At 59.9% G+C, this 57,671-nt stretch carries 47 protein-coding genes and 1 tRNA gene (1 of these 48 running past the window's edge); 24 read left to right on the top strand and 24 right to left on the bottom strand.

The window, feature by feature from the left end:
• Together E5J99_RS07875 and E5J99_RS07880 are read right to left on the bottom strand one after the other, a co-directional pair.
• A protein-coding gene (locus E5J99_RS07875) for an alpha/beta hydrolase family protein (protein WP_135497171.1) crosses the window boundary here: on the bottom strand, nt 1–478 show its beginning. Its footprint begins 923 nt before the window's first position; 478 of the gene's 1,401 nt are visible here — the first part of the coding sequence; its start codon is at nt 476–478; the stop codon falls past the left edge of the window.
• A gap of 231 nt (nt 479–709) precedes the next feature.
• A complete protein-coding gene (locus E5J99_RS07880; protein ID WP_135497172.1) occupies nt 710–3,499 on the bottom strand; it encodes a TonB-dependent receptor in 2,790 nt (929 codons plus the stop codon).
• A gap of 620 nt (nt 3,500–4,119) precedes the next feature.
• Here E5J99_RS07880 and E5J99_RS07885 point away from each other — a divergent pair.
• Nucleotides 4,120–4,563, top strand: a complete 444-nt coding sequence (locus E5J99_RS07885) for a CHRD domain-containing protein (protein ID WP_135497173.1) — start codon at nt 4,120–4,122, stop codon at nt 4,561–4,563.
• A 100-nt stretch (nt 4,564–4,663) separates the two neighbouring features.
• Here E5J99_RS07885 and E5J99_RS07890 read toward each other — a convergent pair whose 3' ends face one another.
• Both E5J99_RS07890 and E5J99_RS07895 read right to left on the bottom strand, forming a co-directional pair.
• The gene (locus E5J99_RS07890) at nt 4,664–5,284 is read right to left on the bottom strand and encodes an OmpA family protein (protein WP_135497174.1); all 621 of its coding nucleotides are present in this window, start codon (nt 5,282–5,284) and stop codon (nt 4,664–4,666) included.
• A gap of 91 nt (nt 5,285–5,375) precedes the next feature.
• Nucleotides 5,376–7,871 carry a bifunctional UDP-N-acetylmuramoyl-tripeptide:D-alanyl-D-alanine ligase/alanine racemase gene (locus E5J99_RS07895; RefSeq protein ID WP_135497175.1) on the bottom strand — a complete coding sequence of 832 codons (2,496 nt, stop codon included), beginning with the start codon at nt 7,869–7,871 and terminating at the stop codon, nt 5,376–5,378.
• 132 nt (nt 7,872–8,003) lie between these two features.
• Here E5J99_RS07895 and E5J99_RS07900 point away from each other — a divergent pair, with 132 nt between their 5' ends.
• The 4 genes from E5J99_RS07900 (at nt 8,004) to E5J99_RS07915 (ending at nt 13,603) form a co-directional block, all read left to right on the top strand.
• Nucleotides 8,004–8,915, top strand: coding sequence for an EamA family transporter (locus E5J99_RS07900; RefSeq protein WP_167852039.1), 912 nt, complete (start codon nt 8,004–8,006; stop codon nt 8,913–8,915).
• A gap of 176 nt (nt 8,916–9,091) precedes the next feature.
• On the top strand, nt 9,092–11,653 hold the full coding sequence (locus E5J99_RS07905) for a YfhO family protein (protein WP_135497177.1): 2,562 nt from the start codon (nt 9,092–9,094) through the stop codon (nt 11,651–11,653).
• 331 nt (nt 11,654–11,984) lie between these two features.
• Complete coding sequence (locus tag E5J99_RS07910) at nt 11,985–12,905, top strand: 1-aminocyclopropane-1-carboxylate deaminase/D-cysteine desulfhydrase (protein ID WP_135497178.1); 921 nt, start codon at nt 11,985–11,987, stop codon at nt 12,903–12,905.
• 68 nt (nt 12,906–12,973) lie between these two features.
• Nucleotides 12,974–13,603, top strand: coding sequence for a DUF4230 domain-containing protein (locus tag E5J99_RS07915; RefSeq protein ID WP_135497179.1), 630 nt, complete (start codon nt 12,974–12,976; stop codon nt 13,601–13,603).
• Here the strand turns inward: E5J99_RS07915 and E5J99_RS07920 are convergent.
• The gene (locus E5J99_RS07920; RefSeq protein ID WP_135497180.1) at nt 13,600–14,097 is read right to left on the bottom strand and encodes a regulatory protein RecX; all 498 of its coding nucleotides are present in this window, start codon (nt 14,095–14,097) and stop codon (nt 13,600–13,602) included. The two genes, E5J99_RS07915 and E5J99_RS07920, sit on opposite strands and share 4 nt — an antisense overlap.
• Nucleotides 14,098–14,307: 210 nt before the next feature.
• Between E5J99_RS07920 and E5J99_RS07925 the strand changes: the two genes are divergently transcribed.
• Both E5J99_RS07925 and E5J99_RS07930 read left to right on the top strand, forming a co-directional pair.
• On the top strand, nt 14,308–15,189 hold the full coding sequence (locus E5J99_RS07925; protein ID WP_245318801.1) for a DMT family transporter: 882 nt from the start codon (nt 14,308–14,310) through the stop codon (nt 15,187–15,189).
• Nucleotides 15,190–15,495: 306 nt separating this feature from the next.
• Nucleotides 15,496–18,081, top strand: a complete 2,586-nt coding sequence (locus E5J99_RS07930; RefSeq protein ID WP_167852040.1) for a DUF5686 and carboxypeptidase regulatory-like domain-containing protein — start codon at nt 15,496–15,498, stop codon at nt 18,079–18,081.
• Between the two features lie 148 nt (nt 18,082–18,229).
• On the opposite strand, the gene E5J99_RS07935 is transcribed toward E5J99_RS07930, so the two are convergent.
• The gene (locus tag E5J99_RS07935; RefSeq protein ID WP_135497182.1) at nt 18,230–18,517 is read right to left on the bottom strand and encodes a DUF4834 family protein; all 288 of its coding nucleotides are present in this window, start codon (nt 18,515–18,517) and stop codon (nt 18,230–18,232) included.
• A complete protein-coding gene (locus E5J99_RS07940) occupies nt 18,517–19,287 on the bottom strand; it encodes an FkbM family methyltransferase (RefSeq protein ID WP_135497183.1) in 771 nt (256 codons plus the stop codon). The genes E5J99_RS07935 and E5J99_RS07940 overlap by 1 nt, the downstream gene beginning before the upstream one ends.
• 512 nt (nt 19,288–19,799) lie before the next feature.
• Between E5J99_RS07940 and E5J99_RS07945 the strand changes: the two genes are divergently transcribed.
• Nucleotides 19,800–19,872, top strand: a tRNA-Thr gene (locus E5J99_RS07945).
• Nucleotides 19,873–20,072: 200 nt separating this feature from the next.
• Here E5J99_RS07945 and E5J99_RS07950 read toward each other — a convergent pair.
• From E5J99_RS07950 to E5J99_RS07960, 3 genes are all read right to left on the bottom strand, one after another.
• Nucleotides 20,073–20,594, bottom strand: coding sequence for a GAF domain-containing protein (locus tag E5J99_RS07950; RefSeq protein ID WP_135497184.1), 522 nt, complete (start codon nt 20,592–20,594; stop codon nt 20,073–20,075).
• Nucleotides 20,595–20,769: 175 nt separating this feature from the next.
• Entirely contained in the window at nt 20,770–23,010 is a 2,241-nt protein-coding gene (locus tag E5J99_RS07955) for an ATP-binding protein (RefSeq protein ID WP_135497185.1), read from the bottom strand.
• A 631-nt stretch (nt 23,011–23,641) separates the two neighbouring features.
• Entirely contained in the window at nt 23,642–24,397 is a 756-nt protein-coding gene (locus tag E5J99_RS07960; RefSeq protein WP_135497186.1) for a hypothetical protein, read from the bottom strand.
• A gap of 193 nt (nt 24,398–24,590) precedes the next feature.
• Between E5J99_RS07960 and E5J99_RS07965 the strand changes: the two genes are divergently transcribed.
• Both E5J99_RS07965 and E5J99_RS07970 read left to right on the top strand, forming a co-directional pair.
• A complete protein-coding gene (locus tag E5J99_RS07965; RefSeq protein ID WP_167852041.1) occupies nt 24,591–25,385 on the top strand; it encodes an SDR family NAD(P)-dependent oxidoreductase in 795 nt (264 codons plus the stop codon).
• A gap of 99 nt (nt 25,386–25,484) precedes the next feature.
• Nucleotides 25,485–26,219: an SDR family NAD(P)-dependent oxidoreductase gene (locus E5J99_RS07970; protein ID WP_135497188.1), complete on the top strand. Its 735-nt coding sequence runs from the start codon at nt 25,485–25,487 to the stop codon at nt 26,217–26,219.
• 18 nt (nt 26,220–26,237) lie between these two features.
• Here the strand turns inward: E5J99_RS07970 and E5J99_RS07975 are convergent, their stop codons facing one another.
• Complete coding sequence (locus E5J99_RS07975; protein ID WP_135497189.1) at nt 26,238–26,597, bottom strand: hypothetical protein; 360 nt, start codon at nt 26,595–26,597, stop codon at nt 26,238–26,240.
• Between the two features lie 315 nt (nt 26,598–26,912).
• On the opposite strand from E5J99_RS07975, the gene E5J99_RS07980 reads away from it, so the two are divergent.
• Nucleotides 26,913–27,512 (top strand): C40 family peptidase, encoded by a 600-nt coding sequence (locus E5J99_RS07980; RefSeq protein ID WP_135497190.1) that lies wholly within the window; start codon nt 26,913–26,915, stop codon nt 27,510–27,512.
• 183 nt (nt 27,513–27,695) lie between these two features.
• Nucleotides 27,696–28,511: a YkvA family protein gene (locus tag E5J99_RS22225; protein WP_135497191.1), complete on the top strand. Its 816-nt coding sequence runs from the start codon at nt 27,696–27,698 to the stop codon at nt 28,509–28,511.
• Between the two features lie 72 nt (nt 28,512–28,583).
• Here E5J99_RS22225 and E5J99_RS07990 read toward each other — a convergent pair whose 3' ends face one another.
• From E5J99_RS07990 to E5J99_RS08010, 5 genes are all read right to left on the bottom strand, one after another.
• Nucleotides 28,584–28,856, bottom strand: a complete 273-nt coding sequence (locus E5J99_RS07990) for an acyl carrier protein (RefSeq protein WP_135497192.1) — start codon at nt 28,854–28,856, stop codon at nt 28,584–28,586.
• Between the two features lie 47 nt (nt 28,857–28,903).
• Nucleotides 28,904–32,341, bottom strand: a complete 3,438-nt coding sequence (locus E5J99_RS07995) for an efflux RND transporter permease subunit (RefSeq protein ID WP_135497193.1) — start codon at nt 32,339–32,341, stop codon at nt 28,904–28,906.
• A 70-nt stretch (nt 32,342–32,411) separates the two neighbouring features.
• Nucleotides 32,412–33,533: an efflux RND transporter periplasmic adaptor subunit gene (locus tag E5J99_RS08000; protein ID WP_135497194.1), complete on the bottom strand. Its 1,122-nt coding sequence runs from the start codon at nt 33,531–33,533 to the stop codon at nt 32,412–32,414.
• An 88-nt stretch (nt 33,534–33,621) separates the two neighbouring features.
• Entirely contained in the window at nt 33,622–35,256 is a 1,635-nt protein-coding gene (locus tag E5J99_RS08005) for a TolC family protein (RefSeq protein WP_135497195.1), read from the bottom strand.
• Nucleotides 35,257–35,279: 23 nt separating this feature from the next.
• Nucleotides 35,280–35,897 (bottom strand): TetR/AcrR family transcriptional regulator, encoded by a 618-nt coding sequence (locus tag E5J99_RS08010; RefSeq protein WP_135497196.1) that lies wholly within the window; start codon nt 35,895–35,897, stop codon nt 35,280–35,282.
• 289 nt (nt 35,898–36,186) lie between these two features.
• Here E5J99_RS08010 and ispF point away from each other — a divergent pair, with 289 nt between their 5' ends.
• The 7 genes from ispF to E5J99_RS08045 all read left to right on the top strand — a co-directional run bounded on the left by ispF (nt 36,187) and on the right by E5J99_RS08045 (nt 42,743).
• Complete coding sequence (gene ispF / locus E5J99_RS08015) at nt 36,187–36,669, top strand: 2-C-methyl-D-erythritol 2,4-cyclodiphosphate synthase (RefSeq protein ID WP_135497197.1); 483 nt, start codon at nt 36,187–36,189, stop codon at nt 36,667–36,669.
• 116 nt (nt 36,670–36,785) lie between these two features.
• Nucleotides 36,786–38,480, top strand: a complete 1,695-nt coding sequence (locus E5J99_RS08020) for a M28 family peptidase (protein ID WP_135497198.1) — start codon at nt 36,786–36,788, stop codon at nt 38,478–38,480.
• Between the two features lie 108 nt (nt 38,481–38,588).
• Nucleotides 38,589–39,965, top strand: a complete 1,377-nt coding sequence (locus E5J99_RS08025) for a LutB/LldF family L-lactate oxidation iron-sulfur protein (protein WP_135497199.1) — start codon at nt 38,589–38,591, stop codon at nt 39,963–39,965.
• Nucleotides 39,966–40,053: 88 nt separating this feature from the next.
• Nucleotides 40,054–40,260: a helix-turn-helix domain-containing protein gene (locus E5J99_RS22230; RefSeq protein ID WP_210114414.1), complete on the top strand. Its 207-nt coding sequence runs from the start codon at nt 40,054–40,056 to the stop codon at nt 40,258–40,260.
• The gene (locus tag E5J99_RS08035) at nt 40,257–40,583 is read left to right on the top strand and encodes a HipA N-terminal domain-containing protein (protein ID WP_135497200.1); all 327 of its coding nucleotides are present in this window, start codon (nt 40,257–40,259) and stop codon (nt 40,581–40,583) included. Before E5J99_RS22230 ends, E5J99_RS08035 begins: the two co-directional genes overlap by 4 nt.
• Entirely contained in the window at nt 40,583–41,626 is a 1,044-nt protein-coding gene (locus E5J99_RS08040) for a HipA domain-containing protein (RefSeq protein ID WP_135497201.1), read from the top strand. The genes E5J99_RS08035 and E5J99_RS08040 overlap by 1 nt, the downstream gene beginning before the upstream one ends.
• A gap of 64 nt (nt 41,627–41,690) precedes the next feature.
• Nucleotides 41,691–42,743 carry a hypothetical protein gene (locus E5J99_RS08045; RefSeq protein ID WP_135497202.1) on the top strand — a complete coding sequence of 351 codons (1,053 nt, stop codon included), beginning with the start codon at nt 41,691–41,693 and terminating at the stop codon, nt 42,741–42,743.
• A 64-nt stretch (nt 42,744–42,807) separates the two neighbouring features.
• Here E5J99_RS08045 and E5J99_RS08050 read toward each other — a convergent pair whose 3' ends face one another.
• From E5J99_RS08050 to msrB, 4 genes are all read right to left on the bottom strand, one after another.
• Nucleotides 42,808–43,533 (bottom strand): GAF domain-containing protein, encoded by a 726-nt coding sequence (locus E5J99_RS08050; protein ID WP_135497203.1) that lies wholly within the window; start codon nt 43,531–43,533, stop codon nt 42,808–42,810.
• A gap of 93 nt (nt 43,534–43,626) precedes the next feature.
• Nucleotides 43,627–44,526: an L-serine ammonia-lyase, iron-sulfur-dependent, subunit alpha gene (gene sdaAA / locus E5J99_RS08055; RefSeq protein WP_135497204.1), complete on the bottom strand. Its 900-nt coding sequence runs from the start codon at nt 44,524–44,526 to the stop codon at nt 43,627–43,629.
• 290 nt (nt 44,527–44,816) lie between these two features.
• Nucleotides 44,817–46,079, bottom strand: coding sequence for a T9SS type A sorting domain-containing protein (locus E5J99_RS08060; RefSeq protein ID WP_135497205.1), 1,263 nt, complete (start codon nt 46,077–46,079; stop codon nt 44,817–44,819).
• 188 nt (nt 46,080–46,267) lie between these two features.
• Nucleotides 46,268–46,732: a peptide-methionine (R)-S-oxide reductase MsrB gene (msrB, locus tag E5J99_RS08065; protein ID WP_135497206.1), complete on the bottom strand. Its 465-nt coding sequence runs from the start codon at nt 46,730–46,732 to the stop codon at nt 46,268–46,270.
• A gap of 555 nt (nt 46,733–47,287) precedes the next feature.
• Here msrB and E5J99_RS08070 point away from each other — a divergent pair.
• Entirely contained in the window at nt 47,288–48,802 is a 1,515-nt protein-coding gene (locus E5J99_RS08070; protein WP_135497207.1) for an NAD(P)H-hydrate dehydratase, read from the top strand.
• A 382-nt stretch (nt 48,803–49,184) separates the two neighbouring features.
• On the opposite strand, the gene E5J99_RS08075 is transcribed toward E5J99_RS08070, so the two are convergent.
• The 4 genes from E5J99_RS08075 to pafA all read right to left on the bottom strand — a co-directional run bounded on the left by E5J99_RS08075 (nt 49,185) and on the right by pafA (nt 53,886).
• Complete coding sequence (locus E5J99_RS08075; protein WP_135497208.1) at nt 49,185–50,078, bottom strand: UbiA prenyltransferase family protein; 894 nt, start codon at nt 50,076–50,078, stop codon at nt 49,185–49,187.
• A gap of 67 nt (nt 50,079–50,145) precedes the next feature.
• Entirely contained in the window at nt 50,146–50,829 is a 684-nt protein-coding gene (locus tag E5J99_RS08080) for a DUF6766 family protein (protein ID WP_245318803.1), read from the bottom strand.
• 417 nt (nt 50,830–51,246) lie between these two features.
• The gene (locus tag E5J99_RS08085) at nt 51,247–51,819 is read right to left on the bottom strand and encodes an inorganic diphosphatase (RefSeq protein ID WP_135497209.1); all 573 of its coding nucleotides are present in this window, start codon (nt 51,817–51,819) and stop codon (nt 51,247–51,249) included.
• A 351-nt stretch (nt 51,820–52,170) separates the two neighbouring features.
• A complete protein-coding gene (pafA, locus tag E5J99_RS08090; RefSeq protein ID WP_135497210.1) occupies nt 52,171–53,886 on the bottom strand; it encodes an alkaline phosphatase PafA in 1,716 nt (571 codons plus the stop codon).
• 243 nt (nt 53,887–54,129) lie between these two features.
• On the opposite strand from pafA, the gene E5J99_RS08095 reads away from it, so the two are divergent.
• From E5J99_RS08095 to E5J99_RS08115, 4 genes are all read left to right on the top strand, one after another.
• Nucleotides 54,130–54,858, top strand: coding sequence for an HAD family hydrolase (locus E5J99_RS08095; protein ID WP_135497211.1), 729 nt, complete (start codon nt 54,130–54,132; stop codon nt 54,856–54,858).
• Nucleotides 54,859–55,255: 397 nt separating this feature from the next.
• Nucleotides 55,256–55,798, top strand: a complete 543-nt coding sequence (locus E5J99_RS08100) for a GNAT family N-acetyltransferase (RefSeq protein WP_135497212.1) — start codon at nt 55,256–55,258, stop codon at nt 55,796–55,798.
• Nucleotides 55,799–56,139: 341 nt separating this feature from the next.
• Nucleotides 56,140–56,772 (top strand): hypothetical protein, encoded by a 633-nt coding sequence (locus tag E5J99_RS22025; protein WP_167852042.1) that lies wholly within the window; start codon nt 56,140–56,142, stop codon nt 56,770–56,772.
• A gap of 438 nt (nt 56,773–57,210) precedes the next feature.
• Complete coding sequence (locus tag E5J99_RS08115; RefSeq protein ID WP_135497215.1) at nt 57,211–57,636, top strand: hypothetical protein; 426 nt, start codon at nt 57,211–57,213, stop codon at nt 57,634–57,636.
• The last annotated feature ends 35 nt before the right edge of the window (nt 57,637–57,671 follow it).

Raw genomic sequence — 57,671 nt, forward strand, 5'->3', positions numbered from 1 at the left:
CCGCCAGCCGTATGTTCGCCTGCTGATTGGAGAAAGCCACTTCCGCGACCCGGTAGGGCGGTGGAAACTTGAAGTTTTTGGCCAGCGCGGCCGGCGGCGGTATTAGCGTCAGCTCCAGCGGGGCCTTGTAGCCGGGCTGTTGCCAAGTGCCTTGCAGCAGCTTGCCAGTGGCATCGAGCAGCCCCACGAAACGGCTATCGGCGGCGGCGGCATACAGCACCACGGTATCCCCCGTGGTTTCTACCGTCATGGGCATGCGGTTGACCTTCTGCAACGGTACGTCGAGCACGGCAAACCGCTTACCAGTGGCCAGTTCCGTAACGCTGATAACGATTTCCAGGCTGCCGCCCGGCATTTGCAGTGGGCCTTTCCATTGGCCGGCTACGCCAGAAGCAGGACTAGTTTGCCCCTGACCAGCCAGTGGAAACAGCAGCAGCGCTATCCACCAGCCGCACAAGCAGCGGTTCAAAAATTTCATACAATGCGTAAACAAGGGTGTGTAGGGAAAGAGAGTAGAGTCGGCCTGTAGCAGGAGCTACACCAGAACATGTTACTCATGTCAAGGCACTAGCCGCGACTGTACAGGGCATAGCTGCGGGCGAAAATAGTGATATTATATACAGGAAATACAATAGGCCATCATACTATCGGCGCTCTTCGCCGACATACGGGAGAAGAGCGCCGATAGGCTATTGCATACCAGGGAAACCTACAGGCCCAGTGTATAAACGGCTTTCAGGTAAACAAAAGCCCCATTGAAGCCCATTTGCACCGGGTTGTAGGGAAAAATATCCCGGCCCTCGGGCAAGTTGGATGGCTTGCCGAAACGCTCCTGGTAGTAGGCATTGAACTGCGCTTCGGTAGCAAATCCGCCGGGCGGCCGACCGTTGCGGGCAGCTTCTGCAGTGGTGTTCGGAAACACGTTGAACAGATTGTTCACGCCCGCCGTCAGCCCCAATGACTTGAGCGGCTTATACCCAACTATCAAGTCGGTGACGGTGCGGGGAGCGAAGCTCAGGAAGTAGCTGCCGAAGTCGTTGGTCGCATCCGTGTTGGTATCGAAATACTCCACTCGCCCGAAATAGGTGTTGCGGACCAGCACGTTGAACTTGCCCAGCTCGTAGCCGAGATTCAGCAGCACTTTGCTCGCGGGGCTACCCGTTTCGATGAGCGACAGTTGCCGGGGGTCGATGTAGTTGGTGTTGGCGTCGTCGTCGTTTTGCAACGACTGGAAGTTGGCGGGCACATTCAGGCCCTGAATGGAAGTGCGGTTGAAGTTGGCAGCCGCAGTTACCGTGAAGGAGCCCCGACCCAGCTCGTGCTGGTAGTTGGCCACCAGGTCGAGGCCGGTGGTGCGGGTATCGACGGCGTTGGTGAAGAACTGCGCCCGGTCGGTGCTGTAGCGAAACAGGGCCGCGTCGAGGTTGGCGCTGATGCCCGTGCCGAACAAGCCCGACAGAATAATCCGGTCCTTGATATCGATACGGTAGACATCAGCGGTAAAGGAAAGGTTGGGGAGCGGGGTAACGACCAGGCCGGCACTGTAGCTAAGCGACTTTTCGGGGCCCAGGGCCGGAATGCCCGCGGCCCGCGTTACCTCGTCCTGGTTATTAAAAATACCCGAATAGCGCACTCCCGTGGCCGACGATTCCAGGGAAAGCTGCCGGTACAAGACCTGCTGCAGCGAGGGAGCCCGGAAACCGGTGTTGAAAGCGCCGCGCACGGCAACGGGCTTGATAACCTGGTAACGGGAGGTGACTTTATAAATAAAGGCCGAGCCAAAGTCGCTGTAGTTTTCGAAGCGCAGGGCCGTAGTCACCGACCATTTCTTGGTGATATCGGCTTCCACATCGACGAAACCGCCGACGTTGCTGCGGGCCCCGACTACGTCCGATTCGGGCGCGAAACCCAGGAAGCCCTGGGAGCCCGGCCCCGAGTTGGCCTTGCCATCATCGTAGCGCCCCCAGGAGCGTTGCTCGCCTTCCACAATCTGGTAGTTGTCGTTGCGGTACTCGGCCCCGAAAGCGACGTTGGTGCCGGCCAGAAAAGTCGGGAACAACCGGCTGACGGTGGCGTTGGTCACGTTCTGGGTGAACTGGAAGCCACCGGCTTCAAACTCGGTAGGCGAATTGGCCCCCAGCGAAGCATTCAAGGTGTTGCTCACGTTGTAGCGCATCTGGTTGTAGCCCAGCACGTGGCTCACGTCCAGGCTCCAGGGGCCCAGGCTCACGACCGCGCCTACCGCGCCGGAGGCATCATGGCTGCGGGTGTTGATGAGTGGCTGGTAGCCCAGCGGGAAGATGGACTCAATGATATTATCGGCCTGCGTGACGGGCAGCACCCACGGAGCCGCCGCGTTGCCGCGCCGGTAGTTGTAGCCCCCGAAGGCATACAGCTTCACTTTGTCGGTAGCCGCCAGGCTGGCGTTGAAAATACCCCGGTAGTTATCGATGCGGGCGTCGCCGTTGCGCTGCGCAAAGTCCTGATACGTTTTACCGTTGGCGGCCAGGGCGGCGTTTTCCGTGGCGCGGTCAGAGGAGAATACGGGCCGCGAGAACAAGTCGCGGGAGTAGTCACGGGTGGTAGAGCCCCGATGATCAGCATCCAGCGTCAGGTTCAGAAAACCTTTAGGGCCCAGCTTGAAGCCCTTGTTGACGCTGGCCAGCGTAGTGAGGCCGTCGCCTTGGGTGGTCACGCCGGAGCCGACGAGCACGTTGCCGCCTTTGTTGTCCGACTTCAGGCTGATATTCATCACGCCCGCAATGGCGTCGGAGCCGTACTGGGCCGCCGCCCCGTCGCGCAGGATTTCAATCCTGTCGACGGAGTTGCTGGCTATGGTGTTCAAATCGGTACCCACGTTGCCCACGCCCCGGTTGCCGACCAGGTTGATAAGCGCCGTGGTGTGGCGCCGCTTGCCGTTCACGAGCACCAGCATCTGGTCGGTGCCCAGGCCCCGTAGCGAGGCCGGATCTACGTGGTCGGAGCCGCCGGCAGACGTCTGCCGGGTGGAGTTGAAGGACGGCACGACGTAGTTCAGGATCTGCGTCATGTCGGTTTGGGGAGCCGTGACGGACAATGCGCGCATGTCGATGACGTCGACTGGTACCGCCGATTCGAGTACGGTACGGTCGGAGCGGCGCGTACCAACGGCCACCAGCTCGGGGTTCAGAGTGAAGTTGAACAGCGCCTGCTTGTCGGCGACCAGAAACACGTTGTTCACGAGCAGCGTGCGGTAGCCAGCCTGCACCACTTGCAGCGTGTAAGGGCCACCTACCAGCAAATCAGTAATTGTGAAGCTCCCGACGCCGTCACTTGTGATGGAGCGGCGGATGCCGGTGGGCAGGTGAATAGCCGCGACCGTGGCTCCTGCCAGCGCTTCATTTTTATCGGAGCTCACCGCCCCTGTAATACCGGCCGTGGTGGCCTGGGCCTGCGCGCCTTGCGCACACAGGAAATACAGGCTGAAGAATATCAGCCCAAAACGCGTAAAAAGTTGCACAGGTATGTAATTGAGTTCGTAGATCTGGGTCTCTTAATAAGTCTACCACCTAAAAAGTTTTTCTATTTTTTAATTTATGAGAATAATATAATTAGATACAGATGCCTAAAAACACTTGCTTGCAATCAATGACTCTCGACTTTACCTACGCCAAGAGCTATCCTATAGCGGTTTCGTGAACGGTGGAACCCGGCTGATGTAGAGACGCGTATTCGCGTCTCATCGTTCGTGCCGCCTGCCCGGTTTCGTTCAACGACGAGACGCGAATACGCGTCTCTACATCGGGTGTCTACGGTTTGCGAAACCGCTATAACAGCCATTTAAGTCACTTTTAAGCTCCACATTAAAAAGAATATGAGTCTCTTCTGTATTTACTCCTTTAAAATTAAATATCGTTTTCTGCATCAATCTAAAGTACAGCAATTAAGTAAGCCCGTTAATGCTTGATTTTGCAGTAAAAACAAAGTTATACAGAGAGGCATGGCTACCGGAGGCAAATAACTCTATGGGTTTTTAATTTCATCGACCTGTCTCACCACGTTAAAAAAATAAGAAGCGAAACAATTGTCAGCCGTTTCGCTTCTGCACTCACACCTTTTATAACCCCTCATACCCCAATAATGAAAAAGTACGCTTACCTGCTCCTGCTCCTGACGGGGCTAACTACCATTTCCTGCAGCAAAGACGACGAGGCAGCGGCTCCCGCTTCCCAGGTGGTTAACCTCACCGCGACCTTAGATGGCAAGCAGCAAGTGCCCGCCAACAACTCGCCTGGCACGGGCACCCTCGTCGGCACGTACGACAAGACCACTCGAGTTATTACCTACACCATCGAGTTCCAGAACATGACGGCTGCTCCGTCCCTCGGGCACTTCCACCAAGGCGCACCGGGTGTTAGCAGCTCGGTTATTGTGCCTTTCAGCGGCTTAACCTCGCCTATCAAAGGCTCGGCGACCCTGTCGCAGACCGATGGTGACAAGCTCTTGGCACAGGGCGTATATGCTAACCTGCACAGTTCCAATTTCCCGCAGGGAGAGCTACGCGGTGATATCAAAGTGAAGTAGTCATTCGCTGCTACTGTACAGCCCGAACGCAAAAGAGGCTCCAGCTTGCGCTGGAGCCTCTTTTGCGTTCGGGCGTATTGCTACGTAAGCAAAGGGCACCTTACTTGGTGCGTACGGCTATTTCTACCCGGCGATTCTGCTGACGGCCTTCGGCCGTAGCATTGGAGGCCACCGGCTGAGCTTCGCCCATCGGCTCCACGCTCACGCGGGCAGCATCTATTTTTCCATTCTGGCTTAGCCAGTTTTTTACGGCCGTGGCGCGCTGCTCACTCAGCTCCCGGTTATAGTTTTTGTCGCCCCGCGAATCGGCGAAGCCCATGATATACACCGGACCCGTAGCGTAGCGCTGCCCGATAGAAGCGCTGATTTGTTGCAGCGCATTGCTGGCACCGGGCTTTATATCGGCTTTGTCGGTATCGAAAAGCACGGTTTCGGCTACGCCATACACGCTGTATTCGTCGTTGCCGCGCACGGTCACGTCAGCCAGGCTCACTTCGGGGTATTTCACGTCGGCCAGCTTGGCCTGAGTCATATCCCAGCCGCTGCCCACGGCATCGGTAGCGGGAGCAGCGCCACCAGCGGCACTTTCACCCTCGCGGTACACGACGGCCGTATCCTGGGTGGCCTCCTGGGGCTGGTCTTTGGTTTCGGGATTCTTCAGGTTGTCGCAGGCCGTGAGCAGCGCGATGAGCGCCACGACGGAAAGAAAATGTTTTTTCATGGTTGTGGAGGAAAGGGGGGCGGAAAAAGAAGTGTCGGATCTTACGTAGCCGCCGCCTTGGGGTTCAGATTTCGGCTTTCCCACTCTCTTTTCACTCCGCGAAAAACACCCGCTTCACCCGCTCACTCACATTGGTCAGCAGCTCGTAGGGGATGGTACCAATACGCGTAGCGGCTTCCCGCAGCGGCATTTCTTCTCCGAACACGACGGCCGAGTCGTCGGGCTGCGCGGCGGGAATGTGCGTCACGTCAGCCATACACATATCCATGCACACATTGCCTATGATGGGCGCGCGCTGCCCCCGGATGATGACCTCTCCTACTTCGTTGCCAAAGCGCCGGTCGTAGCCGTCGGCGTAGCCGATGGCTAGGGTGGCAATACGACGCTCGTGCTCCACCGCCTCTCCCCGGCGACCGTAGCCCACGGTGTGGCCGGCAGCCAGGGTTTTAATCTGGGAAATAGTAGTGCGCAGGCTGCTCACGGGGCGTAGGGCATCTTGCTCCTGTCCGCTGGCCTCCACGCCGTAGAGCCCGATGCCGAGCCGCACCATATCGTAGTGCGCGTCCGGAAACCGAACGATGCCGGCCGAGTTCAACGCGTGCTTCAGAATAGGATGGCCCAGGGCGGCTTCTACCAGCGGCGTCATGCGCTGGAAAGCGGCTAGCTGCTGGCGGGAAAAGTCGTTGTGCTGGGCTTCATCGGCCCCGGCCAAGTGCGTCAGGGCACTGGCCACGCGCAGGTGGGCAGCATTTTCGCGCAGCGCCGCGCACAAGGCCGGCAAGTCGGCTTCGGCAAAACCCAGGCGGTGCATGCCAGTGTCGAGCTTGAGATGAATGGCGGGCATGGCCTGCTCCTGCGCGGCCCGCAGGTATTCTTGGAGCCGCTCAAACGAATATATTTCGGGCTCCAGGTGGTACTGGCGCAGCTTCTGGAAGCTGTCGGGCGAAGGATTCATCACCATAACCGGCAGGCTGATGCCGTGCTGCCGCAAGTCAACGCCCTCGTCGGCATAGGCCACGGCCAGGTAGTCGGCGCGGTGAAACTGGAGCAGGTTGGCCACTTCGTAGCTGCCGCTGCCATAGGCGAAGGCCTTCACCATCACCATCAGGCGGGTGCCGGGCTGCAGCCGGGCCCGGTAGAAATTCAGGTTATGCACCAGCGCATCGAGGTTCACTTCCAGCACCGTGCCGTGGATTTTCTGCTGAAAAGCGGCCACAATACGCTCAAAGCCGAAACGCCGGGCACCTTTCACCAGAATGGTTTCCTGGTGAAACTGCTCGGGCCGAAAAGACGTCAAAAACGCTTCAGTAGACGAAAAAAAGGCGCGGCTCAACTCCCCAAATGTCGCTTGGTGAGCACCGATTTCCGGTCCGATACCCACCAGCCGCTCCACGCCGTGGGCGGGCAGCAGCGCCGCCACGCGGGCATACAGCTCGGCCGCCGGCAGCCCCGACTCGAGCACATCGGACAGAATCAGGGTGCGGCGGCCACGGCGGGGCTGGCGGGCCAGCGCGTCGAGGGCGAGGCGCAGCCCGGCCAGATCGTTATTATAGGTGTCGTCGAGTACGTAGCAGTCGTTGAGGGCCTGTTTCATTTCCAGCCGCATGGCAACGGGCAGGAGCCGGTCGAGGCGCTGCTGAATTTCGGCAACGGGCACCTGGCGCCACAGCAGCACTACGAGGCCATGCAGGGCATTTTCGACCGAAGGCTCGTCGGCGAAGGGTAGCGTGAACGTATGCTCCTGCGGCCGGGGCCGCTCCAGGGTCACGCGCACCACCGTGCGGCCCGCCGAAGCCTCGATGACCGACACGGCAACGTGGCTGTCGTAGGCATGGTGGCGGCTCCAGGTGAAGGTTCGGGCTAGCCCCAACCGGGCCTGCGCCGCCGCGTGTATGGCCTCATGGTCGCGGCAGTAGAACAAGGTATCTACGCCCTCGAACAGCATCATTTTCTCCGCTACCTTCTCCTGCCCTGATGCGAAGCCCGCATCGTGCGCGGTGCCCAGGTTGGTAAAAATGCCCAGCGTGGGCTGAATTGCTTGGGCCAAGCGGGCCATTTCCGTTGGCTGCGAAATGCCGGCCTCGAAGATGCCGAGCGTGTGCGTAGCGTTCAGCTCCCACACCGACAGTGGCACGCCCACCTGGGAGTTGTAGCTGCGCGGGCTCTTGCAAATCAGCTCGTCGGGACTCAGCAGCTGGGCCAGCCACTCCTTCACAATGGTTTTGCCATTTGAACCGGTGATGCCAAATACCGGAATCCGGAACTGCCGCCGGTGCCGGGCCGCAATGGCCTGCAAGGCCGCCAGCGTATCATCGACCACCAGAAAACCCGCTTCGGGAAACGCTGCCACGCCGCCGGCAATAGCGGTCAGGTGGTCGACGACGAACAGGCGCACGCCCTGTTGGTAGAGGTCGGGCAGGTAGCGGTGCCCGTCGTGCTGCGCCCCACGAATGGCAAAAAACAGCGACCCGGCCGGCTGCCCCACGCGGCGGCTGTCGAGCAGCAGATGCTGAACACGGGCCTCGGCAGGGGCGGCTTGCAGCAGGCGGCCGCCGGTGAGAGCGGCAAGGTCGGAGAAGACGAGCATAATAACGGAGAAAACCAAGCCGAAGATACTATGGTTTGGGCCGGCCCCCAGCGCCACGACGCGCCCAAGCTGCCGGCTGGGGCGAAGTGCCGTACCTTCGGAACCATTTTTCGGCTTGCTCCTTCCTGTCTCGTGAAACTCTCCCGCCACCATCTGGCCGCTTTACTAGCCTTTCTTATCTGGGGCTTCTTCCCCATTCCGCTGCGGCTGCTGGCCGGCTACGCCAGCGGGCAGATTCTGTTCTTTCGGGTCTTGTTATCGCTGGTCATTTTGCTGCTGATTAACCTGAGCGTGCGGCGCGACGTGGTGCGGGCCACCTGGCAGCAGTGGCAGCGTGCCCGCCCGGCCGAGCGGCGGCGCGTAGCCTTCAGCACCATCGTGGGCGGAGCGCTGCTCACCAGCAACTGGCTGTTGTTCATTTATGTCGTGAATAAAGTGAGTGTGCAGGCTGGCTCCTTCGCCTACCTCATCTGCCCCATTCTGACGGCGCTGCTGGGCTTTGTGGTGCTGGGCGAAAAGCTGCGCCCCCGGCAGTGGCTGGCCATCGGGCTGAGTGCCCTGAGCTGCGCACTACTCGGCGCGGGAGCCTGGCAAACGGTGCTGATGAGTCTGGTGGTCGCCATCACCTACGCTTCCTACCTCATCACGCAGCGCCAGCTGCAGGGCTACGACCGGCTGCTGCTGCTCACGGTGCAGCTGGTGCTGGCGGCCCTGGTTATTTTGCCCGCCGCGCCGCTGCTGGGGGCCACGCCCGGCGCGGGCTTCCAGGATGGCTACCTGCTGCTGCTCACGGCCATTCTAAGCCTCGGTTTCACGGTGATTCCGCTGTTCCTGAATCTGTTTGCCCTCAACGCCCTGCCCTCGGGCACCGTCGGTATCCTGATGTACCTAAACCCGATTCTGAGCTTTGCGCTGGCCTTTCTGTATTTCCATGAGCAAGCCAATCTGTACCAAGCCATTGCCTACGGCGTGATACTGGTGTCGGTGGTGCTGTATAATTCGGGGCCGGTGGCAGACCGCGTCAAGGCCGCGAAAAGATCCTGATGGCATGGGGTTGACACTAGTCGCACCACGGGGTGGGGCGCGGGTGTTGCGGCGCTAAACCAGAGGTCCGACTCTGGTCCGGTGGCTTTCCTGAAATAAAATAATCGGGCTACCTTCGGGCTAGCTGTCCGCTTCTGTGGGCTACACAGGCCATTTTCCGACTCTTTTCTCGTCTGATGACTATTGTTTCTTCTCCGGCCGTGCCGCTGTGGCGCCGGGCATTGCCCCACCTGTTGGCGGTTGTCTTTTTCCTGGTGCTGGCCGCCGTCTATTTCTCGCCCATCCTGTTCGATGGCAAAACCCTGGCCCAGCACGATGTGGTGCAGTTTAACGGTGGGGCACACGAGGCGCAGCTCTACCGCGAAACAACCGGCAAGGAAGCGTTGTGGACCAATTCCATGTTCTCCGGGATGCCCACCTACCTCATCAGCACCCGCTTTCCCGGCGACTTATCGATCTACCTGCACCAAATTTTTACCCTGCACCTACCGGCGGTAGTAGCCAACTTATTTCTGGCGCTGGTGTGCGGCTACGTTCTTTTTGTGGCCCTGGGGCTGCGGCCATTGGTGGCCGCCGTGGGTGCTATTGCGCTGGGCTTCACCAGCTACAACCTGATTATTCTGGCGGCGGGCCACAACACCAAGTCGCTGGCCTTGGCGTATGCCCCGCTGGTGCTGGGTGGCCTGCTGGTCACGTTCCGGCGCAACCGGTGGCTGGGCGCGGGCCTGTTTGCCCTGGGCCTGACCATGAACGTGCGCTCCAATCACCTGCAAATCACTTATTATCTGCTGCTGCTGGTACTCGTGTTTGGCATTGTCGAGCTGGTGGCGGCACTGCGTGAAAAGCGCCTGTCTGACTTCCTGGGCCGCACAGCTCTGCTGGGCGCGGCGGCGGTGCTGGCCGTGGGCGTGAGCTTTGGCCGCCTCTACGTCACGGCAGAATATGGCAAGGCCTCGATTCGGGGCAAGTCGGAGCTGACGACTCCAGCCCCGGCCGCGCCCGGCGCGGCGGCCGTTACGGCCAGTGAAGAGGGCGTAGGCTCCGGCCTCGACCGGGATTATGCCTTCGGCTGGAGCTACGGCGTGGGCGAAACCATTACCCTGCTGATTCCTAACTACTACGGCGGTGCCAGTGCGGGCTCCTTAAGCGAAAGCTCGGCCACTGGTAAGGCTCTGGCTGGCTTGGGCGTGCCGCCCGTGCAGCTGCGCGAGTATTTGCAGCAGCTGCCGCTGTATTGGGGCGCGCAGCCGGTTACCAGCGGCCCCGTGTATGTGGGTGCCGTCGTGTGTTTTCTGTTTGTGCTGGGCCTGTTCGTGGCCGACCGCCGCACGCGCACTTGGCTGCTGGTGGGCACTATTCTGTCGATTCTGCTGGCCTGGGGCAAGAATTTCGAGTCGTTCAACTACCTGATGTTCGACTACTTTCCGGGCTACAACAAGTTTCGGTCGGTGTCGATGGCGCTGGTTATTGCCCAGCTGGCCATGCCGCTGCTGGCGATGCTCGCCCTGGCCCGCATGCTGCGCCCCCACCCATCGGCAGTGCCGGTGGCTGGTGCCAGCACGCATCCTAGTCTGTCAGCGCTGAGCGGCTCGGCGGCCACCTCGCCCGAAACGGCGATTCTGCAACGCAAGCTTCTCTACGCCGTGGGCATTACGGCGGGTATCTGCGTGCTGGCGTTCCTGGCTGGCCTGGGAGCCGACTTTGCCGCCCCAATCGATGCACAGATGCAGCAGCAAGGCTTCCCACTCGACGCGCTTCGTGAGGACCGGGCCAGCCTGATGCATACTGACGTGTTTCGGGCACTGGTTTTCGTGCTGCTCACGGCTGGCGTGCTGTACTTTTATCTGCGGCGTAAGCTCTCGGCTACCACGGCCACGCTGTTGGTGGGGGCTTTGACGCTGGTCGACTTATGGTCAGTGGATAAGCGCTACCTGAACGACACCAATTTCCAGCGCGAAACTATTGCTCAGCAGTTTGTGCCCACCGCAGCCGACGAGCAGATTTTGCAGGACAAAGACCTGAGCTACCGCGTGCTGAATGTGCAAAACCCGTTCAACGAAGCCAACACGTCGTATTTCCACAAAAGCGTGGGCGGCTACCACGGGGCCAAGCTGCGCCGCTACCAGGATCTGATTGAGCGCCAGATTTCGGCCAACAACCCCCAAGTGCTGGCGATGCTCAACACCCGCTACCTCATCACCGGCGACCCCAAGCAGCAAGTGCAGCGCAATCCGGGGGCGCTGGGCAATGCGTGGTTTGTGAGTGAAGTGCAGAAGGTGCAGACTCCCGACCAGGAAATTGCAGCCCTCACTACCCTCAACGTAGCCACGGCGGCCGTAGTCGACGCTTCGAAGTTTCCGCTGGCGAAGACGAGCTACAACGCGGCTGGCTCCACCATTGCCCTGACCAACTACGCACCCGATGAGCTGACCTACCGCACCACGGCCGTGCAGGAAGGCTTCGTGGTGTTCTCCGAAATCTACTACGCCGATGGCTGGAACGCCTACCTCGATGGCAAGCTGGTGCCCCACCTGCGCGCCAACTACGTGCTGCGCGCCCTACCCGTCCCGGCGGGCACGCACACCATTGCGTTCAAGTTTGAGCCCAAGGAATACGCCATTGGCAACACCATTTCGCTCATTTCTTCGGTGCTGCTGATTTTAGTATTGCTGGCCACCGTAGCCTACGCCATAAAACGCAAGCCTGCGCCGACAGCAGAAGCATACTCAGCGGCCTAAGCTATTGCGGGAACGGCTTTCGTCGGCTGGCCTTTTGGGGAAAGCGTAGCGAAGTGAAGAACCTTTCTCGATTGCGCAACAAGCCGAAATCAGCACACAAAGCCCTTTACCGTTGCGCGGTAAGGGGCTTTGTGCAGTAGCGTTGGACCTGAATCAGGAACCAGACTTGTTCCTGAATTAGAAATGACATAAAAAAGAACGTCATGCTCTATCTGGCGGTCAAATACACTTTCTCTGTATTTGGGAACAATGCTAATGCGTGCATTTGATGAAAGGTACTTCGTAGGCGTATGCCAGATGCAGGATGACAGACCAAACGACTGCTGAACCGATGCTTCTTCAGGAACTGCACGAGCCCATTGCCGAGCAGCACGGCGTGCAACTGCTGTTGCTGCGCGACGACCTGGCCCACCCCGAGCTGCCCGGCAACAAGTGGCGCAAGCTGAAATACAACCTGCGGGCGGCCCGTGCGCAGGGCCACGATACGCTTCTGACGTTCGGCGGAGCCTTTTCTAACCACATAGCCGCCGTGGCGACGGCCGGCCGCCTGCAAGGGTTCCAAACAATAGGCCTCATACGGGGCGAAGCAACGCTGCCGCTCAACCCCACGCTCACCCAGGCCACCGCCGACGGCATGCACCTGCACTACCTCGACCGCACCACCTACCGCGGCGCACGCGAGCCGGAAGTGCTACAAGAGTTGCTGCGCCCCTACGGCAACCCCTACGTGCTGCCCGAAGGCGGCACTAACGCCCTAGCCTTGCCGGGCTGCGCCGAGCTGATAACCGAGCTAACGGCCCAAACCGACTTTGCGGCCGTAGCCGTGGCCTGCGGCACGGGCGGCACGCTGGCGGGGCTGCTCACCGGGCTCGGGGGCCAACGCGCTGCTATTGGCGTATCGGCGCTGAAAAACGGAGGCTTTCTGCGGGACGAAATACACCAGCTGACGCAAGCCGCCGTGGGCCAGCGCTATGCCAACTGGGAGCTGCTGACCGACTACCACTTGGGAGGCTACGCGCAGTTTTCGGCGGAGCTGCTCGGCTTTATCCAAGGATTCCAGGCCCGGCATGGCGTTCTGCTCGACCCACTCTATACCGGCAAGCTGCTCTATGCGTTGCTGGACCAAATACGACAGGGCCGGTTTGCGCGGGGCAGCACGGTAGTAGCCGTGCATACCGGTGGGCAGCAAGGCTGGGCGGGATTTCGGCAGCGGTTTTCGCCTCGCAGCTCCTGGTGGCCGGCGCTGGGCTGAGGCTGGCAGCCAAATGTCCCCCGAAGGCGTATACTTTCCACCGCTGCTCGTTTTCCCGTGTTCCGTCTATGCCGATTGTTCGTTTGCTTCGCCGCCTGTTGCCGTTGTTGTTTCTCGTCGGCCTGGGCTGGTTTCTGTGGATAAAGGTACAGCCTGCCCTGTTCGATAATCCGCTGAATGTGGAGCCCCGCGTGACCGTTACGCACAACACCGTGCTGACCAAAATCGAGGCTCTGGGCCGGCTGGAACTGGTGCGCTACCAGTTCAAGGACGTGGTAGAATACCGCAAGAGCACCTACCGTTTCCTGCCCGACTCCAAAGTGGCCCTGATTGTGGCCGGCAACGCCATCGGCTGCCTCGATCTGCGCAAGGTGAAGCCCCAGGACGTGGTGTTCGAGGGCGACTCGGTGGTGCGCGTGGCCCTGCCCGCCGCCGAGCTCTGCACCTGGCAGGTAGATCATAGCCAAAGCCGCGTATACAGCACCCAGAACTCGTTTTTCAACGACGCTGAGCTGGTGGACGAAGGCTACAAGTACGCTGAGAAGAATGTGCGGCGCGCGGCCCTGCAGTCGGGCATTCTGGCCCAAACCACGCAAAATGCCGAGCATATTCTGCGGCCCATGCTCGAAACCATGACCGGCCGCCGGGTGGTGCTCACCCAGCAACTTGCCCCGCCAGCCCGGCCAGCCCGGCGCTAGTCCTCCGCTTCCGGCTCCTTGCCCAAGTCATCCAGGGCCATTTTGATCAGGTCGTTTTCGTAGCCTTTCACGGTCATAAACAGCGTGAGCTTCTGGCGGCGCAGGCGCTGATTGCCCTCCTTTTCCATGCGGTTGCGCTTTTCCAGCACGTCGATCAGGTTCTGGTAATACTCGTCGCCGTCGATTTCCTTCATCCCAGCCTTGACGCAGTAGTCAGAAATACCTTTTTGCTTGAGCTCTTGGGTAATGCGGCGGCGGCCCCACTTTTTGATGCGGTATTTGCCCCGCACAAACGCCTTGGCATAGCGCTCCTCATCCAGCAGCTTTTCCCGGCTCAGCCGGATAATTATTTCGCCGGCTTCGTCTTCATTCAGGCCGTATTCGCGCAGCTTGGCTTCCACTTCTTTTTGGTTGCGCTCCTGGTAGGCGCAGAAGGCCGCTATTTTAGGCAACGCCTCCGAGGGCGTATAAAACTTCTTTTTGGGCTGCTCCATAGGTAAAATAAGAGTGCTTGGCGGGCGGAAAGGTAGCTGCTTACAACGTGAGCAATGCACTAGACGTTCGGCCTGGGCCCAGCCAAGCTAAAAAAGTGCTACTGCATTTGTAGCCGCGAAAGGCTCTCGCCACCCACTCCCATAACTTTACCTGGAAGTAGGAGTTGCTTGCACGCCCACCTTTAATATTCCTGCCTTTTGCCCCGCTTTATGACGCTCACGCTCGGTGCCCGCTACATGCTGCTCTCGACGCTGCTTTTTGCCTTCATGAACGTGTGCGTGAAAATGCTGCCCCACCTGCCACCGCTGGAAATCATTCTGTTTCGCTCTCTTATGTCGGTGGGCCTGAGCTACGCCATGCTGCGGGCGCTGCGCATCCGGCCCTGGGGCACCAACCATTTTTTCCTGATTGCCCGCGGGGCCACCGGGGCTATTTCCCTGATTCTCTACTTCTTCACGCTGCAAAAAATGCCACTGGCCACGGCCGTCACCATTCAGTACCTGGCCCCGATTTTCACGGCCATTCTGGGCATTTTTATCGTGCGGGAAAAAGTGCAGCCCTGGCAGTGGCTGTTCTTCCTGCTGTCGTTTCTCGGCGTACTCGTGGTCGAAGGCGTGGATACCCGTGTAGACCTGCTCTATGTGGGTCTGGGCGTAGTCTCGGCGCTGTTCGCGGGCTTCTCTTACAACTCTATCCGGCGGCTCAAAGGCAAGGAAGACCCCTTGGTGGTCGTGTTTTATTTCCCCATGGTAGCCCTGCCTATCGCGGCCGTCTACTGCCTCTTCCAGTGGGTGCAGCCCCAAGGCTGGGATTGGCTCTGGCTGCTGCTGACGGGCCTGTTTACGCAGGGCGCGCAGCTCGCCATGACCAAAGCCTACCAGGCCGAAAAGCTTTCGAGCGTAGCCAACCTGAACTACATCGGGATTGTGTACGCCGTGGGCCTGGGGCTGCTCTTGTTCGGCGAAACCTTCCACGCCGTGTCCTACCTGGGCATGGTGCTGGTGCTGGTCGGTGTGGTGCTGAACACGTGGTACACCAGCCGGCAAGCAAAGGCCGTGCTTGTGGCTCCCACGGAAGAGGTAGTGGCCTGACCAGCGGCGCGGACAAAGAATAGTTCGTGGTTGCCAGCCTATTAGCCCGCAAATCCGTGACCGCCACCTATACTTACCTCACCAGCAGCGTCAGAATACAACACAAAGAACAATCATAGGTCGTTCTTTTTGTTGTACCTGAATCTGGGCACTTTGCCCGCTAAAGCACTCAAAAATAGCCTCTACGGTAGTTTTTAGTAAGAAAAAGCAACCTTTGCCCACCATATTTCATCTACCTTCACAACTTCTGTGAAGTAGCCTCTTATGCGTCGTTATCTGTTTTTCTGTATTCTACTGCTGAGCACCTTGGGAACGAGAGCTGGCATTGTACGCGGCAAAATCACGGACCCGAAAGGAGAGCCGCTGGCCTTTGCCAACATTGCCGTGCGCGGCTCCGCCACCAACACCGCTTCCAACGATCAGGGCAACTACCAGCTGCGCCTCGAAGCGGGCCGCTACGAAATCGTGTTTCAGTACGTGGGCTTCAAGCCCCGCCTGGAGGCCGTGACGGTAGCCGCCGGTGACACGGCCACGGTGCTGAACGTGACGCTGACACCCGAAAACTACAACCTGGGCGAAGTACTCATCCGGGCTTCCGACCGTGACCCGGCCTACGCCATCGTGCAGCACGCCATGGACTGGCGGCGCTACCACCGGGCGGAAGTCGCCGCTTTCACGGCCCGGATGTACATCAAATCTTTGATTCGGCTCACGGACGTGCCCGGCAAGATTATGGGCCTGATTAAAGTCGCACCCGATGTTAAGCCCGGCATCGTGTACCTGTCGGAATCGGTGTCGGATCTTACCTTCCGGCAGCCGAACAAGATTCAGGAGCGCATGATTTCGTCGCGGGTGAGCGGCAGCAGCAAAGGCTTCAGCTTCAATCGGGCTTCCAAGAACTTCAACTTCTACGACAACCTGCTGCAGTCGGGCTTCGCGGAGCGGGGTTTTGTGTCGCCCATTGCCCAGAATGCCATGCTGTTCTACCGCTACGAGCTGGTGGGCACCTCCGTGCAGAACGGCATTCCGATCAACAAAATCCGGGTGACGCCCCGCCACCGCATCGACCCCGCGTTTTCGGGCTTCATCTACATTGCCGAAGATGGTACCTGGCGGTTGCATAGCCTGGACCTGAGCCTGGACTCTAATTCCGGCATCGAGTACGTCGATAAGCTGCGGGTCGAGATTCTGTATGCCCCGGCCCCCAACCACCCGCACGCCTGGATTATTCAATCGCAGAAGGTGTACCTCAACGGGGAAGGCTTCGGGTTTAAAGGCAATGGCAGCATCAACGCCGTGTTGTCGAACTACCGTGTGACGCCCACCTACCCCACCCCGCCGGTGGTGGCCCCCACACTCGCCCCCACGGCGGGACCGGTGAGCCGCGAAACGGTAGCCGACGTGAAGCAGCAGCGGCCCCAGCTGCGCGGCCTTACCCGCACCATGCGCCGTGATGCCCGCACGCGCAGCGCCGAGGAAATCCCGTTGCCCCAGGGCGGCATCGCCGTAGCGCCCATGCCCAAAGGCGAAGTGATGGTTATCGAAAAAAGCGCCAACGAGCGGGATGCTGCCTATTGGGAAGAAGTGCGCCCCATTCCGCTCAGCGACGAGGAATCGAAGGATTATCGGGTGAAGGACAGCACGGAGGTCATCGAGAAGTCGCAGCCCTACCAGGACTCGCTGGACCGCATCCGCAACAAGCCCGGCCTCGATGAGCTCCTACGTAGTGGCTATACCTACAACGACTCGTATCACCGCCGCACCGTTTCGGTGGCCCCGCTTACCAACCTGCTGCTCTATAACACGGTGGAGGGCACGGTGGTAAATGCCAGCGCCACCTTCACGCAGCGCTACGAAGACCGACGCAACTACTCGCTGCAGCCCACGTTGCGCTACGGGTTTGCCAGCCGGAATTTCAGCCCGAGCCTGCGCGGCGGCTACACGTTCCGGCCTGAGTCGTTCAGCCGGGTAGGCTTTTCGGTGGGCCGCACCATTCAGGACTTCGACCCCAATACCCAGCTTACGCCCATTATCAACTCGGTGTATACGCTGCTCGACAACCGCAACTATGCCAAGTACTACCGTCGCGACGGCCTGGAGCTGACCTATCGAACTGAAATCGTCAACGGCTTTTCCGTGAACGTAGCCGCTGGCTATGCCGACCGGCGCGAGCTGCAGAATACGACCATTGAGGTGGTGCGCGATATTCCGGGCCGGGCCTTCACTTCCAATCAGCCCGAGGCGGCCGAGCTGCCCCAGGGCACGGGCTTTGGCCGCAGCCGTGCCCTGACGCTGGACGTGCTGCTCACCTGGCAGCCCGGCCAGCAGTACATCACCCGGCCCGACGGCAAGTTCAACCTGCGCAACTCCTCCTACCCGCGCCTCACGCTGGGGCTGCGGCAGGGCTTCCGGGGCGTGCTGGGCTCCGATGTGCGCTACAGCCGCCTGGAAATGGGTATCCGCAAGGATTTCGCGCTGGGCCTGTTTGGCGAAAGCCACATCAACGCCAATGCCGGCTCGTATGTGGGTACTCCCGCGCTGACGTTCGTCGATTACCGACACTTTGCCGGCAACCGTACCCTGCTCGCGGCCAACTTCGACCAGTTTCAACTGCTCGACTACTACCGCTACAGCACGGCCGAGCGCTACCTGGAAGCGCACTACAACCATCATTTCAACGGGTTCTTCCTGAACAAAATACCAGCTCTGCGCCAGCTTCGGTGGCAGGAAGTGGCAACCGTAAACTACCTCTACACGCCGCTTTCGGGCAACTACGCTGAGCTGGGCGTTGGCATTGAGCACATCTTGAAGTTCATCCGCGTCGACTTCTTCACCGCCCTGCAGTCGGGCCAGCGCCTGGATTCCGGGTTCCGGATCGGCTACGGATTCTAGCGCGTGTTGGGGAGTCATTCCTCGCAGGCTATGCGGGAGGAAACGATGTTTCCAGTACTTTCCAGCCACACTTTAAGCCACTAAAAAGCCCTGTCACACATGCTGTGGCAGGGCTTTTTAGTGGCTTAAAGTGTGGCTACTAAGCGCCTTATTTCACTTCTTCGAAATCGACGTAGTCGCCGCCCTTAAAATTCTGGGACTGTTCTTTTTTGGTTTTCGGCGGAATAAAATCCACCCGCACGTTGCCGCCGCCGTGGGGCGGTGGGGTCGGGGGAGGCGTGCCGAAAGCACCTTCAAACGACTGGCCCCCAAACTGCTGGCCGTAGCGCTGGGCTTGCTTTCGCACGAATTTGCCGACGAGCAGCCGTAGAATCACCGGCAGAATGAACCGCACGACGAAGGAAACGATAAGCAGAATAAGCAGAAACTTGGCCATCAGGAAGCTACCGGAGCAGCAGGGTTGGTGGGTTGAAAGTAAAAGTCGGCCGTGGCTGGGCTGTTGAGCTGCGCCGCAGAGCAGGGCACAAGCTCCAAACGCGCAGACAATATAAATGGTTTATAGCCCAGGCCGTCCAGCAACGTCACGACGGCCTGGCGGTTTTCCAGACCATTCAGCTCCGTCTGAATCAGGGGCCGGAAGCGCCGCAGCGTGACCTGCATGTGCTGAAACACCTCCGATTCGAAGCCTTCCACGTCGCACTTCACAAAGTCGAGGCGCGGCAGCTCGGCCAGCAGCTCGTCGGGCACGCGCATGGGCACTTCGTACGTACGGGCATAGGTTTCGGCGGTATTGCTGGCCGCGACTTTGGTCATACCGTGGTGCAGCAGGCCGTTGCGCTCGGGCGTACCCATTTTCACCGTCATGTTTTCGCCCCCCAGCGCGTAGGGCAGCAGCGTAATGTTGTCGTGGCCGCTGAGGCGCACATTGTCGCGCCAGATTTCCTGAAACAGCGGAATCGGCTCGACGGCCAGCACCTGGCCCGTGGGCCCGGCCAGCCGCGACAGGGCCACGGAGTAGTAGCCGAGGTTGGCCCCGATATCGAGGCACACAAAGCCCGGCTTGATGAGTTGCTGCAGAAAAAACAGCTCCGGGTACTTCTCCCGGCCCCACCCCGCGCCCACCAGCCGCAGGTACACGCGGCTCACCAGACGGATATAGCGCTCAAAGCCGAGCGTGCGGACCAGTAGTTTGCGGAGTTCTTTCATACGAGCCGCAAAGATGCTAGAAAGCCCGGGAATTTGGACAACAAGCCAGGGTGAGCAGCTGCCGGGTAGCGCCTTTGCTTCGGCCACACGGCAACAGAGGAGTTCCAAGCACTGCCACGCTTACCCATGCGGATGAGGGCTCTTCCAAACAGTTGAAATATAGTCCGCCATCCAAGGCATCGGCGCGAACCAAGGTGGGCACCAGCAGCATTGCCAACAGCGCGCCTAAGTGGCGTGTGTGGATATACCTAACAGGCATACTTGTCGGGGTTGAATCTCCTACAAGATAACCACGGTGGAATGTCTTCTTCGGCCGACACTCACTTCCGCGCCACACTCCTTGTAACTGCATAAGTGCCCTGAAAGGATTTCCGTGGCCCAGCCTGCGCTTGAGTTAGAGATTTTGGGAGAAAATCGTTGGCTCCTCGTAAAAATTTGTGGCGGAACTTGCGCCTTGTTCCCCTGCCTACCTATCTTTGCAGCCCCGGGAAACAAACGGTTTCCCGGCACATGCCTCTTTAGCTCAGTTGGTAGAGCAGCTCATTCGTAATGAGCAGGTCGTTGGTTCGAGTCCAATAAGAGGCTCATACATACACTACCGAAAAACCCGGAAAGTCCTTTCTCCTGTAGCAGAAAGGGTTTTCCGGGTTTTTTGCGTTAGGGCCAGTCGGGTTCTACTGCACGCCTCAGTAGCCAGCACGCACTACTTGGCCCACCCTACTGCGGAGCCTATCACCCATAAAAACTTACCGGTTTATGGTGTCTGTTCTGGCACCGCCCAGGCTTCAGACCTTTCCCAACCCGTGCATGTACTGCCGAATCACGGGCAGAAACAAGGCAACAGCGGCTTCCAGATACGCTCGCTCGGCAGCGGTCCAGTGGCGCGGATGGCCGAATACGCAGGGCTGCAGAATCCCCCACAGGTGGCCATGGTCGGTGATATGGGCGTGCACCAGGGCTCGGTGGCCAAAGGTGCGGCGCTCAAACTCCTGATTTAGCACTTCGGGACGAGCCTCGGTTACATCGTCTACATACACGGAGGGCTGAGCAGCTAAGGCAGCCCGAAACAGCGGATCTTCCTTGGGCAGGTCGCCGGTATCATCCTGCCAATCGTGCCGCGGGTCGGGCACGGCTTCGTCCAGCCGCCACACGAAGGCAATACGTCCCCGCCCCTGGGCCGGGTCGCGCACGTAGAGGAAGCAACGGTCGGCACGCAGGTGGGGACCCACTAGGTCCAACGCGCGCTGCAGGCTCTCGGCGGGCGGGGAGCCGGCGGCAAGCACGGCAGTAAGTTCAGCAAGTGGCATGGCAGTCATACGAACAAAGGCGCTTCGGGGTGGCACATTGCCACGGCCAGCAGCCTGTTCCTTCTCTTACTGCTCTTTTACAAAAAGCGGTTGAAAAAACTATCAGCCGAACTAGTGCTGCACGCTTCGTGGTGGCGGCACATGGGGGCTGCGCTAGTAGCGCAAAACCGCTTTTTCAGGTTGGCAGCGTGATAATAAACTGTGTGCCTACGCCCTCCTGCGTTTCAACCCGCAGCGTGCCCCCGTGGCTTTTGATGATATCGACGCTCAGCGACAAGCCCAAACCAGTACCTTCGCCGGCGGGTTTGGTCGTAAAAAAGGGCTCGAAGATTCGGGCGCGGAGGCTTTCCGGTATCCCCGCCCCGGTGTCGCTAACCCGGATTTCAATGTGGGCCGGCAGTTGCAGGGTATGCACGCTCACTGTAGGCTGATACCCTGGCTCGCTCTGGTGGCGCTGGCGCACGGCATGAAACGCGTTGGTAAACAGATTCAGCAAGACCCGGCCAATATCCTGCGGCACCACCCACACCGGCACCAGCGTCGGATCGAGGGCGGTGAGCAGTTCCGTATGCAGGGCTTTGGCAGAGCCTTGCAGGCCTTGATGCGCCAGGCGCAGATATTCCTCCACCAAAGGGTTTAGGGCGGTCAGCGCGCGCTGGCCGGTGCCGGCGCGTGAATGCTCCAGCATATCCTTGATGATGGAAGAGGCCCGTACGCCGTGCTGACTGATTTCCTGCAGATTTTGCTTGAGGCCGGTCAGAATATCGTGCTCCAGGCTGCCCCGTGCGGCTCGCCCGTGCGGCAGCGCCATGCCATCAATCATAGCCGTACTGACCTCCGCGAATTTCTTCATAAAGCTCAGTGGATTTTGCAGCTCATGCGCAATACCGGCCGACAGCTCCCCCACGAAAGCCCACTTTTCGGAGGCAATCAGCTGGCTTTGTGTTTGGCGTAGCTGCCGGAGCGTGCGCCGGTTTTCCCGCAGCTGCCGATACATGAGTGCTCCCAGCCCCGAAACCATAATAATGGCCACCAAGGCCCCAATTAGCAGCTGGTTGCGCTGCCGCAGGTGTAGCGCCTGCACTGCCCGCTCCTGCCGCAGGTGCGCAATTTGAGCGTTTTGCGTTTGCTCCAGCCGCTCGCCTTCGTACTGCGCCAAGTGGTAAGCACCTTGGGTGGCGCTCATCGAATCGGCCAGAGCGATGTAGGCGCGGGAGTATTGCTGGGCTTGCACGGGCTTGTTACGCGCATCGTAGAAGCTGGAAAGCTGGCGCAGATAGTTCTTTCGCAGCACATCGAGCTTTTTATCGGTGGCTTCCCAATAAGCAGCTTGCCAATACGCCTCAGCCGCAGCATAGTCTTTTTTGGCGGCATAGAACTGGGCCCAGGCGGCTATCAGCTCGAATTCGCCCTGCCGCCGCCCAGTAATTGGGATGCGCAGCGAATCGGCCAGGTGCTGGGCCTGCTGCAAGGTTTGCCGGGTCAGTTCCAGCTCATTCATGCGCAGCAGCACCAGGCTTTTCTGCACCAAACCGTAGGACTTATCTTCCTGAATATTCAACGATGCCCGGCCCCTGACGGCTAGCGACATATTGGCGTAGCGCAAGGCGGCCACGGTATTCCGCTGCTGCAAGTAGAGCTTCGAAATATTACGTAGCGTGTAGGCATCTACTCCCCCGCAGCCCCGCGCGGCATACTTACGGGCCAATGCCACCGACTGGCGCAAATACTGAAGTGCCTTGTCGCTGTTGCCCCACTCGGCGTAGTTGGCCCCAGCTACTTTTAGCTCACTTATATAATAACGCTGGTCAAAGGTTTTGAACAGCTCGGCGGCCCGCAAAAAATTGCTGATAGCTTGGTTATAGGCTCCCCGGCGTCGATAATAGCCACCAATGGAGAGGTAGCAGGCCGCTATATTTTCTTTAGCTCCATGCACTCGGTAATACGCCAGCTTATTCCGATAGAAAAAATAGCGTTCATCCAGCTGGTTCAGACGGTTGTATAGGGGCGCGACTTCAATCAGCAGGCGGGGAATGGGTCGCTCACTACGATCGAACAAGGCAATGGCCTGCTGCGCCGCCGCTAGCGCCAACGCCTCTTGGTTGGGCTCGGCCCAGTGGAGCGCGCTTTTTCGCAAGGCCCGGTAGGGCGCGTCATCCACTCGCCGCAGGTGCTTATTGAGAAGAAACAGATCATCGAGCAACGCTAGGGCATGCTGCCGTTCGCGGGCTTCGTCCCATCGAACCAGATCAATCAGATGAACGATGGTTCGTAGGCGGGCCGTATCGGTGCGCTGCTGGCGCACTACCAGCCGGAGCGAATCGTAGTCGGCATCCCAATAGCGGTGCTGGGCTTGGCCGGGCAGGTGCAGCACCAGGAGGAACAAGAGCAGGAGCCGGACGACAACAAGATGCACTGTTGGGCGAAAATAATGGCTAGAAATGGCTATTTTCCTCAGTTGCTACCGGCTGTTTCCGGCAAGCAACCAGCGGGCTTTGAGCGAGCTGGCAGCTCTTGTCCTAAAAACAGGTCGGAAGATACAATACCAATGCTTATCATTCGTAGGTTTGTCAGAATGGATTTTATATTGAACAATTCATATATAATAGTTCGCCTAACCATCGCCCCTTGGCAAGCAGGGAAACTAGCTATCAGCAGCCTTGGCACAGGTGTGTAGGACCAAGAGAATGGCTTCTAATTCGGCTGTCAGCCCAGGCCGAGCCCGCCTCGCTGCCGGGCTGACACGTAAGAGTAGCATACTAGGGCGTGTGGACCTTAATCGAAAAAGCAGTCCTGAATGCTTTGTGAACGTCCTGTCGAGCAACGCGAGACAGAACGTTCTTTTTACTGGCTGTCCACAGAGCCTAGGTGCTGCTTGCGAGGATCAGCTGAAGTCAGTAGCCATTCCTGAAGAAACCCTGTGATTTAGCGGCTGCCGCAGATTTCTGCCGACTCAAGGTTGATGTTTTGCGTGTGACGTTGCGTAGGCTATGAGCAAAAAAAGGCCGGAAGCATCTGCTTCCGGCCTTTTTTTGCAAGCTGATTACCTACAGGTTGCCGCTATAATCATCGTCGCCCAGGCTTGACGAAGCGCTGGTATTGGCGCTGCTGCTCCGGTAGCCGGCGCTGGTGTCTTTACCTGCGGAAGAAGAACGATAGTCAGATGACGACGACGACCCACTGTAGTCGGGTTTGTCCGTCCGGCTAGCGTCGCTGGAGCGGCCGGCGGAGCCATAGTTGGTCAGGTAGTCTTTCTTGCCCGCGCCATAAGTTTTGCCTACCCGATAGTCAGAATCCAGGTCGGAAGCAGAACGGTAGCCGCCGCGCTGTGAGGCCTTGCTGCTGTTAGCGCCCGAGCGCGTCGAGAGCCAGCCGATACCACCGAGCAGCAGGGCTCCGCCTACTACTTTTTGCGTCGTGCTGAGCTTGTTTACCTGGTCGAGAGCTTTGGTACCGAAGTCCTTAACCGACTGCGGAATTTCTTTGCTGCCATCCAGCCAAGAAGAGATGTTCATCCACGACTGGCCGCTTTGCTGCTTATTGGAGCTTTCCTCGCGCCGCTGGCTGGCCTGCGAATCTTGTCCTGGCGTCATGCTGGCGCTGGTACGGTTGGTTGCTGGCTCCGGCGTTTTGGCCTGCGAGTCCTGCGGATTTTTGGCGGAAGGAGCAGGAGCGGAAGTATTCTGGGAAGCCGACGAGCCCTGGGCCGATGGGTTCGTAGACGACTGATTAGAGGCATTGGAAGATTTGCTGGTACCGGTAGCGTTGGCACCCGAGGCGGGTTGATTCTGCTTGTTTTCCATGGTGAATACAGGGGTTAGTACGGCAAAAAGGACACTCAGCAAACAAGCCAAGTGTGTCTCTATTCGTAAACCTACAGCCCGGGGTTGCGCAAAAGGCCTCTTTTTATTACTAGCGCCGCAGCAACTTTTCCCTCAGACACTCAGTACCGTACAGCTTACACGCTTACCCACCGCACCCCAAAACCCGACTGCTATGAAGCCCGATTCGACCCTCTCCGTTGCTCTCATTACCGGTGCCGCCAGCGGCATTGGCCAGGAACTAGCGCACCTGTTGGCCAAAGACCAGTACCAGCTCGTGCTGGTTGATCAAGACGCCGCAGGCCTGCAAAAATTTGCCGACCACCTGCGCAGCGTCCACAACATCACCCCCACGCTGGTCATCCAGGATTTAAGCCAGCCCGCTGCCGCGCAACGGGTATACGAGGCAGTAAAAGCCCAGGGAATCGAGGTCGATATTCTCATCAACGATGCCGGCTTCGGCGAGTATGGCCCATTTCTGGATTCGGAGGTGAACCGCAACGTTGCCGTAGTGCAGACTAACATCACCGCCCTCATCGAGCTGACCTATGTATTTGGCCAGGGCATGGTGCATCGCGGCAAAGGCCGCATTCTGCAACTGGCCTCGACGGCCGCCTACACGCCTTCGCCCAAAATGGCTGTGTATTCCGCTACCAAGTCGTTCGTGCTGAGCTTTTCGGAGGCGTTATATAAAGAGCTGGAAGGCACTGGCGTCACCGTTACGGCACTGTGCCCCGGCGCTACCGACACCAACTTCTTTGAGCGGGCTGGTGCCGAGAACACCAACGCCGCCCAGGGCGACCTGGCCGACCCCAAAGACGTGGCCAAGGATGGGTATGAAGCCCTGATGAAAGGCGAAATGCGCGTGATTTCGGGCCTTACCAACAAGGTACAGGCTATGCTCAGCAACATCACACCCGATGGCCTGGTAGCGGCCGGTATGAGTAAGATGTTTGCTGAAAAGAAATAGCCGGCTAGCACCGCCTCCGAACAATATGTACACGACCGGGTTGCCGTCTTCCGGATGCGGAAGGCAGCAACCCGGTTTTTTGGTACTTCAGACAACCCGATGGATAAGCGTTTTCAGGATAAAGTGTGCTTCGTGACGGGGGCTACATCCGGCATTGGCCGAGCCACGGCGCTGCAGCTGGCCCGGGAAGGCGGCCGGGTAGCCGTACTGGGCCGCAACGCGGAGGAAGGCCGCGAAGTGGTGCAGCTTATCAAGGATGAGGATGGGGAAGCCATTTTTATTCGTACCGACGTGGGCAAGGATGCTGCGCTGCGCCGGGCCGTCGAGCGGACGCTGGCCCGCTGGCAGCGCATCGATGTGCTGGTCAACAACGCGGCTATGATGACCTACGAACCCATTCTGAAGCTCGACCCCAGGCAGTGGGACATGCTGATGGCGGTGAACGTGCGGTCCTTCTTCCGGCTCTGCCAGCTGTGCCTGCCCCACATGAAGGGCGGCAGCATCGTGGCCGTCAGCTCAGTGCATGCCCACCAGACTACGCCCAATGTGATACCCTACGCGACCAGCAAAGGAGCGCTGGAGGCCTTAGTGCGGGGCCTGAGCCAGGAAATTCCGCACGAGCATGCCCGCATCAACGCCGTAGCCCCGGGAGCCGTCGATACGCCCATGCTCTGGAGCAACCCGAACGTGAAAAGCGGCAAGGAGAAAATCACCGGCCAGGTCGGTACACCCAAAGAGCTGGCCTCGGCCATCTGTTACCTGGCCTCCGCCGACGCGAGCTTTATCAATGGCTCCACCTTGGCCGTGGACGGCGGCCGGCTGGCTGCTTTATAGGCCTGTAGCTTGCGCTAGTTAGCCCTTGGGAGTGGGGTGGCGCTGCTCGGGTGGGGGCAGCGGCCGGCCCTGGGCATAGAGCAGCGCATCTCGCTCCCCGGCTTCGCGGGCTTCAACCTCAAATGGAATGTTGTAGTAGCCATGCCGGGCCCAGCCCCAGAGGTAGCGCCACAAAAACCCCAAGCGGCCATACTGCTGGAATTGCCGGATATGTTCCATCTCGTGGGCCACCCAGTGCGGGTCGCGCAGAAACTGCTCGCGGGTAGCGCCGCTCAGATGAATACTGTTGCCCAGCACCATAGCTACGCTGCCAGCCTGTAGCTTCAGCCGGGCCAGCCGGGCCAGGGGCGAATTCTCGATTATCCGGGGTGGTTGCATATGCTTGAAAAAGCAAGGCGGAGTATACGCTAACAAATCCAGAAGAGTTGTAGTAAGCTCGACTATTATTTCAACAAAATATAATACTTTATAAAGAATATTTGGCTGTTTTGGGGTAAAAACTAGGACGATTAAAGTGTAATCCCTTAGCTTTAACCATCGGTCGGGATAGAGCTCGTCTATTTTTGGTCGTTTCAACACTTTATCTGCTTCTCTTTTCGGTGGTTTAAGGATTCCGAACCTCACGAAAAAACAGAATCACTTCGGCTTCCCTGCTACCTCGGAAACGGAGATTTTGCCACCTTAGGACGGACAATGAAACACAGTATCCTGTATTGCCTCGCCGCAGCTTCGCTGGCTCTCTCATTCTTCTTCGACTACGCTCCCGATTCTTCTCTCACCGCTGGTAGCGCGCCCATTGCCGCCACCGCCTCCCTGTTCCCCGACTTCTCGGGCGACAATCCCACCGTCGCCACCACCCGCGACTCGCTGGCTTACCACTATTACTCCCAGACGCTGGGCCTGACCCTGGCCTACAACGAGGACCAGAACCTGCTCCGCACCGTCACCGACTGGATCGGCACTCCCTATCGCTACGGCAGCAACTCCAAGAAAGGCACCGACTGCTCGGGCTTTGTAACCCGGGTATTTCAGGAAGTATACGGCGTAACGCTGCAGCGTAGCTCCCGCTCGATGTTTGAGCGCGTGAAGCGCGTGGCTAAAGATGAAATTCAAAGCGGCGACCTGGTGTTTTTCCGGCGCGGCCCCGGCCAGCCGATCTACCACGTGGGCATCTACCTGCAGGATGGCAAATTTGCTCATTCGGCCTGCAACGGCGGCGTGATGATCAGCTCCCTGAACCAGCCCTACTACCACCGCAACTACTACGCCGCCGGCCGCGTGGCCGCCAACTAACCGGCCGCTGCCCATACGCTTTTTTAGAGCCCCGTTCCGCCGAACGGGGCTTTTTCGTTTTTGGGGCTTGGGCGCGGCCGATAACCATTTCGGAGGGATGCAGTATAGAGAAGTGCGCTGAACTCAGCCGTGGTCAGGCCGTCATTTCGTAGCTTGGCCCCGATTTATAACCCCTCTCCACCCATGGATAAGAACAACCCCAAAGGCTCGGACATTGCAGATTCGCCCCTCTTCAAGAAGTTTGCTGGCAAGGCGGAGGAGTACATCAAGAAACCGTCGCGCATTAAGCAGCTGCTGAACGACGCCTACACCAAAGCCAGCGAAAAGAACGACGTGGGCTCGATGGCGCAGGAGGCCTGGGCCAACTTGCAGGTGCTGTTCCGCCTGATTCGCTCGTCTGTTTCCGGCGAGTATGCGGGGCTGCCAACCCCAACCATCATTGCGGCCGTAGCGGTCGTTATCTATTTCCTGAGTCCGCTGGATCTGATTCCGGACATCATTCCGATATTGGGCTACCTCGACGACGTGGCGTTGATAGCTTGGTTCACCAGTACCCTGAGCGGCGAAATACAGAAGTTCGAGGAGTGGGAGAAGGCCCGTCCGATTGTCGTGAGTGAGGCTACCGACATGAAACCCGGCCCGGCCACTTCCCTCCACACCTCCGATGGCACCACGGCCAACTCGGGCCCCAAGCCGGCCGAGTCGATGCATCAGACTTCGGACTCGGCATTGCTGCCCGACATGCAAGCCCGTGAAACTACGGAATCGGCTAAAAAAGCCGGCACCAACGAGTTGCACACGAGTGCCCACGTAGTGTCGGACACCGATTCGGGTATCTCGTCCCCCAATAGCAGCAACCCCAACCCCAGCCGGACCAGCAGCACCGACCCAGCGCCAAAGACTGACGTGAAGCCCCACGCTGATGATGTAGCCAACACGACCAGCGCCAGTCGCACCCGCAACGACGGCGCGATGGATACCGGAGGCAACATTCGGTAAAACCCGGTGCCAAGGCATAAAAAAGGCTCCCAACCTGTGTTGGGAGCCTTTTTTTGCTTTAGAGCTTAGCTCCTACGCGGCCCAGTCGTGGGCGGGCGTGTGGGTAGCCACGTACGTCACAAAGTCGCCGACGGTGCTCAGCGGCACTTCGTCGGGAATCGTGATATGGAAATTACGCTCGATTTCGAGGATAATATCCACGACATCTACCGTGTCGAAGCCCAGTTCTAGGCTCAGGTTGCTGCTCACACGCAGGCGGGTAGGCTTAATGGCCTTGCGCTTGCTGATAATACGCAGCACTTGCTGCTGAATGGATTTGGGGGCGGGAGTCGTTGAGTAACGCATAAGAAAAACGACGATGAACCAAAAGAGAAATAGGCTGGAAAACTGAGTTATGCTTCCTCCAGCACCTCTTCCCGAACGGGGGATTCAGTTTTTGACAAGTCGGTTGCATGACTATCGGCGGAGCGACCCGTTATTTTCGCCCGCAACCGCTCGCTGATGAGGTACATAACCGGCACTACCAGAAGGGTGATACCCGTGGCAAACACCAAGCCGAAAATGATGGTCCAGGCCAGCGGGCCCCAGAAAGTTACCGACTCGCCGCCGATGAAGAAGTGGGGCTCGAAGGAGTTGAAGAGCTCGTAGAAGTCGATGTTCAGACCAATGGCCAGCGGGATGAGGCCCAGCGTGGCCGCTGTGGCCGTCAGCACCACCGGATTCAGACGCGTACGGCCGGCCAGCACAATGGCTTCGCGCAGCGGCATGCCCTGCGAGCGGAGGATATCGGTGAACTCCACGAGCAGAATGCCATTCTTCACCACGATACCGGCCAGGGCGATGATGCCCACGCCCGTCATCACGATACTGATTTTCATTCCCGTCAGGGCCAGGCCCAGGCACACACCCGTTACCGAGAAAACGATTTCGCTCAGGATAATCATGGTCTTGCTCACGGAGTTGAACTGCGTAACCAGAATCATGAAGATCAGGCCAATGGAGAGCAAGCCGGCGACGCCCAGGAAGTCCTGGGTTTCCTGCTGGTCCTCGGAGGCCCCGCCCATGCGCACGGTGTAGCCGGCCGGCGTGGGATACGCCTTCAGGGCCTGGTCGATTTCGGCTACGACATCGGGAGCCGTGAAGCCGCCGAGCACGTTGGAGCTGATGGTAATGATTTTCTTCAGGTCCTTGCGCTTGATGCCGCCGTAGGTGTTGCCGTACTCCAGGTCGGCCACCGACGACATGGGCACTTGGCGCACCTGGCCAGTGGCGTCGCGGAAGGTGAGGCGCGAGTTCAGAATGGCATCCACGTCGTCGCGGTAGGGCTTGGCGTAGCGCACCTGAATCGGGTACTCATCATCGGGGGTTTTGAACTTGCTGGCTTCCGAGCCGAAGATGGCCGTGCGTACTTCCAAGCCGATCTGGGCAGTACTCAGGCCTTCGCGGTTGGCCCGGTCGCGGTCAATATTGACGGCAATTTCGGGGTTGCGGTCTTCGAGGTTGGTACGCAGGTCCTCGATGCCGCCAATGCGCAGCGAATCGACGTAGCGCTCCACTTTTTTGGAGAGCTTGGCCAGCTGCTGGTAGTCGTTACCGATAACCTCGATGGCAATAGCCTTGCCTTGGGGCGGACCGTTCTGCTCCTGGTCGACGGCAATTTCAGCGCCCGGAATACCTTTTACGGCCTCCCGAATCTTGTCTTTGTACGTGCCGGTCGTGGGGCCGGTCCGCTCACTGAATTCCTTGAAGGCCACGGCCACTTTGCCCAGGTGCGACTGCGCCGTGCGGGCCCCGTCCTGCGGGTCGTCGGCGCCGATAGCCACGTTGGTAATTACCGATTCCACGTCGGGATTGTTGCGGCCAATAACGCCGTAGATGCGCTGCTCCAGCACCCGCGTGATGGAGTCGGTGATGGCCACTTTGGTGCCCACCGGCATGCGCAGGTAGGTGTAGATGAACTTAGGGTCGCCCTGGGGGAAGAATTCAACCTGCGGCTTGCGCAGGTACACGGCCACAAATCCGATGACGAGTAAGGCTATCATACCCAGCATAATACCAACCTGGCGCCAGTTGGAGCCGTTCACGGCCCAGCCCACGAGCCGGGCGTAGCCGTTCTGGAGGCTTGGCAGGGCTTTGGTCTGGAAGGCGGCAATCAGCTTGTAGAGTACGAACTGGTCGAGGGCGGCAAACAGGGCCAGGAAGGCGAACAGGTTGCCGACAAACAGGGAGCCCGACACGTATCCGATGGCAGCAATAGTCAGCAGCACGGCCATTACGATCTTAAAGCCCTTGGTGAAGCGCGACTTGCGCAGCTCTTCGGGGCTGTTGTGGTCTTCGCGCGACATGAACGACACGGCAAATACCGGGTTGATGATGAAGGCCACCACCAGCGACGACATGAGCGTGACGATGAGCGTGATAGGCAGGTAGAACATGAACTCCCCGATAATGCCCGGCCAGAAAGCCAGCGGCACGAAGGGCGCTACCGTCGTCAGGGTGCCGGCCAGTACGGGCACGAACACCTCGCCGGCGGCAATTTTGGCGGCCTGGGCCGTACTCAGCTCGGGGTGGTCGTGCAGAATGCGGTGGGTGTTTTCGATGACCACGATGGCGTCGTCGACCACAATACCCAGGGCTAGCAGGAAGGAAAAGAGCACAATCATGTTCAGCGAAAAGCCCAGCGTAGGCATGAACAAGAAGGCCAGGAACATCGAAATCGGCACCGACAGGCCCACGAACAGCGCGTTGGTGGTACCCATGAAGAACATCAGAATCAGCGTCACCAGAATGAAGCCGATGACGATAGTGTTGATCAAATCGTGGAGCGTGACGCGGGTGTCGTTGGAGGTGTCGCCAGTGATGGTGATGGTCAGCTCGCGGGGCAACGACGGCTTGGTGTCCTGCACGATCTGCTGAATCTTGTCGGAAGCATCAATCAGGTTTTCGCCCGAGCGCTTGATAACGTTCAGCGTCACGGCGGGCTTGCCGTCGAGGCGGGCATACGATTCGCGGTCCTTGAAGGCATCCTGCACCGTGGCAATGTCGCCGAGACGAATGCTGGCCCCGTTGAGGTTTTTCACCTGGATGTCGGCAATGTCGGTAGCCTTGGCATACTGCCCGGCCACGCGCACGGCCCGCTTCTGCGAGCCTACTTCCACGGAGCCGCCCGAAATAGTCAGGTTTTCGCCCTGAATAGCGCGGTTCACGTCGTTGAAGCCCAAGCGGGCGGCCTGCATCTTATACAAGTCCACATCCACGTTTACCTGCTGCTCCAGCGCGCCCACAATATCGACGCGGCTGATTTCGGGCAGGGCCTCAATCTTGTCCTGGAAGTCGTCGGCCTGCTTCTTGAGCTGGCTCAGGGGCAGGTTGCCGGCCAGGTTGATGTTCATGATGGGGAACTCCGAAAAGCTCACCTCCTGCACGCTCGGGGGCGTGGGCAGGTCGTTGGGCAGCTCGTTGGAGGCCTTGTCGACGGCGTCCTTGATGAGCTGCTTGGCGTACTGCACATCCACGTTGGTGTTGAACTCCACGTCAATCACCGAGTAGTCCTGGTTGGAGGTGGAGGTAATTTTCTTCACCCCGTTCACCGACTTCACCTCTTTCTCGATCTGACGGGTAACCAGGTTTTCCATGTCGGAAGGCGAGATACCCGGATAGATGGTGGCCACGATAATACGCGGCACCACGATGTCGGGGAAGTTCTCCTTCTGGAGCTTGATATAGGTGAATATCCCGGCGATGCAGATAATCAGCGTCAGAATATAAATACTGGTTTTGTTATCAATCGACCAGCTAGTCGGCTTGAATTCTTTATCCACTTCCTGCATGGCTTGCGGCAGTTAAATGTGGGAGGTATGACTCGGGCGCAACGGCGGGCAAACGGCCCGCCGGGCCACACTACAGACTAACAAGTTGTCCTTCATTGAGATTTTGGTATCCGGCAGAAATCACCTGGTCGTTCTGCTTGAGGCCGGTCGTGACTTCCACCTTGCCGTTGTAAGTCTGGCCGGTCTGAATGATGCGCTTGGCGGCGACCTTCTGGCTGCCCTTCTGCTCCACCACGTACACGTAGCTGTTCTGCTCGTCCTTCTGCACCAAGTCCACCGGAATGACGGTGGCATTGGCGCGGTCGTAATTCTGAATGCGCACCGTAGCCACCATATTCGGCCGTAGCTGGGCCACGTTTTTCAGCAGCCGGAACTCGACCGTGAACGTGCGGCTGGTCGCGTTGATGGTGCGACCCACCACGCGCACCGACGACGGGATTTCTTCGTTGCCCAGATCCGATATGGTTATCAGGGCTTGGTCGCCGACTTTGATCTGACTGGCGTAGGCTTCCGACACATCCGCTATAATCTTGCCGCCACTGCCGCTTACCAGCCGCACCACCGGCATGCCAGGCGCACCGTTTTCGCCCACCTTGGCCGGCACCTCATCCACGATACCGCTGAACGGCGCCACCACGTTGAACTGGGCGCGCTGCCGCTGCTGCGTGGCTAGGCTACGCTGCAGCGCCTCGTAGTTGTTCTTGGCCTGCAGGTATTGGATTTCGGTGCCAATCTGCTGCTTCCACAGGCGGTCCTGCTTCTCATACACGATTTTGGCCAGCTCGAGGCGGGTGCGCAGCTCGGCTATTCCCGACTCCAGCACCGTCGCGTCCTGGGTGGCCAGCACCTGGCCCTTGCTCACCCGGTCGCCGCGCTGCACCCGAATGCTGGTCAGCACGCCCGGCACGCGAGGCGACACGATGGAGTTTTCGTCGAACTCGGCGCGGCCCTGCACTTCGAGGTAGCTTTTAAAATTCTCGGGCTTCACGCTAATCACGCTGACCGGCACGGAGGCCACGGCCGCTTCCGCGCTGCCCGCCGGGCCGGCTTTAGCTTCCAGGGCGGCAATTTTAGCTTGATTGGCAGCTTGTTCCTTTTTCAGCTCGGCCAGCTCGGTAGCCGGGTCTTTCTGCCCACCGCAGGCAGCCAGGAAAGCCAGGAATAAGAGAGCCGAAGACGATACGTATTTCATAAGGGCAAATAAGAGAGGAAGCCGGGAGAGAAAATGGTAGTGGCGTGGTCAGGAGTCTCCCAGCGTGTAACTCCTGACGACCGGCTCCTTATTTCTGGGCTTGGCGGTACAGCTCGCCGGTAGCTTTGTCGCGGTCTACTTTGGCGACCAGCACGTCGTAGAGGGCCGCGTAGTAGTTGGTCTGGGCCGTGCGCAATTCCGTTTCGGCCGATACCACCTCCAGGTTGGAGCCTACGCCCTCCTGAAACTTGATGCGCGACACGCGGGCCACATCGGCGGCCAGGGCCATGTTGTCTTTCTGGTTGTCGAGCACGTCGAGGGCATTAGTGAGCGTGGCCCGGCTTTGCGCCTCTTGTAGGTCGATGCTCTGGCGCAGGGTTTCGAAGCCCCGTTCAATGGTTTGCTGACTGATGCGGGCCTGCTGCACCTGGTAGTTGCGGCGAAAGCCGTCGAATACCGGCACCGAGAGGCTGAGGCCAATGTTGCCGAAGCCAAACCAGTTCTGGTTGGCGAAGCCGTTGCTGGCCCGCGAGTCGGCACCCCGGAAGCCAAACAAATCCCTGGCCGTGCGGCCCGCGCCGTTTACGCCATAGGCTCCCGTGAACAGCAGCCGCGGGTAAGCACCTACGCGGCGGTTTTGCAGGTCGAGGCCGGCCAGGGCCTGCTGGGTTTCCAGGGTGCTGAACTCGATGCGGTTGCTGTAGTTGAAGGCCGCGCCGGCGGCGGTAGTCAGGCCGCCGGTCAAGGCCGTCTGGCGGTCCTGGCGGGCTTGCTCCTCGGCGTTTTCGCGGCCGGGAGTGGCGGCGGGCTGGCCCGGCAACGCAGTGGTGCCGGCCGCGCCGCCACCCTGGGCGAAGTTGGCCGCGCCCAGGCGCTGGCGCAAGGCAGCGGCATCTACTACGGCCGCGCTGAGCGAGTCGGTCAGCTGCACGGTCAGGTCCTGCCCCAGGCCCATCTGAAACTTGAGCAGGGCCACGCTCAGCTCGGTGAGGCGCTGGGCTTTTTGCTGCTCCACCACCAGGTTGTTGCGCTGCACGCGCAGCCGGTCTACGTCGAGCTTTTCTACGAAGCCCTCCTTAAAGGTCTGGTTGGTTTGGTAGAGCAGCGTATCGAGGCGGCGCACGTTGCGCCCCAGCAGGTCGAGGCGGGCCCGGGCTACCAGAGTACTGTAGTAGGCCTTGCTCACCTGCTCCACCACCTCAATCTCGGCTTGCTGGGTTTGCTTTTTGGCTAAGTCCTCGTACACTTTGGCGGCCCGCAGCCCGATGAAGTAGGAGCCGTCGAAGAGTAGCTGCGACACCGAAACGTTGGCCGAGCCCTGCCACTGCTGGCCGAAGGCAAACGGCTGGGGCGGCACTTCCAGCGACCGGGTAGTGAGCACGACTTCTTCGCCGCCATTGGCGTTCTGCACGCTACCCGGCGTCAGCAGCGTCTGTTGCACCGGAAACGACACCAGGGCCTGCTGAATCTTGATGTTGTCGACCACGTTGGCCCCCACGTTCACCTGGGGCAGGCCCGCCGAGCGAATTTCGCCCACCCGGGCCCGGGCGGTTTGCTCGCCGAGGCGCGTGGCCAGCAGCGTCGGCTTGTTCTTGACGGCATAATCGATGGCCTGCTGCAGCGACAGCGACATAACGCCACCAGGCGCGTCGGGGCGGCCTTGCTGGGCCTGCGCGCCCAAGGGCAGCAGGGTGAACAGCAACAGACGGAGCGCGTTTTTCATAAGAGGTAGATGAGAGCGGGTAGTTATACTTCCGGTTCGGTTACGTTCCGGTACTGGTTGATAAGTCGGTGGCCCTTGAGGGTCGAAATCCCCATCAGGAAGTGCTCAGCCATGACGGAGTTGACGCGCTGCAACCCGAACTGCCGGGGCGGAAACACCACGTTGTCGAACATCAGCTCGATTTCGGCCAGGTGCAGGCGGGCCAGTACATCCACGTCGAGGTCGGGGCGGTAGAGGCCCTCGGCCATGCCCCGGCGCAGGTTGTCGGCTATTTTCTGCAGGATGAAGGTGTTCTTGTGCTGCTCGAATAGCTGCCAAGCCTGGGGGTAGTATTTCTGAAGGTCGTGGAAGATGCTGGGGTGCAGGTTAGCCAGCATTTCCTTGTGCCAGTTGATGAGGTTGAACATGGCCTCCAGGGCGTTGCCGCCCGTGGCGAAGGCCAGCTCGCAGTCGACTTCTTCCTTCGACAGATGGCCCTGCATCACGGCCAGCACAATTTGATCCTTGTTTTCGAACCATTTGTAGAGGGTCTTTTTCGACATCGCCAGGTGGGTGGCAATGTCATCCATCGACACGCTACGGATGCCGTTGCGCATGAACAACTCGACGGCAGCCACCAGAATCCGGTTCTTGATTTCCATACTCACGGGGCAAAGGTACAATGGAAACTATAAATGACTTCAAAGTTTCCATTAATTTTTTGCTATTCATTTTCTGGTCTTCCGGCCCTCCTTGATTCTGACGGATAGCGGCGGCCAATACTTTATAGCCGCCGCACTATATTTTTCATGAGCAGCGCGACGGCGCTTTACGCGGGCTTGCCCCGGCGGGAGCCAGGTAAAAGCTGCTTGCGGAGCAGCGCTTCCCCAATCCGCCCCGGGCATCGTACCTTGGGGCCAGTATTTTTCTTGCTCTCCTCTCTCCTACCGTATGAAAATCCGCACTGGCTTTGGCTACGACGTTCATCAATTGCAGGAAGGCCTGCCCTTCTGGCTCGGCGGCATCCAGGTTCCGCACACCCACGGGGCCCTGGGCCACTCCGATGCCGACGTGCTCATCCACGTTATCTGCGACGCGCTGCTGGGCGCGGCCAACCTGCGCGACATCGGCTTTCACTTCCCCGACACCGACCCGCAGTACAAGGGCATCGACAGCAAGCGGCTGCTGGCCGAAGTGATGCGCCTGCTGCGGGAGCGGGGCTATAGCATCAGCAACATCGATTCTACCATTTGCCTGGAAGCGCCCAAGGTCAACCCGCACATTGCCGAAATGCAGCGCGTGCTGGCCGAGGTGATGGGTATTCCAGCAGACGATATTTCCATCAAAGCCACCACCACCGAAAAGCTCGGCTTCGTGGGCCGGCGCGAGGGCGTAGCCGCCTACGCCAGCGTGCTGATTGTGCAACCTTCGTGATAAAACAGTGCAATTGCGGGAGAGCAGCGCCGGCGTACAAGCCGTTCAGGCCGGCGCTACGCCACCATCAACTCCACGATTTCACGACTTCCTCCTTTCCCAACTTCACCGCTTTTATGAACAAACCCTCCCTCTACACGCTGCTGCTGGCTGCGTGCTGCGCTACGACTGCCATGGCGCAGCAGGCTCCCGAAAAAATCAAGGTCAAGCACAAGCGCGGCAAGACGGAAGCCCCGGCTGCTACCACCGCTACCGACGTGACGCCGCCGCCAACCCGGCAGGCCCCCGAGGAAGCCGACTGGGCCAACGTGTACGGCACTACCATCACCCAGGCCGACCTGCGCGAGCATCTCACCATTCTGGCTTCTGATGCTTACGAAGGCCGCGAAACCGGCGAGAAAGGCCAGAAAATGGCCGCCGATTATATTTCCAAGCAGTTTAAGGCGCTGGGCCTCACCGGGCCGGTGCCCAACTCCGACAACCCCTACCTACAGCACTTCACCATGGAGCGCTCTACCTGGGCCGACGGCGCCACGCTGAAAGTGGGCGGCCAGTCGTACAAGTGGCTGACGGATTTTTACGCCTACGGCAGCTCCCCTTTCCAAACGGAAACCACCGTTCAGCCCATTTTCGCCGGCTACGGCATCGAGCAGGACGGCTACTCCGACTACGCGGGCCGCGACGTGAAGGGCAAGGACATCATCGTATTGCTGGGCGAGCCGCTGAATGCCGACGGCAAGCCGTTGCTGGGTAAAGATGGTCAGGGCAGCAAGTGGGGCATGGATTTTCGGGCTAAAGCCAGCCTGGCCGCGCAGAAAGGAGCCCGAAGCGTGTTCTTTGTCGATGCGTCTTCCAGCAGCAACTTCGTCAAAGCGGCCGCCCGCATGGCTCCCTACATGAGCCGCCCCACCGTGTCGTTTCTGGATAGCAAGGAAACCGCCCGCTCCGCCTTTTTTGTGTCGCCGGCCGTGGGCTACAAGCTGCTGAACGCCACGGCAGCCAGCATCAGCAAGTACCAGAGCGACGTGACGAAAGCCGGCAAGCCAGTGGCCGGCACCTTTAAGCCCGCCAAAATCACGATTAAAGCACCCAAGAAAAAGGAGCAGTTTACGACCGAAAACGTGCTGGGCTTCCTGGAAGGCTCCGACAAGAAGGATGAAATTCTGGTTGTGTCGGCTCACTACGACCACATCGGCATCATCAACGGCGAGGTGCACAACGGGGCCGACGACGACGGCTCGGGGACGGTATCGGTGCTGGAAATGGCGCAGGCCTTTGCCAAAGCCAAAACCGAAGGCCACGGCCCGCGCCGCAGCATCCTGTTCATGACCGTGACGGGTGAGGAAAAGGGCCTGCTGGGCTCGGAGTACTACACCGACCACCCCATCTTTCCGCTGGAAAAAACCATTGCCGACCTGAACATCGACATGGTGGGCCGCACCGATAAGGACCACGAGGGCAAAGCCGACTACGTCTACGTAATCGGCTCCGATAAGCTCTCGTCGGAGCTGCACGCCATCAACGAGGAAGCCAACAAGAAGTACACCCAGATTGACCTCGACTACCGCTTCAACGACCCCCAGGACCCCAACCGCTTCTATTACCGCTCCGACCACTATAACTTCGCCAAGCACAAGATTCCGGTGGCGTTTTACTTCAACGGCGTGCACGACGACTACCACGGCGCGGGCGACGAAGTAGAGAAAATCGAGTTTCCGAAAACGGAGAAGCGCGCCCGCCTCGTGTTCTTTACGGCCTGGCAGCTAGCCAACCGCGACAACCGCATTGTGGTGGACTCGAATAAGCAGTAGCCGTTTTTGCGCCCTGCGTAGAGCGTGGCAGTGGATGAAAGTAATCTGTACTTCATTCACTGCCACGCTTTATATTTGTTTATACCCTGACTGCCAACACCTACCGCTATGACCACGAAAGCCGCCCAATTTCAGACCGACTCCGACACCAAGGCCTTTGACCTGGAGCACCGCCGGAAGATTCGCTTCAACATCGGCAAGTATAACGTGGCCGTGCAAACCGGCCTGGGCTGGTACCAGGACCACGAGCTGGCGCGGGAGCGGGCGTCGTACCTCAAGGCCAAGTCCATCAACAACCTCGACCACTACCTGCTGGAGTTCGAGAAGAATTTCACCCGGCGCGGCGGCAAGGTAATCTGGGCGCAGAACGCGGAGGAAGCGCTGACCGAAATCGGCAAAATCATGCAGCGCAAGCACGCCCGCTCGGTAGTAAAGGCCAAGAGCATGACCACCGAGGAAATTCATTTGAACCACTACCTCGGCAAAAACGGCATCGACTCGATTGAAACTGACCTGGGCGAGTTCATCGTGCAGCTCAACGGCGAGCGGCCCTACCACATCGTGACGCCGGCCATGCACCTGAGCAAAAAGGACATTACCGATATCTTCGTCAAGCACCTCAAAATAGAGCCCACCGACGACGCCCAGCAGCTGGTGCTTACGGCCCGCCACCTGCTGCGCGGCAAGTACACCACGGCCGAAGTAGGCGTGACGGGCGGCAACTTCCTGCTGGCCGACATCGGCGGCATTGCCGTGACTGAAAACGAAGGCAACGCCCGCTTGTCGGCTACTTTCCCGAAAACCCACATTGCCATCGTAGGCATCGAGAAGGTGATTCCCAGCGTGCATGACCTGGATTTGTTCTGGCCGCTGCTCAGCACCAGCGGCACCGGCCAGCAGGTCACGGTCTACAATACCATTTATACCGGCCCACGCCAGCCGCTGGAAAAGGACGGCCCCGAGGAAATGTACGTGGTGCTGCTCGACAACGGCCGCACCAACCTGCTGGCCCAGCCCGACAAGCGCGAGGCCCTGCACTGCATCCGCTGCGGGGCCTGCCTGAACGTGTGCCCGGTGTATAAAAACATTGGCGGCCACACCTACGAGGCGACTTACTCCGGCCCCATCGGCTCCGTGATTACGCCCCACCTTTCGGGGCTGGAGGAAAACAACCACCTGAGCTTTGCCTCGTCGCTGTGCGGGGCCTGCTCCTCAGTGTGCCCGGTGAAGATTAACATCCACAACATTCTGCTCAAAAACCGCCAGCAGAGCGTGGCAGCCGGCTATTCAGATAAGGAAGAGCAGCGCGCCATTGCGCTATGGCTCTACGGTATGAAGCACCGCTGGCTGTGGGATATGGCCCCCACGAGTGGCAAGAACTGGGTGCTGAGCCGCCTGCTGGGCGAAACCGGCTGGAACAAGCGCCGCGAGGGGTTGCAGATTGCACCCAAGTCGTTCAAGCAGCTGTGGAAGGTGCGGGGGTAAGGATCTGCTACGTAATATTTTACTACATTTAACAAATAATGTCAATTATAGACTTCTTTTAGTTAAAAATCGGTAAAATATTACTCTTTTGGTTTCACCTTCTGACATAGCTGATTCAATCTATAGGCACCGCCAGCTGCTCCGGCTTTCCCAGGCAGAGCTGGCGGAGCTGGCGGGCGTGTCGCACAGTTTTGTTACGAAACTGGAGGCGGGCAAGGCAAATCCAGGATTGAAACAGCTCAACCAGCTTCTGGATGTTCTCGGTTTATCGTTATCTATTGTTCCCAAAATATGAAACCACTAGCGGCCGAAGTGCTTTATAATGGCGTGGTAGCCGGTATTTTACGCCGCACGACCAGCCAGTTTTCATTCCGCTACGCACCAGAATATGCGACCGGCACACTACCAGCCATCAGCCTGACGCTACCGAAGCGGGACGGCGCTTTCGTTTCGCCGGTGTTGTTCAGTTTTTTCTCCGGCTTGCTGGCCGAAGGTATAGCCAAACAGATTCAGTGCCGGGAGTTGGGCATTGATGAGCAGGACGAGATGCTGCGCCTGGTAAAAACGGCCCACTCGGAAACCATCGGCGCCATCACCGTACGCGAAATTTCGGCTTAATGAGTCCTACCAAAAAATCCGCTTACTGCGCGGGCTGCTACCGCCGACTTACCAAACAGCAGCCCGATTTCTGTGCCAGCTGCCAGCGGGAGCTTTTCGGCGGGGCCGCGGTGTCGGCGGTGCTGGCCTTTTCGCCCCCGAAGCAAGCCACGCCCAAAGAAGCCCTGCGCTACCGCGAGCTGACGCGCCAAATGTCAATGTCGGGTGTGCAGGAGAAGTTTTCCGTGCGGCTAGCGGCCGGTACTGCAGCGCTGGAGCTGACTAACGCCGGGGGCCAGTACATTCTGAAGCCTATTCCCAGTATCAACGTGCATCCGGAAGCGGTGCCCGCCAATGAGCACCTGACGATGCAGCTGGCCCGGCAGGTATTCCGGTTGCCTACGGCTGCTTGTGCGGTGTTGCGTTTTGCCACGGGCCAACCCGCATACCTCACCCGGCGCTTCGATGTGCAGCCCGATGGCCGCCGCCTGTTGCAGGAAGATTTTGCCCAGCTGGCCGGACGCACCCAGCAGCAGCACGGCCCCAACTACAAGTACGATTACAGCTACGAGGAAATGGGGCAGGTAATTCGCCAGGCCTTGCCTGCCACCTACCTGCCCGAGCTAACGGCTTTTTTCCAACTCCTGCTGTTCAATTATCTGGTAGGTAACGGCGATGCTCACCTCAAGAACTTTTCGCTGCACCGCACCCCTCACGACGAAGCCTACCACTTCACCCCGGCCTACGACTTGCTCAGCACCAAGCTGCACTTTCCGGACGAGTCGGATACGGCAGTGCCTCTTTGCCCCGACCCAACCAACGATCCGCCCGCGTTTGATGCCTTGGGCTTTTATAGTCACGACAACTTCCTGGAGCTGGGCCGCCGCCTGGGCCTGCCCCTCTCCCGCGTGCGTCGGCTGCTGGCCGATATTGTGCAGCACGAAGCCAAGATTCAGGCGCTGATTGACCGCTCGTTTTTACCACCCGACTTGCAGGCCCGCTACGCCACCGTAGTGGCCGAGCGCCGGCAGCGGCTGCGCTATTCACTGGCCGCGGCGGGCTAACCATTCCGGGCGGTAGGAGTAAAAAGGCACAGCGGGCACGGTGCCACGCGTTTGCGTATTCTCTATGCTCGATTTTCTGCTGCGAGGCGTCGCTTTTCTGGGCGGGGCTTTTCTGGTGCTTACCACCATTCTGTCGGCTATCCGGTCGTTTGTGCTGCCGCGCAACGAGTCGGTGCTGATCAACAACTGGGTGTTTATGCTCACCCGGCATACGTTTAGCTTCCTGGCGGCCCAACGCAATACCTACGCCGCCCGCGACCGGGTAATGTCGCTCTACGCGCCCGTGTCGCTGGTAATGCTGCCCGTTGTGTGGCTTATTCTACTCTCGTTTGGCTACACGGGCATGCTGTGGGCTGTGGGCGAGGGCAGCATCACGACCAGCTATATTCTTAGCAGCAACGCCCTGCTCACCCTGGGCTCGGTGAAAGCCGCCACGGTTCTGGGTAGCATTTGCACATTTTCCGAAGCTACGTTTGGCCTGCTGCTTATTACGCTGCTCATTTCCTATCTACCCACTATGTACCAGGCCTTCACCCGGCGCGAGCTGGTAGTGGCCCGTCTGGAACTGCGCTGCGGCACCAACCGGACCGCCACCGAGCTCATTCTGTGGCTAAACCGCACCGGCTCCCTGGCCGACGATGGCCCGCAATGGGAAACCTGGGAAGAGTGGTTTGTCGAAATTGAGGAGACCCACACGTCACTGCCGATTCTGTCCTTTTTCCGCTCGCCCCAGCCGGGCCGTTCCTGGGTAACGGCCGCGGGGCTGATTCTGGAAGCCTCGGCCGTTATTATCAGCACCGTCGATCAGAAGCGCGACCCACAGATGGAATTATGCTTCAAGGCCGGCTGCATTGCCGTCAACCGCGTGGCGCGCTACTTCCAGGAGCGCGCCCGTGCCGAGCCCGCCGTACCCTTGGACGACAACAACCCCATAGAAGACCCGACGCGCATCGATTTCCTGCATACCTACGATCAGCTTTCGGAAGCCGACCTCGTGCTGTGTGCCGACCGGGAAGAGGCCTGGCAGAAGTACCAGGAGTTGCGCGTCCGCTACCGGGAGGCCATCCAGTTCTTGGCCAAGCTCACCATGTCACCCGATCTGAAGTCGATTGGCTAAGGGTACTGTAGCGCGAACGGTGTAGTAGAGTGGTATACATTTTCTGGGCCGCTGCCTACGTGCCTCAACGGAGGGTAGCAAGGGCCGCCGTGGTTTGCACATCCAGCAGCTGCACCACTAGGTTGGCCTCTTCATCCAGCGACTTCCGGTAGCTCAGGGCTGCTGGCGTACCGGGTGTTTCCCACCGGGCCAGCTCGGCCAGGGTGCCCAGGCGGGTGAGCGACTCGTCGAGGCGTAGGTAGAGCCGCAGCCAAGTGGCACTGGCCTCGGCCAGCGGGCGGTCCAGGGCCAGGCGCAGGCGCAAATCGAGCATCTTCATCACCACGTCGGTCAGCGAATGCAAGCGGGTTTGTTCCTCATCCGTTAGCGTGCGAGCCTCCCGGTCGATGATGCATAACGCCCCGATAGAGTAGCCGGTTTCGGTGCGCAGCGGCTGGCACGCGTGAAACCGTAACTGCAAGTCGGCGGCCACACCGGGCTTGGTGAGCTTGCACGGCTCCCGGAGTAAATCTTCGTGGATGAGCAGCTCATCCTTCAGAATGGCCACTGCGCATACATGTTCGGTGCGGGGCACATGCTCGGCCCCGGCCAGGCCAAAGTTGGCTTTAAACCACACGCTGTCTTCATCCACGAATGAAAGCAGGGCAATAGGTACGTCAAACAGCTTGGCTGTCAGGCGGGCTACTTCGTCGAATACGGCGTCGGGGGCGGTGCCCAGCACCCGGTAAGGTGCCAAAGCCTGCAGCCGCAAGGATTCGTTGGCCGGCAGCAGAAAATCGGGAGTAGGCATAGGCGGTAGATAGGCAGCGCGGCCAGATCAATAGTGGTCCGGCGGACAGGAGGCAATGCAGCAGGCGGCCCACAGCGGCTCACGGCATCAGCTCTAGTCTTCGTCGGGCAGAATATTGACATCCTGCACCAATACCATTTTCTCGATCTGGCGGCCGCGGGTGGTATTTGCTAAGCCGCCCAACGCTGTTTCCTTGTAGCGGGTTTCCATGCTTTGGCCTACTTCCCCCAACGCCGCCACGCACTGGTCTACCGGAATAACGGGGTCGACGCCGGCAATGGCAATCTGGGCCGAGGAGAAGGCAATGGCCGCCGCCGAGGCGTTGCGCACCACGCAGGGCACTTCCACCAGGCCCGCTACCGGGTCGCACACCAGGCCCAGCATGCACTGAATGGTAATGGCCACGGCCGCAAACACATAATCGACGCTGCCGCCGAGGCAATACACGATGGCCCCCGCGCCCATAGCGGCCGCACTGCCGGTTTCGGCCTGGCAGCCGCCCACGGCCCCGGCCAGGGAGGCGTTCTGCTCAATAATAAGCGCAATGCCGGCCGCAACGAGCAGGCCTTCCAGAATCTTGTGGTCGTCGAGGCGGTGCAGATCCTGAATCGTGACCAGCACGCCTGGCAGGATACCGGAAGCACCGGCCGTGGGGGCCGCCACCACGCGCCCCATGCACGAGTTCACCTCTTTAGCGCCCAGAGCCCTGGTAATGAGCTGCTTGAATTCGGGTGAAAGCACGGTGATGGGCGAGGCCGCTATTTTCTTGGCACCGTTGTTAATCATGCCCGAGCGCGAAGTCATGTCCTCGGTAAGACCGGTTTTGACCGCGTCGCGCATCACATCGTAGGCCCGTTGCAGACCGGGCCAGATGTCGGCCTCAGTTCGGCCCTTCTGCTCGATTTCGTAGTCCAGCACGGGCTGGTAGAGCGGCTCGCCGGTGGCGGCGCAATGGGCCTGCCAGGAAGCAAAATCGGTGAAGAGCAAGGACATGATGGGCGGGGAAGTAGGGATAGGGATGGGAAAGCCTCGTTTTGGAACACCAGTTCGACAATTGGAACATCAGTTCGACAAGCAGAGTGCGGCAGTGATTGGCAATTTCGCTGTTTTTGCCCATACCTTCCGCTTACCGCCTACGCCGCGCACTCACTTTAAACGCGGCTCGACCACGTATCGCCGTATTTCTCTCGGAAGCCAGCTTATCGTACACAATCTGCTTTAGCCAACAGACGCGGTTATTACTCCTGAGAGCACCGGCCGCACCAGGGTAACCGCCGTCGTCTTTACTGTACCACCAGACGAGTTTGCCCCGTGCAGGCCCCGGCCCGCAGGCGCACCAGGTAGAGGCCGCCGGGCAAGGCCTCAGTAGGCAGACTCACTTGCGTCGCGCCCATAGCAGAGAGTATGGTGGTAGCCACCTGATGCCCGGTAGCATCCAGGATATCAACTGTTGCCGCAGTAGCCGAGGCCGGCAGCTCATAGTGCAGCACGGCTTGGCCCTGCACCGGATTGGGCGACACCGCCAGAGAGACGCGGGTAGTGGCCGCTGCACGCACACTGGTTATCTGGGTGTAGGTATACAGGTCGCGGTAGCCATCCTGGAAGCTGGTGCCGGTCCAGTTCTGCCCGTGTTCTGACAGCAGGTTGCCCTGCGCGTCATAGGTGTACAGGTTCTGCGCCCAGGTACGCCAGGCGATGCCGTTCCATTCCTCAATCAGCTTTGTAGCCAGATGCCCGACCGCGTCGTACTGATAGGTATCACGGTGGAAATCCTGCAACAGACCGGTGCTACTGGCAATCTGCTGGCTGCGGGTTTGCTGAACGTTGCCCTGCGAGTTGTAGGTGTAGAATATTTTGTTGCCAGACTGCCAGGCACCAGTGGCATCCAGCCGCTGGTAGTCAAAGACTTCCAGCTGCCCCTGGCTGTTATAGATGTAGAAAACCTGTTCATAGGGTTCAAATACGCCGCTCGACGAAAGGCTTGCCGTGAGAAAGTGCGTTAGCTGCCCGGCAGCGTTGTAGCTCAAGGTGGTTCGTTCTTGCAGGAGCCATGTCGGGTTGCCCTGATTCAGGAACCAGTTGACTTGGGTCCGCTGACCATTGGTATAGGTGTAGGCGTAGGCCCAAACGCGTTGCTCGGCCATGGGCCGGTCAAGAATCAAAAGCGTATCGGACACGGGCTGCGCGCTGGCGTTGTAGCGCCGAAGAGTCTCACTGAACCCCTTCCACGCGGCATCAACCCACAGTTCGCTCCTCAGGCAGCCATACAGAGTGGAGGCGCCGTAGCGTGAGTACAGATTGCGGTATTCATTCTGCCAGCTGTTAGTGCTGGCCATGTAGCGTTGCCACAGGCGCTGTTGCAGCTGCGCCACGGTAGTAGCACGCCGGCCCATCGGCACCAGCATTTCCGGCTGCGGAATGCCGACGGTTTCCAGCGAGTGGAGAGGCTTCGGGGTTTGAATGTTGGTCTGGGCCTGAGCCGGGAGCGTCAGGCAGCTGAACCAGCAAGCCAATAGGGCAAAGCATTTCAGCGTAACGTGTTGCATAAGAGTAGATAAGCAAGAAGTCTCAGGCCCGAATAGTAGGATGCAGGGTCGAAGGTAGCGGCCTCACCGCTCTCAACCCAGTGCGCCACGAAACGGGTGGGCAATTCGGGCATAAAAACGGCGGCCGGAACAGGTCCGGCCGCCGCTCAAATAATTGGTGGGATAACTAGCTGATTGCCCCAGCCAGCCTATTCTACTATTTCCTTGGCTTCCGTCACCAGCTTAATGGAGGCCGAGTTGATGCACAGCCGCAAGCCGCCCGGAGGCGGTCCATCGGGGAAAACATGGCCCTGATGCGCGTCGCAGGCGTTGCACAGGGCCTCCACGCGGGTCATGCCGTAGCTGGTGTCCTTCTTGTACTTAATGGCGTTGTCTGTTACCGGCTGCGTGAAGCTCGGCCAGCCCGTACCCGACTCAAACTTAGTGCGCGAATCGTAGAGCGGGGTGCCGCAGCACACGCAGGCATACAGGCCCAATTCGTGGGCCTCGCAGTACTCGCCCGTAAAGGCGCGCTCGGTGCCGTGCTGACGCGTGACGTGGTATTGCTCGGCGGTGAGCTGCGCCTTCCACTCGGCATCGGTTTTCTCAACTCGCTTATCGGGGGCCGGGCTGCCATTGTTGGCCAGCCGGATAACGTCGTTCCAGGTTTGCATAAAAGGTTGGGTTGGGGTCGAAGGTAGACAGGTCAGTTTTGTAGCAAACGTGGTGAGCAGGCCGGAAGTTTTTCCCGATTGACGCACAGAAGTTACTTCCTCTACCCTCGCAACGGCGCGGCAGTAGGCCGTTTGGGCCTCGGGTCCGTTACTGGCGGTGAGCGGCCGCGCCGACAGTTATTTACTGTGCTGTATAGAATCTTGCCGGACCAGTGGCAGCACAGGTTATTTTCTTCGCTTATCGTTCGGCCACCTGCTGCACATCCACACTCAAAAGGTGTTTGAGGCATTAAAAACGGTCATGCTTCGACTGCGCGGACGCCAGACAGAGCATGACCGGTCCAGATTTTTTTTGCTACCTCAAACAGCTTCTTAAGTGGTCGTGCAGAAGTAAGCGTATTGAATTTAGAACGTCATGCTGAGCTTGTCGAAGCATCTCTACCGCGCATGTACTCCAGTCAGAAGGGTTAGTGACGCAGTAGAGATGCTTCGACAAGCTCAGCATGACGACCTTTTTTTGCTACGATTACTTTTGCGCGACTACTTAGTCACACTATGAAAATTCTCACCGCTGCCCAAACCCGCCAAGCCGATGCTGCTACTATTCGGGAGCAAACCATCACCTCGGAAGCCTTGATGGAACGCGCCGCCACGGCTTTCACCGGGTGGCTGATGGCCCGGCAGACACCGGCTGAAGCGGGCGAAATCCTGGTTTTCTGCGGGCCCGGCAACAATGGCGGCGACGGGCTGGCCGTGGCCCGCCTGCTGCACCAGGCCGCGTACCACGTGCAGGTATACCTCTTGCCCGCCGACCGCTATTCCCCGGACTTCCAGGCCAACCAGCGCAGCTTGCCGGCCACCGTGCCCCGCACGACGCTGGACGCGGCGGCCCTGCCCACTATTGCCGTGGACGCGCTGGTCATCGACGCACTATTCGGCACTGGCCTGTCGCGGCCCCTGGCGGGTGTGGCCGCCGCCGTAGTGGCCCACCTCAACCAGGCGCGGGCGCGCGTCGTGGCCATCGATATTCCCTCGGGGCTGTTTGCCGACGCGCCCCAGCCCGCCGATGCGCCCGTTATGCGGGCCCGGCACACCGTGGGCTTCGAGCTACCCAAGCTGGCTTTTCTGCTGCCGCAAAACGCGGCCTTTGTCGGCCAGTGGCCGGTCGTCCCGATTGGCTTGAGCTCACAGTTCTTGGCACAGGCCGCAAGCAAGCTGTATTTCGTGGATGCTGCTTTCCTGGCTGGTCGCCTGCCTCGGCGGGCCACGTTTGGGCACAAGGGCACCTACGGCCATGCACTGCTGCTGGCGGGCAGCCGGGGTAAGATTGGCGCGGCACTGCTGGCCGCGCAGGCCTGCCTACGGAGCGGCGTGGGTTTGCTGACGGTGCGCACGCCCGCCTGCGGCTACGATGTGCTCCAAACTGCCGCTCCCGAAGCCATGGCCCTCACCGACCCTTCTTCCGATTACCTCAGCGAGCTGCCGGATCTGAAGCCGTATTCAGCCGTCGGCATTGGGCCGGGAATAGGGCAGGCAGAGTCGACGAAACAAGTGCTGACCCAGCTGCTACGGGAAGCCCAGGTGCCGCTCGTGCTGGATGCCGACGCGCTGAACCTGCTCGGGGCCGACCCAGGGCTGCTGGCTCTGCTGCCCGCTGACTCGGTACTAACGCCGCACCCCAGGGAGTTTGAGCGCCTCACCAGCCCAGCCCGCGACGACTACCACCGCCTGGAGCTGCTGCGCGCTTTTTGCCACGCCCACGGCTGCTACGTGGTACTGAAAGGCGCTTACTCCTGTTTGGGCACGCCCACCGGCGAGCTATACTTCAACAGCACCGGCAACCCCGGTATGGCTACTGGTGGCAGTGGCGACGTGCTTACGGGCGTGCTCACGGCGCTGCGCGCCCAGCAACTACCGCCACTCGACGCGGCCCTGCTGGCCATGTATGCCCACGGCCGCGCCGGCGACCTAGCGGCCCGCAACACGGGGCAAGCGGGCCTGGTGGCGGGCGACATTACGCAGTTTCTGGGTCCGGCTTTTGAGGAGCTGACAACGTCAAAAACGTTTTGAGCAGCACTCTGTAGCAGTTTCATACTACCTGAGCGAGGTAGAGACGCCTACTGACGTCTCGCGTTGAACGGCTAAGCGCGGGTTTGGCGTTTTTAGCGCGGTTTTGGATTCCGTGTACAGAGCAGCAGTAGCGCGAACTTTGTAGTTCGCGTCTCCGCGCTGATAATACGACTGCGAACGGCGCGGCGACGCGAACTACAAAGTTCGCGCTACTAGCCATGGACCCCGAAAACGCTGTAAAAACGCCAATTCCGTCATGCCTGCTCTGGCATCCGCTTATCGAGGCAAGACGTTCCATTGAGTACGCTTACAGCTGCGCAATCGGGGGCAATGGTAGTGGAGGGGCGCGACGGTACCGGCGGAAGGGGTGGGCGACGACCAGCTATGCCGCCCAGTACACGGCCAGAAACTGCGCTACCATGAGGCCGTCGGCCAGCAGAGCGAAATAATAATCGGGGCGGGTTTCGTCGGCAAACCACACGATGAGACCAGTGAGGAGCGTGGGCAGGGTCAGAATCAGGAGCTGCACGGGCGCCAGGCCCGGCGGAATGAGCAGGCCTGATACAACCAGGCACAGCAGCGACAAAATTTTGGCCGCCCGGATGCCGAAGATTCCCGGGAAAGTGCGCGTGCCGCCGAGCAGGTCTTTGGTATAGTCCCGGATATCGAACACAAACGTCAGGGCCAGAATAAAGAAGAAGCGGCGGCCGAAGAGCATCAGCACCACCGGGGCCAGCAGCGGTTTGCCCAGGTACAGGGCCGGCACCCACACCGTGATGGCCGCCCAGACGTAGGCAATCAAAAAGCCCTTCAGCAGCGGCAGGTCGCGCAGGGCGCGCCAGTGGCCCCGCACCTTCAGCACCGGAAATGAGTAGAGCAGTGAAATAGCGGCCAGATGCCCCAGAAACAGCGTTAAGTGCTGCCAGCCGTCGAGCCAGAACAGCAGCGTGGCCAGGGCCAGGGCCACCAGCGCCAGCCCAAACAGCCCACGCCGGTGTTGTATCAGCCACAGCTTGCGGCCCGAAAGCACGGCCTGCTGCCGAAATTTGTAGGGCAGCACGCTGTCGATGTTGTAGAGAAACAGCGTGGCCGCGAAAATAAGCGCCGCCAGCCGAAACGGAATATCGACGCGCCAGAACAGAAAGGTGGCCCAGGTGAGACTGGTAGCCGCCGCCGCCACCAGCATACTGCTGTACAGAATGGCATCGGCCCAGCGCCGGAGGCCGGTGAGGAAGGCGGGAACGGCGGCCGCTGGTTTGTCGCTGACTTCGCGCATGGCTCCGGGCGTCGGGGAAGAACACGGAAAGCCCGCCGCCGCGCCCTAAAGATAGAGCGTGCGCCCCTTACTCGCCCGTTTCGTCGTGGCTGGCATCCACGGGTTTCGACTGCGGCGAGCCGTGCTGGCGCAGAAAAACGGACAGCCCCACAATAGCCACGATGGACAGAAACTCGCTCTGCCAGTTCTGGAGCGACTCGAACCAGAACCGCGACGTGACCAGGTATTCCACGGTCGTGAGCTGGGGCTTGCCGTGCTGCTGCTGCTCGATGTTGTACACAATAGCCCCGCCCTTGGCGTGCAGCCACACCGAGCCCACGAACAGCAGAAAGAAGACAATAGTCAGGGATTTTTTGTAGAGCCACAGCCACGGACCGCCCCACTTCACCGGGCCGGGCGCATCGGGCTTGCTGGGGTCGGGCTCCTGGTCTACAGCCTCCTCCTCGTACAGCTTTTTGGACTCGGAGGAGCCTTTTTGGCGCAGCCAGATGGTGAGCAGCACAAAGAGACCCATTTGTAGAAACTCGCTTTCCCAGTTCTCAAACGTCGCTTCCAGAAAGTGTCCCGACGTGAGGTATTGCCCCAACGACAGCGGCAACAGCCCCAACTCCTCCAGGTCGCCGTTGTACTCGTGCCAGCCGGTCAGGGCCTGGCCTACCATGGCGGCCAATACCAGTGCAGTGCCCACGAGCAGCAGGCTGTTTTCGTAGAGGAAGCGGAGCACCGGCGAGGCGGAGGGCTGTTTGGGCATGGCCTCCCTTACGTAACGCCCTCCGGATTTGGTACACCCGAGCCCCGGCTGCCCATGCCGCCCGCGTGCAGCAGCACGCCCCTGCCCGGCGTAGTCGTTGCGGAGCGTTGCCGGTACTTGCGCGGCATTAAAGTAGACTTGTTCCTGAATAAAGCGAAACGAAAAAAGAACGTCATGCTGAGCGCAGTCGAAGCATCTCCACCGCTTCGTTGCACGACTTGGACGAAGCGGTAGAGAGGCTTCGACTGCGCTCAGCATGACAGCCAAATTTTAGCATCGGTTCCTAATTTAGGAACAAGTCTAGTGTGTAGGATTTTGCTTTTCGTGTCCTGCTGAGCGCAGCCGAGGCACACCAAAAAGCCCCGCCGACCAGTCTGGTCGGCGGGGCTTTTTGGTGTGCCTCGGCTGCGCGGTGGCTTAGAGCTCTACGCCCGCCGATTTCTCCACGCCGTTCGGGTTAAACGTAGCGTTGTAGAGCTTCACGCTGTCCTCGATGATGCGGTAGGCATCTTCGCGGCCCATAAAGCGCTCCACAGTCACTTGCTTGTGCTCCAGGGCTTTGTAGTCTTCGAAAAAGCGGCGCATTTCCAGCAGCGTGTGCGGGGGCAGGTCGGAGATGTCGTTGTAGTGGTTCACCGAAATATCGTTGGCGGCCACGGCAATGATTTTGTCGTCTTCCTCGTCGCCGTCAATCATCTGCATCACCCCAATTACCTTGGCATCCACGAGGCACATCGGTACGATGTCGACGGAGCAGATTACCAGAATGTCCAGCGGGTCTTTGTCGTCGCAGTAGGTTTGGGGAATGAAGCCGTAGGCGGCTGGGTAGTGCACGGCCGAAAACAGCACGCGGTCCAGCTTGAGCATGCCGCTGTCTTTGTCGAGCTCATACTTGCCTTTCGAGCCCTTGGGAATTTCAATGATGCCGTTTACAACCGTGGGGGCGTTTTCGCCGCGCTCCACATCGTGCCAGGGGTTAAAATGAGTCATTATGGTACTGAGAAGTGTGAATGTTATACGTTGATTGTCAGGCGTTGGCAGGCGGGTGGGCCCTACGCCGGTTTTGCTTAAAGCGTGTGTGGAATTTTACGTTTCGGGTCCTGCTCCATCTGGCGTCTGCTGGTTTTTTTATACCATAGACTTGTGCCTGAAGTAGGAACTGACGCTAAAATATGGTTGTCATGCTGAGCTTGCCGAAGCATCTCTACCGCCAAACTAGCCTGATTACTTTGGCGGTAGAGATGCTTCGGCAAGCTCAGCATGACGTTCTTTTGACTTTCTAAACAGCTTCCACTTGTTGATAAACAACTACAGAGCGAGACTGACACGTTCTTCTGCGCATCACTTTTTAGAAAGAACTTCCAGCAGCGGCTGGCCGGTGCAGCCGTTGGGCTCCTGCAGGTGCAGCCAGCGCGCCAGCGTAGCCGCAATATCGGTGATGTTGGCCGGCGCGTTCGATTCGCCGTGCTTCACGTGCCAGCCCCAGAACACTAACGGCACATGGGTGTCATAGTTATTGAGCGAGCCGTGGGTGGTGCCTTTATTCACCGGGTAGGCATACGATTCGAGCCAGCCCGGCTCCAGCACCAGCATCACGTCGCCGCTGCGCTTGGGGAAGTAGCCGTTTTCCAGGTACATCAGCATGCCGCTCTCCCAGTGCGACTTCTGCAGGTCGTCGGCCGTGATGGCGCGGGTGACGCCAAACAGCGTGGTGGCAATATCGACCACCTCGTCCTGCACCAGCCGCAGATTAAGCTGCTTCTGGGCAATGAGCGGCCGGTTGAGGTACACCTGCTGATTTTCGTAGCTCAACACCCAATTGCCGGCCCCGTGGCGACGCACCAGCGCCTGCTGAATAGAGTCGCGCATGAGGCGCGGCCCCACCGAGCCGGCCGGCAGCCGGTGGGCCTTCATAAACTCGGGCGACTGAGCCGCCGCGTGGTCGGCCGACAGAAACACCAGCACCTGGCCCTTGCCCACGGTGGCGTCGAGGTATTTCAGCACGCGGGCAATATCCTGGTCGAGGCGCAGGTAGGTGTCCTCGGTTTCGATGGCGGTGGTGCCAAACTGATGCCCCACGTAGTCGGTCGAGGAAAAGCTCAGGGCCAGAAAATCGGTCGGGCCGCGCTGGCCCAGCTGCTCGGCCCGCACGGCTTCGAGGGCAAAGTCGGCCGTGAGCGAGTTGCCGAAGGGCGTGGAGCGAATCAAATCCAGGTTGCGCGGAGTGGCTACCGGCGCTTTCTCGCCTTCGGCTTTCAGGGCACCCTGCACGGCGGGCGGCGCGGCGGCGCTCAGCGCGGGCAGGTCATGCGGAAATACGGGCTTGGCTTCGCCCCGAAACGTCGATTCCCAGGCCACGTCATCGGCCGTGCTTTCCGTGTATTGGCCGATGGGCAACAGCGTTTCCCAGGGCTTGTCGAGGTAGCGGGCGGCCCGCTGCTCCCCATTGAAGGTAGCGACCCACTCCGGCAGCGTATTCTGGTAGAAGGTGCTGGTGATGAAGGCCCCGTTGGCGCCGTCGTACCAGTAGGCGGCAGTGGCGGCGTGGCCGGCGGGCAAAATCGAGCCCCGGTCCTTGATGCACACCCCGATTACCTTGGCCTCGAAGTTGGTAGCCAGCCGCAGCTCATCGGTGATGGTGGTGGTCAGCATGTGGCGCGGCGACTGTTGGCCCGCTGCCGCCGAGCCGCCCACGGCCTGCACCGTTTTATCTTCCGTTACATAGGTGCCCTTGCCTTCCTCGCGCACAAACCAGTTGTTGCCCACAATGCCGTGCATGGAGGGCGTAGCGCCGGTATAGATGCTGGCGTGGCCCGGCCCGGTATAGGTGGGCACGTAATTGTAGTGGGTATTTTCGTAGCTGAAGCCCTGGCCCAGCAGCCGCTTAAAGCCGTCGTTGCCATACTTGTCCCAGTAGCGGTACAGATAGTCGTAGCGCATCTGGTCCACCACGATGCCGACTACCAGCTTGGGGCGGTCCAGGGGCTTGGCTTTCTTCTGGGCGAAGGCGGGCAGCGACAGCGCGGCAACCCCCAACAGGAACAGGCTCTTTTTCAAATCGGTAGCGCGTTTAGTCGATCCGCTCCCGGCCGGGGTAACTCCGAGCCGGCACGAGCGGCCGCAAAGGTAACAGCCGGCGCGCTACTTCGCGGCCCGGCCAGCCAAAATAGCCGGGTAGGCGTACAGCCACCTGCGGGTAGAGACGCGCCCCTTCGCGTCTCAATCGTTGCGGTCGTTGCCAGGAGTATCGTTCAACGCGGAGACGCGAAGGGTCGCGTCTCTACAATCGTTCTTTCCCACATGCCTGCTTCTCCCCCTCCCTACGCCCTCATCTTCGACATGGATGGCGTGCTCATCGACAACACGGCGTATCAGGCCAAGGCCTTTCAGCTGCTGTTTCGCGAGCATGGCCTCACCACCAATGCCCGCCAGCTCCTCAAGCGCCTCAACGGCATGCCCGCCACCACTGTTCTCAAAACCGTGTTTCGCCACCCGGTGCCCCCAAAGCAGCTGGAGGAGTATGCCGCCCAGCGCGAGTTCCTCTACCGGGTGCTGTACTGGGACAAGCGGCGCGAAACGCCGGGTCTTTCCGGGTTTCTGGCCGCCGCCCGCGCCGCCGGCTTCCGCATAGCGCTGGGCACTGGCTCGGCCCCGGAAACCATTAGCTACATCCTCGACCACCTGAACCTGCGCCGCTTCTTCGACGTGGTGGTGGGGAAGGACGACGTGAAAAACGGCAAGCCCCACGCCGATACCTTCCGCGTGGCGGCCCACAAGCTGGGCGTGCCGCCCGAGCGCTGTGTGGTGTTCGAAGATGCGCTGCTGGGCGAGCAGGCCGCCTACCGGGCCGGCATGCGGGTGGTGGCCGTGAGCAGCGGCCTGCGGCCCGAGCAGTTTCAGGCCCCGCTACGGGTAGTTAAGGACTTCACGGAAATCACGCCGGCGCAGGTGCGGGAGCTGCTGGCGCAGCACCCCGAAACGCCGAAGCCCAGCAAGGAAATGGCTAAGAGGCACTACATGAAGCTGTAGCAAAGTCCCGGGCGCTTTCGTCGCCCGCTGCTTATCGGCTGCTCAACAACAGAAGCTGTAGCCCGGCAAGGCAATGCGCCAGAAGCATCGTGCAAGACGCATATCTTAGAGCGGTTTCGGATTCCGTGTACACAGTTCGCGCTACTAGCTATTGCCCCCGAAACCGCTCTAAGCTGCGTCTGTAACGCATAAAACGGTCAGCACGGTGTAGAGACGCGACCCTTCGCGTCTCAATCGTCGCGGTCGTTGCCAGGAGTATCGTTCAACGAGGAGACGCGAAGGGTCGCGTCTCTACACCGTTCCAATGGTCTTGGCGCTACCTTGAGCAGCTTCTGAGCAATGGGCTCTTCCCTGCCCCTACGCCTCCCCACCGATACCCTACTTACATTTTCCTGGTATGCTTCCTTTCGCTATTCAACCCAGCCTGGAAACCGACACCGTAGTGTTGCTTCCGCTGCAAGAGGCCGACTTCGCCGAGCTCTATGCCGTAGCCGCCGACCCCGCAATCTGGGAACAGCACCCCAACCAGAACCGCTGGCAGAAGGCCGTATTCACTACTTTTTTTGAGGGGGCCATGCGCAGCGGGGGGGCCTTCAGAATAGTAGACAAGGCCACGGGGGCCACCATGGGCAGCACCCGCCTCTACGACTACAACCCCGAGGACAACAGCATCCTGATCGGGTACACGTTTTATGGCACCCGGTACTGGGGCACAGGCATCAACCAGACGGTGAAAATTCTGCTGCTGGACTACCTGTTCCAGTTCGTGGACACGGTGCGCTTTCATATCGGGGCGGGCAACGTCCGGTCGCAAATCGCCATTCAGCGGCTGGGCGTCACGAAGGTCGCCGAGCTGGAAATGGCGTATTATGGCGAGCAGTCCAAGCTCAACTTCGTGTATGAGGTGAGCAAGCAGACCTGGGCCGCGCGCACCACCTGAGCCGCCCGGCGGCGGCCCCGGAGCCGGTGCCCCTCTGGCCTTGCGCCGGCCGAACACAAAGGCAGCTTCGGCCAGCCTGGCCCGCTCTCCTGTTAAGCTATTTAGAAAGGACAGTAGAACGTCATGTCTCGAACAACTTTCTAAACAGCTTCACAGGAGAGCGGCAGCTACTCCATCAGCAGGCGCACGGTTTGCGCGCCGGCCCGCACCACGTACACGCCCGCGGGCAGCATGGCCGGCAGTTGCCCCCAGGTAGGCACCCCTCCTATTTTTACCAGGGCTGTCTACCTACACAGGTAGGCAGCTACCAAAGTTTTACCCAGGGTGCCTACCTTGCCGGCATGGCCGTTCCCTCTCCTGCTTTTGACCTTAGCCTGACGGCCGCCGTGCGGGCGCACCTGGGCATTTCGACGCGGCAGTTGGCCCGCTACCTGGGCGTGTCGATGGGATTTGTGACGCATGTGGAGGCGGGCCGCAAGGGCTTGCCGCCCGCGCTGGGGCCGCGCCTGCTGTGGCTGGCCCGGCTGCTGCCGCCGCCGTTGGGCCAGGGGCCGCCCGCGCTGCCGCCCCCGCCCGCCCCCTACGATCCGCTGCTGCCCCTGCCCGCCCCCGACCCGGCCCTGGCCCCGGCGCTGCCCACCGCTGCCCCGCCCGCCCCCGAGCCGCTGCGCCGCCGCCTGCGCGACGTGCGCCTGCGCCTGCTGGTGGTGGGCCGGGAGCTGGCCCGGCAGCAGGCGCTGGCCGCCGCCCTGGCCCACCGCCGCGCCGGCCTGGCCCAGCTGCAAGCGGCCCCCGCCCCACCCGAGCCCACCGAAGCCGCCCACTACGCCCGCTGGCGGCACGAGCTAACCGCCGACCTCACCCGCGACGAGCCCGACCCGGCCAGGGCCGCCGCCGCCGGCCACCTGCTGGTCGCCCGCGTAGCCGGCCTGCGCGCCGAGGCGGCGGCGCTGGGCGGGGTGCTCATGCCCTAGCTACCTCTCCGCGGCCTCGTCTCCTTTCCAGCGCCTCACCCCCCCGGCCCCCTCTCCGAACAAGAGAGGGGCACCGGCTATGCCCCGGACGTTGGGCTCCCCCTCTCATTTTCGGAGAGGGGGCCGGGGGGTGAGGCGGCTTGGTCGCGCCGTTTGTACGCTTCCTGATGGCTGACCACTTAGAGCCTGTCCGAATAGGAAAAAGAGAACGTCATGCTTCATCTAGCGTCCGCTTGTCGAAGCAGGACCGCCTATTCGGATAGGCTCTTAATCGTCGCGGTCGTTGCAACGGCTGTCGTTCAGCACTGGCACCTGAAGTGTGGCGTCTTTGCCGCGCATCAGCCTGGTTGCTACAGAACTTCTCAGCCTGCAGACAATAGCCGGCAGGCCTGCCCGTTACCTTCCCGGCAACTCTGCCACCTTATCTATTTCAGTTATATGCCGTTTCCAGTAACATTACTCCGTACCAAAGCCGAGTGCGACGTCGCCCTCACCGCCCTGACCCGCGAGCTGCGCGAGTTCACCCTCAACGACCAGGTGCTCGATTTGCGCGCCGATAAGTCGGCGGAGCGGGCCAGCGACCGTACCGCGGCCTTGCAGCAGGCTCAGGCCGAGGTGACGCGCCTCACCCCGCAGGTAGCCGACGCGACGCCCGGCACCCGGGAACACCGCTTCCTCGACCGGCTGCTCACCCAGGCCTCGCGCCGGGTGCAGGACCTGAGCCTGCCCCCCGCCCCCGGCTCGCAGACCCCCGCCGATGCCTTCCTGCAAGCCGTGGATGTGCGCCAGGTAGCGGTGCAGGTGCCCGAGCTGGAGGCAGCCATTGCCGAAGCCACCGCCCACCGCGCCACGCTGCCCGCCTAACCTCACCCCGCTATTCTACCCCTATTCGCAACGCC

Origin of the sequence: Hymenobacter elongatus (assembly GCF_004745955.1) — a bacterium.
Taxonomy (GTDB): domain Bacteria; phylum Bacteroidota; class Bacteroidia; order Cytophagales; family Hymenobacteraceae; genus Hymenobacter; species Hymenobacter elongatus.

Excerpts from the sequence above, each read along its gene's own strand:
- E5J99_RS07960 (WP_135497186.1), bottom strand. The coding sequence starts at position 24,397 with ATGGAAAACAAGCAGAATCAACCCGCCTCGGGTGCCAACGCTACCGGT.
- E5J99_RS07950 (WP_135497184.1), bottom strand. The coding sequence starts at position 20,594 with ATGCCACTTGCTGAACTTACTGCCGTGCTTGCCGCCGGCTCCCCGCCC.
- E5J99_RS08080 (WP_245318803.1), bottom strand. The coding sequence starts at position 50,829 with ATGCCCAAACAGCCCTCCGCCTCGCCGGTGCTCCGCTTCCTCTACGAA.
- E5J99_RS08025 (WP_135497199.1), top strand. The coding sequence starts at position 38,589 with ATGACCACGAAAGCCGCCCAATTTCAGACCGACTCCGACACCAAGGCC.
- E5J99_RS07970 (WP_135497188.1), top strand. The coding sequence starts at position 25,485 with ATGGATAAGCGTTTTCAGGATAAAGTGTGCTTCGTGACGGGGGCTACA.
- E5J99_RS08095 (WP_135497211.1), top strand. The coding sequence starts at position 54,130 with ATGCCTGCTTCTCCCCCTCCCTACGCCCTCATCTTCGACATGGATGGC.
- E5J99_RS08050 (WP_135497203.1), bottom strand. The coding sequence starts at position 43,533 with ATGCCTACTCCCGATTTTCTGCTGCCGGCCAACGAATCCTTGCGGCTG.
- sdaAA (WP_135497204.1), bottom strand. The coding sequence starts at position 44,526 with ATGTCCTTGCTCTTCACCGATTTTGCTTCCTGGCAGGCCCATTGCGCC.
- E5J99_RS07910 (WP_135497178.1), top strand. The coding sequence starts at position 11,985 with ATGCTTCTTCAGGAACTGCACGAGCCCATTGCCGAGCAGCACGGCGTG.
- E5J99_RS07905 (WP_135497177.1), top strand. The coding sequence starts at position 9,092 with ATGACTATTGTTTCTTCTCCGGCCGTGCCGCTGTGGCGCCGGGCATTG.
- E5J99_RS08100 (WP_135497212.1), top strand. The coding sequence starts at position 55,256 with ATGCTTCCTTTCGCTATTCAACCCAGCCTGGAAACCGACACCGTAGTG.
- ispF (WP_135497197.1), top strand. The coding sequence starts at position 36,187 with ATGAAAATCCGCACTGGCTTTGGCTACGACGTTCATCAATTGCAGGAA.
- E5J99_RS07925 (WP_245318801.1), top strand. The coding sequence starts at position 14,308 with ATGACGCTCACGCTCGGTGCCCGCTACATGCTGCTCTCGACGCTGCTT.
- E5J99_RS07975 (WP_135497189.1), bottom strand. The coding sequence starts at position 26,597 with ATGCAACCACCCCGGATAATCGAGAATTCGCCCCTGGCCCGGCTGGCC.
- E5J99_RS07890 (WP_135497174.1), bottom strand. The coding sequence starts at position 5,284 with ATGAAAAAACATTTTCTTTCCGTCGTGGCGCTCATCGCGCTGCTCACG.
- E5J99_RS08000 (WP_135497194.1), bottom strand. The coding sequence starts at position 33,533 with ATGAAATACGTATCGTCTTCGGCTCTCTTATTCCTGGCTTTCCTGGCT.
- E5J99_RS07990 (WP_135497192.1), bottom strand. The coding sequence starts at position 28,856 with ATGCGTTACTCAACGACTCCCGCCCCCAAATCCATTCAGCAGCAAGTG.
- E5J99_RS08070 (WP_135497207.1), top strand. The coding sequence starts at position 47,288 with ATGAAAATTCTCACCGCTGCCCAAACCCGCCAAGCCGATGCTGCTACT.
- E5J99_RS07980 (WP_135497190.1), top strand. The coding sequence starts at position 26,913 with ATGAAACACAGTATCCTGTATTGCCTCGCCGCAGCTTCGCTGGCTCTC.
- E5J99_RS07995 (WP_135497193.1), bottom strand. The coding sequence starts at position 32,341 with ATGCAGGAAGTGGATAAAGAATTCAAGCCGACTAGCTGGTCGATTGAT.
- E5J99_RS08005 (WP_135497195.1), bottom strand. The coding sequence starts at position 35,256 with ATGAAAAACGCGCTCCGTCTGTTGCTGTTCACCCTGCTGCCCTTGGGC.
- E5J99_RS22225 (WP_135497191.1), top strand. The coding sequence starts at position 27,696 with ATGGATAAGAACAACCCCAAAGGCTCGGACATTGCAGATTCGCCCCTC.
- E5J99_RS07940 (WP_135497183.1), bottom strand. The coding sequence starts at position 19,287 with ATGAAAGAACTCCGCAAACTACTGGTCCGCACGCTCGGCTTTGAGCGC.
- E5J99_RS07920 (WP_135497180.1), bottom strand. The coding sequence starts at position 14,097 with ATGGAGCAGCCCAAAAAGAAGTTTTATACGCCCTCGGAGGCGTTGCCT.
- E5J99_RS07895 (WP_135497175.1), bottom strand. The coding sequence starts at position 7,871 with ATGCTCGTCTTCTCCGACCTTGCCGCTCTCACCGGCGGCCGCCTGCTG.
- E5J99_RS08045 (WP_135497202.1), top strand. The coding sequence starts at position 41,691 with ATGCTCGATTTTCTGCTGCGAGGCGTCGCTTTTCTGGGCGGGGCTTTT.
- E5J99_RS22025 (WP_167852042.1), top strand. The coding sequence starts at position 56,140 with ATGGCCGTTCCCTCTCCTGCTTTTGACCTTAGCCTGACGGCCGCCGTG.
- E5J99_RS08035 (WP_135497200.1), top strand. The coding sequence starts at position 40,257 with ATGAAACCACTAGCGGCCGAAGTGCTTTATAATGGCGTGGTAGCCGGT.
- E5J99_RS07885 (WP_135497173.1), top strand. The coding sequence starts at position 4,120 with ATGAAAAAGTACGCTTACCTGCTCCTGCTCCTGACGGGGCTAACTACC.
- msrB (WP_135497206.1), bottom strand. The coding sequence starts at position 46,732 with ATGCAAACCTGGAACGACGTTATCCGGCTGGCCAACAATGGCAGCCCG.
- E5J99_RS07935 (WP_135497182.1), bottom strand. The coding sequence starts at position 18,517 with ATGGCCAAGTTTCTGCTTATTCTGCTTATCGTTTCCTTCGTCGTGCGG.
- E5J99_RS08075 (WP_135497208.1), bottom strand. The coding sequence starts at position 50,078 with ATGCGCGAAGTCAGCGACAAACCAGCGGCCGCCGTTCCCGCCTTCCTC.
- E5J99_RS08010 (WP_135497196.1), bottom strand. The coding sequence starts at position 35,897 with ATGGAAATCAAGAACCGGATTCTGGTGGCTGCCGTCGAGTTGTTCATG.
- E5J99_RS08020 (WP_135497198.1), top strand. The coding sequence starts at position 36,786 with ATGAACAAACCCTCCCTCTACACGCTGCTGCTGGCTGCGTGCTGCGCT.
- E5J99_RS07965 (WP_167852041.1), top strand. The coding sequence starts at position 24,591 with ATGAAGCCCGATTCGACCCTCTCCGTTGCTCTCATTACCGGTGCCGCC.
- E5J99_RS08060 (WP_135497205.1), bottom strand. The coding sequence starts at position 46,079 with ATGCAACACGTTACGCTGAAATGCTTTGCCCTATTGGCTTGCTGGTTC.
- E5J99_RS08115 (WP_135497215.1), top strand. The coding sequence starts at position 57,211 with ATGCCGTTTCCAGTAACATTACTCCGTACCAAAGCCGAGTGCGACGTC.
- E5J99_RS08040 (WP_135497201.1), top strand. The coding sequence starts at position 40,583 with ATGAGTCCTACCAAAAAATCCGCTTACTGCGCGGGCTGCTACCGCCGA.
- E5J99_RS08085 (WP_135497209.1), bottom strand. The coding sequence starts at position 51,819 with ATGACTCATTTTAACCCCTGGCACGATGTGGAGCGCGGCGAAAACGCC.
- E5J99_RS07915 (WP_135497179.1), top strand. The coding sequence starts at position 12,974 with ATGCCGATTGTTCGTTTGCTTCGCCGCCTGTTGCCGTTGTTGTTTCTC.